The sequence below is a fragment of the Neorhizobium sp. LjRoot104 genome, from assembly GCF_964253725.1.
Taxonomy (GTDB): Bacteria; Pseudomonadota; Alphaproteobacteria; order Rhizobiales; family Rhizobiaceae; genus Neorhizobium.
The window spans coordinates 1587802-1641854 of record NZ_CAXURS020000002.1 but is presented as its reverse complement, the minus strand read 5'-3'; the positions used below and the strand labels follow the sequence as shown (position 1 = coordinate 1641854).

General features: G+C 62.2%; 59 protein-coding genes (2 of these 59 only partly in view). 39 read left to right on the top strand and 20 right to left on the bottom strand.

Features of this window, described 5'->3' with window-relative positions; genetic code table 11:
- Both ACSQ8R_RS29935 and ACSQ8R_RS29930 read left to right on the top strand, forming a co-directional pair.
- Positions 1-684 carry the 3' end of an ATP-binding protein gene (locus ACSQ8R_RS29935; RefSeq protein WP_436257313.1) on the top strand. It extends 1002 nt beyond the left edge of the window, so 684 of the gene's 1686 nt are visible here — the last part of the coding sequence; its start codon lies off the left edge, out of view; the stop codon is at positions 682-684.
- A gap of 184 nt (positions 685-868) precedes the next feature.
- Positions 869-2428, top strand: coding sequence for a putative bifunctional diguanylate cyclase/phosphodiesterase (locus ACSQ8R_RS29930; protein ID WP_436256959.1), 1560 nt, complete (start codon positions 869-871; stop codon positions 2426-2428).
- Here ACSQ8R_RS29930 and ACSQ8R_RS29925 read toward each other — a convergent pair.
- Entirely contained in the window at positions 2374-2634 is a 261-nt protein-coding gene (locus tag ACSQ8R_RS29925; protein ID WP_436256958.1) for an LLM class flavin-dependent oxidoreductase, read from the bottom strand. The two genes, ACSQ8R_RS29930 and ACSQ8R_RS29925, sit on opposite strands and share 55 nt — an antisense overlap.
- Positions 2631-3548 carry a helix-turn-helix domain-containing protein gene (locus ACSQ8R_RS29920; RefSeq protein WP_436256957.1) on the bottom strand — a complete coding sequence of 306 codons (918 nt, stop codon included), beginning with the start codon at positions 3546-3548 and terminating at the stop codon, positions 2631-2633. The genes ACSQ8R_RS29925 and ACSQ8R_RS29920 overlap by 4 nt, the downstream gene beginning before the upstream one ends.
- Positions 3549-3663: 115 nt before the next feature.
- On the opposite strand from ACSQ8R_RS29920, the gene pobA reads away from it, so the two are divergent.
- Entirely contained in the window at positions 3664-4836 is a 1173-nt protein-coding gene (pobA, locus tag ACSQ8R_RS29915) for a 4-hydroxybenzoate 3-monooxygenase (protein ID WP_436256956.1), read from the top strand.
- A gap of 65 nt (positions 4837-4901) precedes the next feature.
- On the opposite strand, the gene ACSQ8R_RS29910 is transcribed toward pobA, so the two are convergent.
- Positions 4902-5150: a WGR domain-containing protein gene (locus tag ACSQ8R_RS29910; protein ID WP_436256955.1), complete on the bottom strand. Its 249-nt coding sequence runs from the start codon at positions 5148-5150 to the stop codon at positions 4902-4904.
- Between the two features lie 85 nt (positions 5151-5235).
- Positions 5236-5991 (bottom strand): IclR family transcriptional regulator, encoded by a 756-nt coding sequence (locus ACSQ8R_RS29905; RefSeq protein ID WP_436256954.1) that lies wholly within the window; start codon positions 5989-5991, stop codon positions 5236-5238.
- A 206-nt stretch (positions 5992-6197) separates the two neighbouring features.
- Between ACSQ8R_RS29905 and ACSQ8R_RS29900 the strand changes: the two genes are divergently transcribed.
- The 4 genes from ACSQ8R_RS29900 (at position 6198) to ACSQ8R_RS29885 (ending at position 9428) form a co-directional block, all read left to right on the top strand.
- Positions 6198-6905, top strand: a complete 708-nt coding sequence (locus tag ACSQ8R_RS29900) for a 3-oxoacid CoA-transferase subunit A (RefSeq protein ID WP_436256953.1) — start codon at positions 6198-6200, stop codon at positions 6903-6905.
- Positions 6902-7591: a CoA transferase subunit B gene (locus tag ACSQ8R_RS29895; RefSeq protein WP_436256952.1), complete on the top strand. Its 690-nt coding sequence runs from the start codon at positions 6902-6904 to the stop codon at positions 7589-7591. Before ACSQ8R_RS29900 ends, ACSQ8R_RS29895 begins: the two co-directional genes overlap by 4 nt.
- Before the next feature lie 11 nt (positions 7592-7602).
- On the top strand, positions 7603-8808 hold the full coding sequence (pcaF, locus tag ACSQ8R_RS29890) for a 3-oxoadipyl-CoA thiolase (protein ID WP_436256951.1): 1206 nt from the start codon (positions 7603-7605) through the stop codon (positions 8806-8808).
- A 152-nt stretch (positions 8809-8960) separates the two neighbouring features.
- Positions 8961-9428 (top strand): group III truncated hemoglobin, encoded by a 468-nt coding sequence (locus ACSQ8R_RS29885; RefSeq protein WP_436256950.1) that lies wholly within the window; start codon positions 8961-8963, stop codon positions 9426-9428.
- 24 nt (positions 9429-9452) lie between these two features.
- Here the strand turns inward: ACSQ8R_RS29885 and recX are convergent, their stop codons facing one another.
- From recX to ACSQ8R_RS29870, 3 genes are all read right to left on the bottom strand, one after another.
- A complete protein-coding gene (gene recX, locus ACSQ8R_RS29880; RefSeq protein WP_436256949.1) occupies positions 9453-10007 on the bottom strand; it encodes a recombination regulator RecX in 555 nt (184 codons plus the stop codon).
- A 105-nt stretch (positions 10008-10112) separates the two neighbouring features.
- Positions 10113-10835: a L,D-transpeptidase gene (locus ACSQ8R_RS29875; protein ID WP_436256948.1), complete on the bottom strand. Its 723-nt coding sequence runs from the start codon at positions 10833-10835 to the stop codon at positions 10113-10115.
- A gap of 120 nt (positions 10836-10955) precedes the next feature.
- Positions 10956-12470, bottom strand: coding sequence for a S10 family peptidase (locus tag ACSQ8R_RS29870; protein WP_436257312.1), 1515 nt, complete (start codon positions 12468-12470; stop codon positions 10956-10958).
- Positions 12471-12748: 278 nt separating this feature from the next.
- On the opposite strand from ACSQ8R_RS29870, the gene ACSQ8R_RS29865 reads away from it, so the two are divergent.
- The 6 genes from ACSQ8R_RS29865 to ACSQ8R_RS29840 all read left to right on the top strand — a co-directional run bounded on the left by ACSQ8R_RS29865 (position 12749) and on the right by ACSQ8R_RS29840 (position 17540).
- Positions 12749-13657, top strand: coding sequence for a DUF1403 family protein (locus ACSQ8R_RS29865; RefSeq protein ID WP_436256947.1), 909 nt, complete (start codon positions 12749-12751; stop codon positions 13655-13657).
- Positions 13658-13659: 2 nt separating this feature from the next.
- Entirely contained in the window at positions 13660-14304 is a 645-nt protein-coding gene (gene scpB, locus ACSQ8R_RS29860) for an SMC-Scp complex subunit ScpB (protein ID WP_436256946.1), read from the top strand.
- 75 nt (positions 14305-14379) lie between these two features.
- Positions 14380-14748: an antitoxin Xre/MbcA/ParS toxin-binding domain-containing protein gene (locus tag ACSQ8R_RS29855; protein ID WP_345926599.1), complete on the top strand. Its 369-nt coding sequence runs from the start codon at positions 14380-14382 to the stop codon at positions 14746-14748.
- Positions 14741-15244, top strand: coding sequence for an RES family NAD+ phosphorylase (locus ACSQ8R_RS29850; RefSeq protein WP_436256945.1), 504 nt, complete (start codon positions 14741-14743; stop codon positions 15242-15244). The genes ACSQ8R_RS29855 and ACSQ8R_RS29850 overlap by 8 nt, the downstream gene beginning before the upstream one ends.
- 176 nt (positions 15245-15420) lie before the next feature.
- Positions 15421-17127, top strand: a complete 1707-nt coding sequence (locus ACSQ8R_RS29845) for an ATP-binding protein (RefSeq protein ID WP_436256944.1) — start codon at positions 15421-15423, stop codon at positions 17125-17127.
- 11 nt (positions 17128-17138) lie between these two features.
- Positions 17139-17540, top strand: a complete 402-nt coding sequence (locus tag ACSQ8R_RS29840) for a response regulator (RefSeq protein ID WP_436256943.1) — start codon at positions 17139-17141, stop codon at positions 17538-17540.
- Positions 17541-17728: 188 nt separating this feature from the next.
- Here ACSQ8R_RS29840 and ACSQ8R_RS29835 read toward each other — a convergent pair whose 3' ends face one another.
- Positions 17729-18220: a MarR family winged helix-turn-helix transcriptional regulator gene (locus tag ACSQ8R_RS29835; protein ID WP_436256942.1), complete on the bottom strand. Its 492-nt coding sequence runs from the start codon at positions 18218-18220 to the stop codon at positions 17729-17731.
- 85 nt (positions 18221-18305) lie between these two features.
- The gene (locus ACSQ8R_RS29830) at positions 18306-19112 is read right to left on the bottom strand and encodes an IclR family transcriptional regulator (protein WP_436256941.1); all 807 of its coding nucleotides are present in this window, start codon (positions 19110-19112) and stop codon (positions 18306-18308) included.
- A gap of 94 nt (positions 19113-19206) precedes the next feature.
- On the opposite strand from ACSQ8R_RS29830, the gene ACSQ8R_RS29825 reads away from it, so the two are divergent.
- The 6 genes from ACSQ8R_RS29825 to ACSQ8R_RS29800 all read left to right on the top strand — a co-directional run bounded on the left by ACSQ8R_RS29825 (position 19207) and on the right by ACSQ8R_RS29800 (position 24792).
- Complete coding sequence (locus ACSQ8R_RS29825; protein ID WP_037084914.1) at positions 19207-19572, top strand: Rieske (2Fe-2S) protein; 366 nt, start codon at positions 19207-19209, stop codon at positions 19570-19572.
- Positions 19559-19912: a hypothetical protein gene (locus tag ACSQ8R_RS29820; protein ID WP_436256940.1), complete on the top strand. Its 354-nt coding sequence runs from the start codon at positions 19559-19561 to the stop codon at positions 19910-19912. Before ACSQ8R_RS29825 ends, ACSQ8R_RS29820 begins: the two co-directional genes overlap by 14 nt.
- 41 nt (positions 19913-19953) lie before the next feature.
- Positions 19954-21183: an amidohydrolase family protein gene (locus tag ACSQ8R_RS29815; protein ID WP_436256939.1), complete on the top strand. Its 1230-nt coding sequence runs from the start codon at positions 19954-19956 to the stop codon at positions 21181-21183.
- A 102-nt stretch (positions 21184-21285) separates the two neighbouring features.
- Positions 21286-22884 (top strand): thiamine pyrophosphate-dependent enzyme, encoded by a 1599-nt coding sequence (locus ACSQ8R_RS29810; protein ID WP_436256938.1) that lies wholly within the window; start codon positions 21286-21288, stop codon positions 22882-22884.
- Between the two features lie 129 nt (positions 22885-23013).
- Positions 23014-23967: a 2-hydroxyacid dehydrogenase gene (locus tag ACSQ8R_RS29805; protein WP_436256937.1), complete on the top strand. Its 954-nt coding sequence runs from the start codon at positions 23014-23016 to the stop codon at positions 23965-23967.
- A 12-nt stretch (positions 23968-23979) separates the two neighbouring features.
- Positions 23980-24792, top strand: coding sequence for a class II aldolase/adducin family protein (locus tag ACSQ8R_RS29800; protein ID WP_436256936.1), 813 nt, complete (start codon positions 23980-23982; stop codon positions 24790-24792).
- Positions 24793-24897: 105 nt separating this feature from the next.
- Here ACSQ8R_RS29800 and ACSQ8R_RS29795 read toward each other — a convergent pair whose 3' ends face one another.
- The 5 genes from ACSQ8R_RS29795 to ACSQ8R_RS29775 all read right to left on the bottom strand — a co-directional run bounded on the left by ACSQ8R_RS29795 (position 24898) and on the right by ACSQ8R_RS29775 (position 29986).
- Positions 24898-25881, bottom strand: a complete 984-nt coding sequence (locus ACSQ8R_RS29795; RefSeq protein WP_436256935.1) for a Bug family tripartite tricarboxylate transporter substrate binding protein — start codon at positions 25879-25881, stop codon at positions 24898-24900.
- Positions 25882-25964: 83 nt separating this feature from the next.
- Positions 25965-26939: a Bug family tripartite tricarboxylate transporter substrate binding protein gene (locus ACSQ8R_RS29790; RefSeq protein ID WP_436256934.1), complete on the bottom strand. Its 975-nt coding sequence runs from the start codon at positions 26937-26939 to the stop codon at positions 25965-25967.
- Between the two features lie 72 nt (positions 26940-27011).
- Positions 27012-27995, bottom strand: a complete 984-nt coding sequence (locus tag ACSQ8R_RS29785; protein ID WP_436256933.1) for a Bug family tripartite tricarboxylate transporter substrate binding protein — start codon at positions 27993-27995, stop codon at positions 27012-27014.
- A 35-nt stretch (positions 27996-28030) separates the two neighbouring features.
- A complete protein-coding gene (locus tag ACSQ8R_RS29780) occupies positions 28031-29536 on the bottom strand; it encodes a tripartite tricarboxylate transporter permease (RefSeq protein WP_436256932.1) in 1506 nt (501 codons plus the stop codon).
- Between the two features lie 3 nt (positions 29537-29539).
- The gene (locus ACSQ8R_RS29775) at positions 29540-29986 is read right to left on the bottom strand and encodes a tripartite tricarboxylate transporter TctB family protein (protein WP_436256931.1); all 447 of its coding nucleotides are present in this window, start codon (positions 29984-29986) and stop codon (positions 29540-29542) included.
- A 469-nt stretch (positions 29987-30455) separates the two neighbouring features.
- Between ACSQ8R_RS29775 and ACSQ8R_RS29770 the strand changes: the two genes are divergently transcribed.
- Positions 30456-31676, top strand: a complete 1221-nt coding sequence (locus ACSQ8R_RS29770; RefSeq protein ID WP_436256930.1) for an FAD-dependent monooxygenase — start codon at positions 30456-30458, stop codon at positions 31674-31676.
- Positions 31677-31757: 81 nt separating this feature from the next.
- Positions 31758-32936, top strand: coding sequence for an alpha/beta hydrolase (locus ACSQ8R_RS29765; protein ID WP_436256929.1), 1179 nt, complete (start codon positions 31758-31760; stop codon positions 32934-32936).
- A gap of 304 nt (positions 32937-33240) precedes the next feature.
- Here ACSQ8R_RS29765 and ACSQ8R_RS29760 read toward each other — a convergent pair whose 3' ends face one another.
- A complete protein-coding gene (locus ACSQ8R_RS29760; RefSeq protein WP_436256928.1) occupies positions 33241-33774 on the bottom strand; it encodes a VOC family protein in 534 nt (177 codons plus the stop codon).
- Positions 33775-33898: 124 nt separating this feature from the next.
- On the opposite strand from ACSQ8R_RS29760, the gene ACSQ8R_RS29755 reads away from it, so the two are divergent.
- The 9 genes from ACSQ8R_RS29755 (at position 33899) to ACSQ8R_RS29715 (ending at position 43840) form a co-directional block, all read left to right on the top strand.
- A complete protein-coding gene (locus ACSQ8R_RS29755) occupies positions 33899-34690 on the top strand; it encodes a helix-turn-helix transcriptional regulator (protein ID WP_436256927.1) in 792 nt (263 codons plus the stop codon).
- A 27-nt stretch (positions 34691-34717) separates the two neighbouring features.
- Complete coding sequence (locus tag ACSQ8R_RS29750; RefSeq protein ID WP_436256926.1) at positions 34718-35446, top strand: SDR family NAD(P)-dependent oxidoreductase; 729 nt, start codon at positions 34718-34720, stop codon at positions 35444-35446.
- 114 nt (positions 35447-35560) lie between these two features.
- On the top strand, positions 35561-36424 hold the full coding sequence (locus tag ACSQ8R_RS29745; protein ID WP_436256925.1) for a p-hydroxycinnamoyl CoA hydratase/lyase: 864 nt from the start codon (positions 35561-35563) through the stop codon (positions 36422-36424).
- Positions 36425-36436: 12 nt separating this feature from the next.
- A complete protein-coding gene (locus tag ACSQ8R_RS29740; RefSeq protein WP_436256924.1) occupies positions 36437-38578 on the top strand; it encodes an acetate--CoA ligase family protein in 2142 nt (713 codons plus the stop codon).
- Between the two features lie 191 nt (positions 38579-38769).
- Positions 38770-40212, top strand: coding sequence for an NAD-dependent succinate-semialdehyde dehydrogenase (locus tag ACSQ8R_RS29735; protein ID WP_436256923.1), 1443 nt, complete (start codon positions 38770-38772; stop codon positions 40210-40212).
- 26 nt (positions 40213-40238) lie between these two features.
- Positions 40239-41081 carry a p-hydroxycinnamoyl CoA hydratase/lyase gene (locus ACSQ8R_RS29730; protein WP_436256922.1) on the top strand — a complete coding sequence of 281 codons (843 nt, stop codon included), beginning with the start codon at positions 40239-40241 and terminating at the stop codon, positions 41079-41081.
- A 150-nt stretch (positions 41082-41231) separates the two neighbouring features.
- Positions 41232-42401 carry an acyl-CoA dehydrogenase family protein gene (locus ACSQ8R_RS29725; protein ID WP_436256921.1) on the top strand — a complete coding sequence of 390 codons (1170 nt, stop codon included), beginning with the start codon at positions 41232-41234 and terminating at the stop codon, positions 42399-42401.
- Between the two features lie 10 nt (positions 42402-42411).
- Entirely contained in the window at positions 42412-43614 is a 1203-nt protein-coding gene (locus ACSQ8R_RS29720; protein WP_436256920.1) for an acyl-CoA dehydrogenase family protein, read from the top strand.
- Positions 43615-43681: 67 nt separating this feature from the next.
- The gene (locus ACSQ8R_RS29715; protein WP_046605997.1) at positions 43682-43840 is read left to right on the top strand and encodes a YqaE/Pmp3 family membrane protein; all 159 of its coding nucleotides are present in this window, start codon (positions 43682-43684) and stop codon (positions 43838-43840) included.
- A gap of 49 nt (positions 43841-43889) precedes the next feature.
- Here the strand turns inward: ACSQ8R_RS29715 and ACSQ8R_RS29710 are convergent, their stop codons facing one another.
- A complete protein-coding gene (locus ACSQ8R_RS29710; RefSeq protein WP_007771449.1) occupies positions 43890-44126 on the bottom strand; it encodes a hypothetical protein in 237 nt (78 codons plus the stop codon).
- A 138-nt stretch (positions 44127-44264) separates the two neighbouring features.
- Between ACSQ8R_RS29710 and ACSQ8R_RS29705 the strand changes: the two genes are divergently transcribed.
- From ACSQ8R_RS29705 to ACSQ8R_RS29690, 4 genes are all read left to right on the top strand, one after another.
- The gene (locus ACSQ8R_RS29705; RefSeq protein ID WP_436256919.1) at positions 44265-44747 is read left to right on the top strand and encodes an N-acetyltransferase family protein; all 483 of its coding nucleotides are present in this window, start codon (positions 44265-44267) and stop codon (positions 44745-44747) included.
- A gap of 108 nt (positions 44748-44855) precedes the next feature.
- Entirely contained in the window at positions 44856-45641 is a 786-nt protein-coding gene (locus tag ACSQ8R_RS29700; protein ID WP_436256918.1) for a DUF1194 domain-containing protein, read from the top strand.
- 87 nt (positions 45642-45728) lie between these two features.
- A complete protein-coding gene (locus tag ACSQ8R_RS29695) occupies positions 45729-46628 on the top strand; it encodes a TIGR02587 family membrane protein (RefSeq protein ID WP_436256917.1) in 900 nt (299 codons plus the stop codon).
- A gap of 13 nt (positions 46629-46641) precedes the next feature.
- Positions 46642-47052 carry a TIGR02588 family protein gene (locus tag ACSQ8R_RS29690; RefSeq protein WP_436256916.1) on the top strand — a complete coding sequence of 137 codons (411 nt, stop codon included), beginning with the start codon at positions 46642-46644 and terminating at the stop codon, positions 47050-47052.
- A gap of 35 nt (positions 47053-47087) precedes the next feature.
- Here the strand turns inward: ACSQ8R_RS29690 and ACSQ8R_RS29685 are convergent, their stop codons facing one another.
- Together ACSQ8R_RS29685 and ACSQ8R_RS29680 are read right to left on the bottom strand one after the other, a co-directional pair.
- The gene (locus ACSQ8R_RS29685) at positions 47088-47795 is read right to left on the bottom strand and encodes a phosphatase PAP2 family protein (protein WP_436256915.1); all 708 of its coding nucleotides are present in this window, start codon (positions 47793-47795) and stop codon (positions 47088-47090) included.
- 19 nt (positions 47796-47814) lie between these two features.
- A complete protein-coding gene (locus ACSQ8R_RS29680) occupies positions 47815-48642 on the bottom strand; it encodes a DUF1206 domain-containing protein (RefSeq protein ID WP_436256914.1) in 828 nt (275 codons plus the stop codon).
- Positions 48643-48934: 292 nt separating this feature from the next.
- Between ACSQ8R_RS29680 and ACSQ8R_RS29675 the strand changes: the two genes are divergently transcribed.
- Together ACSQ8R_RS29675 and ACSQ8R_RS29670 are read left to right on the top strand one after the other, a co-directional pair.
- The gene (locus ACSQ8R_RS29675) at positions 48935-49468 is read left to right on the top strand and encodes a DUF992 domain-containing protein (RefSeq protein WP_436256913.1); all 534 of its coding nucleotides are present in this window, start codon (positions 48935-48937) and stop codon (positions 49466-49468) included.
- Between the two features lie 192 nt (positions 49469-49660).
- Positions 49661-50566 carry a S1C family serine protease gene (locus tag ACSQ8R_RS29670; RefSeq protein ID WP_436257311.1) on the top strand — a complete coding sequence of 302 codons (906 nt, stop codon included), beginning with the start codon at positions 49661-49663 and terminating at the stop codon, positions 50564-50566.
- Positions 50567-50616: 50 nt separating this feature from the next.
- Here the strand turns inward: ACSQ8R_RS29670 and ACSQ8R_RS29665 are convergent, their stop codons facing one another.
- Positions 50617-51873 carry a glycerate kinase type-2 family protein gene (locus tag ACSQ8R_RS29665; protein WP_436256912.1) on the bottom strand — a complete coding sequence of 419 codons (1257 nt, stop codon included), beginning with the start codon at positions 51871-51873 and terminating at the stop codon, positions 50617-50619.
- A gap of 150 nt (positions 51874-52023) precedes the next feature.
- Here ACSQ8R_RS29665 and ACSQ8R_RS29660 point away from each other — a divergent pair, with 150 nt between their 5' ends.
- Positions 52024-52356 (top strand): hypothetical protein, encoded by a 333-nt coding sequence (locus ACSQ8R_RS29660; protein WP_436256911.1) that lies wholly within the window; start codon positions 52024-52026, stop codon positions 52354-52356.
- Between the two features lie 325 nt (positions 52357-52681).
- Positions 52682-52876, top strand: coding sequence for a hypothetical protein (locus ACSQ8R_RS29655; RefSeq protein ID WP_436256910.1), 195 nt, complete (start codon positions 52682-52684; stop codon positions 52874-52876).
- On the opposite strand, the gene pcaQ is transcribed toward ACSQ8R_RS29655, so the two are convergent.
- Positions 52860-53786, bottom strand: coding sequence for a pca operon transcription factor PcaQ (pcaQ, locus tag ACSQ8R_RS29650; protein WP_436256909.1), 927 nt, complete (start codon positions 53784-53786; stop codon positions 52860-52862). The two genes, ACSQ8R_RS29655 and pcaQ, sit on opposite strands and share 17 nt — an antisense overlap.
- 93 nt (positions 53787-53879) lie before the next feature.
- Here pcaQ and pcaD point away from each other — a divergent pair, with 93 nt between their 5' ends.
- Positions 53880-54053: the 5' end (the start) of a 3-oxoadipate enol-lactonase gene (pcaD, locus tag ACSQ8R_RS29645; RefSeq protein WP_436256908.1), read on the top strand. 621 nt of this gene lie beyond the right edge of the window; only the first 174 of its 795 coding nucleotides appear in the window; the start codon lies at positions 53880-53882; its stop codon lies beyond the right edge, outside the window.

Below are 54053 nucleotides of genomic sequence, written 5' to 3'. Positions count from 1 at the left end.
CTTTTCGATCAGGGCGTCGCAAAGGACTTCGTCCGTCTTTCCGTCAGCGACAACGGATCCGGAATGACCCGCGAAGTGCAGGCGCGCGTGTTCGAACCTTTCTTTACCACGAAGGATATCGGCAAGGGGTCCGGCCTTGGCCTTGCGCAGGTGCATGGTTTCGTCCAGCAATCCGGGGGCAAGATAGACATCGAAAGCGAAGTCGGCCGAGGGACGAAGATAACCCTCATGTTGCCCCGTTCCTCGAAGGAACCCGGACCGGATCAGCACCATCTGGTGGATATGCACGTCGCGCGGCGCCGCCCAGCGTCGGCGGGCAGCGTCCTGCTGGTTGAAGACGACGACGAAGTCGCCGCTCTTGTCAGCGAGATGCTGGAGGATCTCGGTTTTCAGGTGGTGCGCGCAGCAACGGCGGCCGCCGCTCTGGGCGCTCTTGCGAACGGGCGGCGGATCGATCTGGTATTCTCGGACATCATGATGCCCGGAGGAATGAACGGCGTGGAACTGGCAAAGGAAATCCGGGCCCGCCGCATGGACCTGCCGATCCTGTTGACCAGCGGATATTCCGAAGTCGCCAAGCAAGCGGCAGACGCGCAAGGCATCAGGATCCTGCGCAAACCCTACCAGCTGGCCGAGCTGTCGGAGGCGCTCAGAGGCGCAATATCAAAGCATGACGCCAATTGATGCCGCCAGATCCGGTAGTCCCCAAGGAGGCTGCGAGATCCTGGGCATCAATCAGTAGAGGTCGCAATCGCCGAATTCACGCGGCCGCTTGAGAGATTGGTTCGAAGTGCAGTGCGCTTTCGCACAACTCTGAATAACAAATCCTTTAATCATTTATCCTAGGATCGCGGGGGTGGAGGGGTAGATGAGGGATTTTCTTGAAAGCACGGCTGGCAGACAGCTGGCGCAGGTGGCAGCAGTCGCGATGGTGCTGCTCGTCGGTTGTATTGCCTATGACGATCTGCTGCTGGGGCTGGTTCAGTCGATCAGTGCGGGAAAAGCTCATCTCATCATCATCGTACTCATCGTTGCGGGGCTTGCGAGCTTTGCCTATTCGGTGCTGCGCATCCTTGAGATGCGCAATGAAATGATGAACCGCCGGCGGGCCTTCGATGAAGCCGACCGTATCGCCACGCACGATCATCTGACGAAACTCCCCAACCGCTATGCCTTCGACAGGTTTGTCCTTTCGCACCCGGATGAGAATCTGGGGGAGATGGGTGAGGATATCGCGCCGCAGACCGCAACGGTGTTTTCGATCGATCTCGACGGCTTCAAGAAGGTCAATGACCTTCTTGGCCATCAGGGAGGCGATATCCTGTTGAAGGAAGTGTCACGGCGCATCTGCGCATTGGCTGAATATGAATGCGTCTTCCGCTTCGGCGGCGACGAATTCGTCGCCGTGGCCCGCAACCTGGTGCCGGAAAAGGAGGAGCTTTTCGCGCAATTGCTCATTCATTCGGTTTCTCGACCGGTCCGGATCGGCACCCTGCTGACGGAAGTGGGTGCCAGCGTCGGTTATGCGCGCCTGCCGGACCACGGTGGCTCGCTTGAGGAAGTCTGCCACCGGTCGGATGTCGCGCTGTACGAGGCGAAGAGCCGGGGCCACAACCAGTATTCCCTGTTCCAGCCTGAAATGCAGGAGAAGGTCTCTGAGCGGGCCAAGCTCGAAGGCGACCTTCGCCGCGCCATCGACGAGGGCAGGATCGAACCGTTCTACCAGCCGCTGATTAATCTCAGGACCGGTGAACTTTGCGGTTTCGAAGCGCTTGCCCGTTGGAACAAGGACGGCGTTTTCGTGTCACCACAGCAATTCATTGCCGTGGCCGAAGAGACCGGCCTGATTACCACGCTCTTCGAGCAGCTTCTGTCGAAGGCCTGCCGCGATGCGCAGCTTTGGCCGGGAGCTTTGTCGCTTTCCTTCAACGTGTCGCCAGTGCAGATGGAGGACAGGCTACTCGCGAGCCGCGTTCTCCACATTCTGCAGCAGACCGGCCTGCAGTCGTCGAGGCTGGAAATCGAGATCACCGAAAACGCTCTGATCGACGACCCGGACCTTGCCGCCGCGACGATCGAGCAATTCCATGCCGCCGGCATCCAGGTGGCGCTCGACGACTTCGGAACCGGATATTCCAGTCTGGCGCAGTTGGCGCGCTTCAAGTTCGACAAGATCAAGATCGACAAGAGTTTTGTGTCGAGCTTCACTCATAATGACAAGAACGCCAAGATCATCGACGCAGTGCTTGGCCTAAGCCGCAGCCTCAACCTCAAGACTACTGTCGAAGGGATCGAGGAAAATGCCCAACTCGCCTATTTCCTTGGCCAGGGCTGCGATATCGGGCAGGGCTACATCTTCGGCAAGGCAATGCCTCAATCGGAAGTGGTCGGTTTCGTCAACGACCGCAAGCGGGCGCTGAGCGCCTGACGAAGTCTTGCCCGTGAAGGGACGGACAAAAGATCCTGGCCGGGCGCGCCCGTCGTCACCACATTCCACGCCGCGCGGCTCTTGGAGATATAGTCGAGCGAGGCAAGTTTGCGGGCCAGGAGATAGGGGTCTTCGTTGGTGGTAGATGCGGTTGCGACGAAGCCGATGCGGCTCGTCACCTGCGACAGCGCGGACAACGGGCTCACAGGTTCGAAATGTGCATCCTGCTAGATGTCTTGTCCAGCGATCGCATTTCTCGGAGGCGCCAGGCGCGCGGCGTTTCGCCCGTCTGCTTCACGAAAAAACGCGAGAAATAGGCAGGGTCGGCAAAGCCGAGGCGATGACCGACCTCCTGTACGGAGGCGAGCGAGAAGACGAGTTCACGCTTGGACTCCTCGATCAGCTTGGCGGTGATCAGGTCGTGCGCCGTGCAGCCCGCCATCGACCGGACGACGCGGTTGAGATGGGTCAGCGAGATGCCGAGCTCGGCCGCATAAAAGGATATCGGCTTGTGCGCGCGGAAATGCTGCTGGATCAGGCCGTTCAGCATCTCCATCCGCCGTTCGCCCTCGTTCGCCGGGAGCTGGTTGAGGTTGTCGGCGTGGGAGATGCGCGCTGTCAGCCTCAGGGCGAGCTTCACATAGGAAGTCAGAAGTTCGTTGCGCCCGTTGTTGCGGTGATCGAATTCCTCGCCAATTCGTTTCAGCGTTTGCATCACGTAGGCCGCATCGGCATTCAGCGGGTCGAGCGGGGTTAGGTGCGGTGTCGCGAGCCATTCGCTGAAGCGGCTGCGTTCCCCCGGCTGGGGGGCGAGATGGGCACTCAGGATGGTGATGACCAAGCCCTCGATATCGCGGGAGAACCGGAAGCCGTGACTGAGGCCGGGAGGGACGGTGATTGCCGACGGTGGTCGGATAGGATGCGTTTCACTGTCGAAAGACGCGTCGCCCGACCCCGCCTCGATGTACAGTATCTGAAAGAATGACTCATGCCGATGCAGGCGGATTTCCCACCGGTGGCGGCTGCTTCTCGAGCTGATGGTTTCGCAATGCAGCCAGAAATCATGCCGCTTGCCCGGATCCTCCCCGTATAGCTGATAGGTCGGTATGTGCCTGTTCATCTGATGTCTCCGGCAAGCATGTTCGGTTTGTCCAATTTTTTGGCTCGAATGTCCATTGCCGCCCATGCGGAAGCCGAGCACAATTTGCCACACGAAAACATCTGGGAGGAGATGAATGAGAACGCAGGTCGCCATTATCGGCTCCGGGCCGTCAGGGCTCTTGCTTGGCCAGCTTCTGACGGAAGCCGGCATCGACAACATCATCCTTGATCGTGTCGGCAAGGACTACATCCTCGGTCGCGTGCGCGCCGGCGTGTTGGAGGAGGGCACGGTCGGGCTGATCGACCAATCCGGAGCCGGCTCGCGGCTGCACGCTGAGGGCCTGCCGCACGAGGGTTTCTCGCTCGCCTTCGACGGCCGCGACCATCGGATCGATCTCCACGGGCTGACCGGTGGCAAGCGTGTCATGGTCTATGGTCAGACGGAAGTGACCCGCGACCTGATGGAACGTCGCGAGGCAAGCGGGGCCCGGACGATCTACGAAGCCGCCAATGCCGCGCCCCATGATTTCGACACCCGCCTGCCCTTCGTCACCTACGAAAAGGACGGCAGCACGCATCGCATCGATTGCGATTTCATCGCCGGCTGCGACGGCTTTCACGGCCCGAGCCGCAACGCCGTACCGAAAAGCGCAATCCATGTTTTCGAAAAGATCTATCCGTTCGGCTGGCTCGGCATCCTGGCAGATGTCGCGCCCGTCAGTCATGAGCTGATCTATGCCAATCATCCTCGCGGTTTCGCGCTTTGCTCGATGCGATCGGCGACCCGCAGCCGCTACTATATCCAGTGCGCCCTCGACGAGAAGATCGAGGACTGGAGCGATGACCGGTTCTGGGACGAACTTCGTCGCCGCCTGCCTGCGCATCATGCGGAAGCGCTGATCACCGCGCCGTCCTTCGAGAAATCGATCGCACCGCTACGCTCGTTTGTTGCCGAGCCGATGCGGTTCGGCAGCATGTTCCTCGTCGGCGATGCGGCTCATATCGTGCCGCCGACCGGGGCCAAGGGGCTGAACCTGGCTGCGAGCGACGTGCACTACCTCTTCCGCGGGCTGCGGGAGCACTACCAGGAGCGTTCCGACGCCAGCCTCGACGCTTATTCCGAAAAGGCGCTTGCGCGTGTATGGAAGGCGGTGCGTTTCTCCTGGTGGATGACGACGATGATGCATCGGTTTCCCGACGCCGGCGAATTCGACCAGAGGATACAGGAAGCCGAACTGGACTACCTGACGCATTCGCGGGCGGCATCGACGGCGCTTGCGGAAAACTATGTGGGCCTGCCCCTCTGACGCCCTTCGACCGAGCGCGGGGCGGGCAATGCAACCAAGCGGGTGCGGCCCGAAGTCGAGAACTGTCAGCCGGCCCAGGCCCCCTGCCGATAACCGCGCCTCACCTTGCCGCGGGCAAGCGCCACAAGCCGGCGTTCCGCCTCCTGCCGCGAGCCAAACAGATCTATGCGGAAACGGCCCTTGGTACCGATACGGCCCCAGTTGCGGGTCAGCGCCGCGCCGTCGAAAAGGTCCGGTTCGACGGTGAGCACATAGAAGCGGGCCATGTTGCTGGCGGGGTCGCGGCGGGTGAGGAGAAGCGGTTCGCTGGTCATGCCGGCAGAATCGCAAGTCTGGATTCTGCCGTCCAACGACATGATTGAATCGATCCGGCCTCATCGATTCACTGCGCTGATAGGTTCAGCGCAGCAGGGATTTCAGGAGCCTCGCGACGCCCTTCAGCGGTTCCAGATAGCGCTCGGCCATTTCCGCCGCGGGCACGCTTGCCGCCGGTGCACCGATATTGATCGCGGCCACCACCCGGCCGCGATCGTTTTCCAGCGGCACGGCAATCGAACAGAGGCCGAGTTCCAGCTCCTGGTCGATGACGGCAAAGCCCTCTTCGCGGACGCGGGCAAGCTCTTCCATCAGCCGGGCAGGGTCGGTGAGGGTGCGCGGCGTGAAGGGTCTGAGGTTGGTCTGCTTGAGAAGCGCACGGGCCTCGTCCTCGGGCATGGCCGCCAGCAGCACGCGACCCATCGAGGCGCAATAGGCCGGGAGGCGGCTGCCGGGCATCAGGTTGATCGACATGACCCGCTTTTGCGAGGCGCGGGCGATATAGACGACTTCCGTGCCGTCGAGCACGCTTGCGGATGCGCTCTGGTGAACCTCCTCGGCGAGCTTGTCGAGGAAAGGCTGGACGATATGGGGCAGGGGGGTGGCGGAGAGATAGGCATGGCCGAGCCGCAAAATCTTCGGCGTCAGCACGAAGAACTTTCCGTCATAGTCGGCATAGCCAAGTTCGGCCAAGGTCAGCAGGCAGCGGCGGGCCGTCGCGCGGTCGAGCCCGGTCGCCTTCGCCACGTCCGCGATCGCCAGCCGTGGCGTCGTCTCGCCGAAAGCCTCGATGACCTTCAGTCCTCGTGCGAAACCGCTGACAAAATCCGTTTCCTGCATGGTTTCTCCCGAACCGGCCCCTTCGAGGCAATGTGTGATGGCGAGGATGTGCCCATCTCCGCATCATTGGTTCACACAATATGTGCGGTATATGAACAAAGGTCAATTATCGCACAAATGGCTTGCTGTCTATCCCGCGCTGATCTATCTCTTCCCCCGAGGCACGGCGGTCACCTCCGCCGACGATAGCGAAGGAGATATCCCGTATGGACAAGACAATCGGGAGCACGGCGGAAGCCGTCTCCGGGATCGGTGATGGCGCGACCATCATGATCGGCGGTTTTGGCGGATCGGGGGCGCCGATCGAGCTGATTCATGCCCTGATCGACAAGGGAATCAAGGACTTGACGGTCATCAACAACAATGCCGGCAATGGTCGCATCGGCATTGCCGCGATGATCGACGCGGGCATGGTCAGGAAGATGATCTGCTCGTTTCCAAAATCGTCCGATCCGCGTGCCTTTACAGACCGATACCTGGCGGGTCAGATCGAGCTCGAACTCGTGCCGCAGGGCACGCTGGCCGAGCGCATCCGCGCCGGCGGGGCCGGCATCCCGGCCTTCTACACCCCGACCGCTTATGGTACCGAACTTGCCAACGGCAAGGTGATCGCCGAGTTCGACGGCCGCCATTATGTGCAGGAGCGCTGGCTGAAGGCGGATTTCGCCATCGTCAAGGCGCAGCTGGGCGATCCGCTCGGCAACCTCACCTACAACAAGGCCGGCCGCAACTTTAACCCGCTGATGTGCATGGCTGCCGCCAAGACGATCGTGCAGGTGTCGAAGATCGTTCCGCCCGGCGGCATCGATCCCGAACATGTCGTAACCCCCGGCATCTTCATCGACCGCGTCGTCGAAGTTCCGAACCCACAACAGGAAGAAGAGCTCATCCGAGCCGGAGTGGCATACGTATGACCGTCAACACGCGAGAAGACATCAAGCTCTCCAACGCCCAGATCGCCTGGCGCGCGGCCCAGGACATCCAGGACGGCGCCTATGTGAACCTCGGCATCGGCTTTCCTGAAATGGTCGCCCGTTACCAGCCTCCGGGCCGTGAAGCGATCTTCCACACCGAAAACGGCATCCTGAATTTCGGCGAAGCGCCGAAGCAGGGCGAAGAGGACTGGGATCTGATCAACGCCGGCAAGAAGGCCGTGACGCTGAAGCCGGGCGCCGCCTTCTTTCACCATGCGGACAGCTTCGCCATGGTGCGCGGCGGCCATTTGGACGTCGCCATCCTCGGCGCGCTGCAGGTGGCCCAGAACGGCGACCTCGCCAACTGGCGTGTCGGCTCGAAGGGCGTTCCGGCGGTCGGCGGCGCCATGGACCTCGTGCACGGCGCCAAGCAGGTCTGCGTCATCACCGAGCACGTCACCAAGAACGGCGAGCCGAAATTAGTTGAAGCTTGTACCTTTCCGTTGACCGGCGTTGCCTGTATCACTCGGGTCTATACGAGCCATGCCGTCATCGACATCGTCGAAAAGCATTTCGTCCTGCGCGAAAAGCTGGCCGATATGACAGTCGAAGAACTGCAGGCCATGACCGGCGCGCGCCTGCATATCGATGGCCCCGTCGCCGATCTTGTCGTGCCAAAACTGTAAGAGAGAAGATCATGACCGAAGCCTTTATCTGCGACTATATCCGCACCCCGATCGGCCGTTTCGGCGGCTCGCTTTCCTCCGTGCGCGCTGATGACCTCGGCGCAATCCCGTTGAAAGCGCTGATGGAGCGCAATGCTTCGATCGATTGGGAAGCGGTTGCCGACGTCATCTACGGCTGCGCCAACCAGGCCGGCGAAGACAACCGCAACGTCGCCCGCATGGCGTCGCTGCTTGCCGGACTGCCCGTTAGCGTTGGCGGCACGACGATGAACCGTCTCTGCGGTTCAGGCATGGACGCGGTCATCACCGCCGCCCGCGCGATCAAGGCCGGCGAGGCCGAGCTGATGATTGCCGGCGGCGTCGAAAGCATGTCCAGAGCGCCGTTCGTGATGCCGAAGGCCGAAACCGCGTTCTCGCGCAATGCCGAGATCTACGACACGACGATCGGCTGGCGTTTCATCAATCCGCTGATGAAGAAGCAGTATGGCGTCGATTCCATGCCGGAAACCGGCGACAACGTGGCGATCGACTACAAGGTCTCCCGCGAGGACCAGGACGCGTTTGCCGTCCGCAGCCAGGCGAAAGCCTCGGCGGCCCAGGAAAACGGCCGTCTCGCCAAGGAAATCACCTCGGTGACCATCCCGCAGCGCAAGGGCGATCCGGTGGTCGTTTCGAAGGACGAACATCCGCGCGCGACCAACATGGAAGCTCTCGCCAAGCTCAAGGTGCTGAACAAGATCGAAGGCGCCACGGTCACCGCCGGCAACGCTTCTGGCGTCAACGACGGCGCCGCAGCCCTGATCATTGCTTCGGAAGCGGCGGCCAGGAAATATGGCCTGACTCCGATCGCCCGCATCATGGGCGGCGCGACCGCCGGCGTTCCCCCGCGCATCATGGGCATCGGTCCGGCTCCGGCCACTCAGAAGCTCTGCGCCCGTCTCGGCATTTCGCCGAAGGATTTCGACGTGATCGAACTCAACGAAGCCTTTGCGAGCCAGGGCATCGCCGTTTTGCGCGAACTCGGCCTCCAGGAAGACGCCGAATATATCAACCCGAATGGCGGCGCGATCGCGCTCGGCCACCCGCTCGGCATGTCCGGTGCCCGCATTTCCGGCACGGCGGCGCTCGAGCTGTCGTTGCGCAAGGGCAGATACGCGCTCGCCACGATGTGCATCGGCGTCGGGCAGGGCATCGCGGTCGCTTTGGAGCGGGTTTAATCTGGAAATCCCCCTCCCCGACAGGAGAGGGGGAATCTCCCGGTTGAACAGGCACTTGTCAGATCGTCGCAACTGGCTGTTGGACCTTGGTCCCGGTATCCGCAAAGCCTATATAGGACGAGCCGCAAATTCAGCGGAACCAAGGTTTTGAGATGAGCGACGAATTGCAGGGGCGCGCGGCGCATATCGCAGCGATCCGGGAACGCGCGGAAGCGGAAATGAAGGCGATCGGCATCGACGATGCCTTCATCGGCAAGCTGGTCGATACGTTTTATGGCCGTGTTCTGGCGCATCCGGAACTGGGGCCTGTCTTCGACGCACGGCTTTCCGGGCGGTGGCCGGAGCATATGGCGAAGATGAAGAGCTTCTGGTCCTCCGTCGCCTTCCGCAACGGCGCCTATGGCGGAAAGCCGGTCCAGGCGCATGCGGGCGTCGCCAACATGACGCCGGAGCTTTTCCCGAAATGGTTGGAGCTGTTTGCCGCGACGCTGGACGACATTGCTCCGACCCAGGAGGCGAAGGCCTGGTTCATGGCGACGGCGGAGCGTATCGCACGAAGCCTGACGCTCTCGCTCTTCTACAATCCGGCGCTTGACGATCCTGCCCTCAAACAGGCCTGACGGCAGGCCGCAGGTCGATCGAACCTAAAGGTGGCGGCCTGCATCCAGCGCTTCCTCGGCTTCACCGAGCGACATTTCGAAGATCTTCTTGCCGATATCGAAGCTGAACCCGGCTCTGGCGAAGGCGGAGAGTTCCTTCGCCTTGCGCTTTTCGTCGAGCTCGCTCTTGCGAAACGGCCCGAAGGCGCGCTTGCGGGCGAGGATGAGAGCCGCATGGAAATCATCCGCCTCGGCAATGGCGGCCGCGACGGTGACGCTCGCCACGCCCTTCTGCGACAATTTCTGGGCAATGGCCCGCCTCGACCTGCCGCCGCGCATGCCCGAGCGGGTGCTGATTGCGGCAAAGGCTTCATCATCCAGGGCCTTGTTGTCATAGGCGAATTTCACGGCGAACTCAGCGAGCGCCCTGACCTGGACCTCGCCGATATCCTCGAATTTCTGGCGTGCCTTTCGCGTTATGGCGTCGAAGAGCTGCTTTTCCGTGTGCATCCGCCGCTCGATGCGATAGATCGTCGAATTGCGCGCCCAGGACAACATGCGCGGCGTCGGCGCATCGGATTGCGGCGTCTCCTCGTCCAAATCCAGTTCAGGCCTCCCGCCTCTTTTCCCGCGCTTCCCGCGATGCGGCGCCGAACTTCTTACATCATGCAGCGGCGGTGAAACAACATCGTCGCGGCAGCCGTGTCATACCGCAGGAACGGCCTTCAGCACATCCTGATGCACGACAATCCGGGCATGGTAGGGGACGCGCGTATAGAGATCCATGACGTCCTGATTGACGAGGCGCACGCAACCCGATGACGTCGCCTTGCCGATCGAGGCCCATTCCGGCGAGCCGTGCAGGCGGTAGAGCGTGTCCTGGCCGTTCTGGAAGATGTAGAGCGCGCGGGCTCCGAGCGGGTTCTTGATACCCGGATCCATGCCGCCGTTCTCGATGGAAAACTTCTTGAGGCTCGGCTGGCGCGCGACCATCTCGTTCGGCGGCTTCCAGCGCGGCCAGGGCTGGCGCCAGTGGATGACGCCTTCGCCCTGCCAGGCAAAACCGTCCTTGCCGATGCCGACGCCGTAGCGCATCGCCGTGCCGCCGGGCTCCACCACGTAGAGAAAACGGCCGGGCGTGTCGACGACCACCGTGCCGGGCAGTTCACCGGTCGGATCGACCACGCGCTGGCGATAATATTTCGGGTCGATCTGCTTATAGGGGATCGCCGGCAGGAGATGGCCGCCGTCCTCGACGGCGGCATATCTGGCCTGCAATTCCGCTTCGCTCGGGGGCTCGATCGGGCGGCGGGCCATTTCCGGGACCGGCGCTCGCTCAGCGGTGGTGGCGCAGCCGGCAAGTGTTGCGGTCATCGAGACGGAACCGATAACGAAGGCGCGCCGCGACATCTGGTATTCGCTGGTCATGGACCGAAAAATCTTTCTGAAAATCAACGTGTGTGAGCTATTAGCGGTTTCGAGCCCGGACCAGCAAGGCGCGGCGCATCACATCACGGTGACCTTGCTGTCATCGATCAACCGGCGAATTCAATCCGTCGCGCTGGCCTCGTAAAACGTCCTGGCGTCCTCCGCAAAACTCCTGCGCGAATCCGGCCTGGTGTAGAACATGTGGCCGCCGCGATAGACCTTGAGCTCGGCGCGGCCGGCTGCGAGGTCGGGCGGCAGGTGGTCGATGACGTAGCGGCTGGCGCCATAAGGCGTCAGCGCGTCGCTATATCCGTGGGCGATCATCAGCTTGAAGGACGGGATGACCGAGAGCAGGTCGCGGATATCGGTGGAAGCGCTGGCGAGCGAACGGGAGTCTCCGCCGCGGCTGCCGTTCCATTCCCAGCGACGGTTCACCTCCTCGTTCAGCAGCGAGTAGGTCATTTCTGTCGCAAACCCGAGTTCGTTGCGGGCATAGGCGGCAAAGGTGGCGCCATAGGCGCGCGTGTAACCTTCGAGGATCGGGTCGTCGTTGCGGGTGACGGCATCTTCCGGATAGGCATCCGGCACCGAATAGGAAGCATCGTAGGGGCTGACGACTTTCCCAGCGCCGCCCATCTGCTTGGCATAGACATCGCCGACGAAACCGCGGGTGCGGGCGACGACATCCCTCGCAATACCGGTGATCTCCGACACGCGGCCATAGAATGTCTCTGCCGCCTGGCCGGTGGGCGAAGGGCCGGCAAGCCCGACGAGATAATCGCCGATCGCGAACCGCTCGGCCTCCACGAGCTTTTCCGGCGTGAACTGGTTGCGGCGCTCCAGCTCAGCCGCTGCGAGCGAGGGAAGTTGCAGCGCCGCACTCAAGGGATCGTCGGAATTGGCGAGGAACCGGCCTTCGACCAGCGGCGACAGCATGATGATACCGGAAGCCAGCATCCCCTGACTGTTCTTCAGCGACACGGCGACCTTGGCGGCGCGAAAACCGCCATAACTTTCGCCGAGCAGGTATTTCCGCGCATCGAGTCGGTTGTTCTTCTGGACGTAGAGCGCGATCGCCTTGGACAGGCTGTCGGCATCCTGCCGCACGCCGTAATAGGCGCCGGCTGCGTCATTGCTGGCGGCGCGGCTCCAGCCGGTGCCGACCGGATCGACCAGGACGAGATCGGTGAAAGCGAGCCAGCTTTCGGGATTGTCCTTCAGCTGAGGTGTCGTGCCATTGTCGCCGGTCGCGCCGAATTCCAGGATTTTCGGGCCGACCAGGCCGAGATGCAGATAGGCGGAGGCGGCGCCCGGGCCGCCGTTGAAGGCGAAGGTGAGGGGCCTGCCGGGTGCCCGGTTCCTGGCGATATAGGCGGTATAGAAGATCTTTGCCGAGCGGTTGCCGTCCTGGCCGAACAGATCGAGCGTGCCGGCCGTCGCGGTGTAGGGCAGGTCGCCGGAAGGGCCCTTGAAGACGTGTTCGGTGGTGGAATCCGCCGGTATCAGGCTGAATATGCCGCCACCGCTACCTTGCTCCGCCTGGCGCCCGCGCTCGCGGTTATCGTCCCCACCGCGCTGCTGCTGCGCCTGGACCGGCGCCGAAAGTGCAAGGACTACGGCGAGAGATGCAATCATCCGGTTAAACGACAACTGAAATCCTCCTTGGCCAGCCTCACCCTATGTAGGGCGGCGCGGCGATCCGCAAAACTCAACTCCTATTGATCGATGGCGGCGGGGGCACATTTGCCGATCTTCGGCGCTTTCGAGGCGGCGCCCGTAAGCGCAAATAACCGTGTAAATCCGCCGACTGACGGTGCGGATTGCTGAGCGATCGATAGCCACAAGCGCACATAGCATTTACGCTCACCGCCATGATTCCCAAGGCCACAATACCAAAAACGCCGTTTCAGCCCATGCCGGCAGCTCGCTGGGCGGGGCCTCAGAGCTTTGGCGCCGACACCGCGGACGCAGCATTCATGGCCGGTGGGGCGCTTTATCCGCTCGATCAGATCGTGCGTGCCGAGCCTGACTGGGCCGGCGCCTGGCGGCAGCGGCTGGCGCTGAAATGCGCGTCGGCAGCGGTGCGGCTTGCGGGGCGTTCGGAGGATGAAGCGGGGCTGCGAGACGCGTGGCTATTGCGAAAGCCGGGGGACGATCCCGGCCCTGCCGGGCAGATCCTTTCCGCCTGGAAGCGGCTTGGCTCTCGTTCAACCGTGCTCGATGCGGATGTGCTGCAGATGACGGCCGGCATGCTCGGCATCAAATGGGACGAGCCGCTTGCAACGCTCACGCAGATTGTCGATGACCTCGCCTTGACCGGATCAGCCGCGCCGTTCGCGTCCGCGGCGATCGTCCGCGAGGCGTACACGATCCGCCCGGATGCCGAAGCGCTTGGCTGGTGGCTCGCCGATCTCCTTCTGGCGCAGAAGCTGCGCTGGCCCGTGCCGGTGCCGCTGTTGATGAGCCAGCGCTTTTCTTCGGTGTTCCGCGCCGAGGGTGGGCGCGGTCGCATCCGGCCCGGCGAAGAGGGGTTCGAGCGGGCGATCTGCCTTGCCCTGGTGCATGCCGCGACCGAAGCCGGCCGGCTGGCGGCCGAGATTGCCCGGCGCGCCGACCGGCTTGCCTTCGTCACGCCGAAGCTGCGTGCGAAAGGAGCGGAGGATGGGCTGCGCCTGCTGCTCTCCGAAGACGCCGTTTCAGGCTCCCTGCAAACGCCGAACCTCTCCCGTTTCGCGTCGCGCCGGCTGTTCGAACGGCTGCAGCAGCTGGAAGCGGTCCGTGAGCTTTCCGGCCGCTCCACCTTCCGCATCTACGGGCTCTGAGCATGGCGAAGCGGGCGCGGCAAATCGTCATCGACAAGGAACTTCTCCACCTGACGCAGGCAGGGCGGCATCGCCAATGGGCGGCACGGATAGAGGCGGTGATCTTTGCCTCTTCCGAACCCGTCACCCGAAAGGCGCTGGAGCGCGTCGTCGGAGAGGACTGCGATATCGAAGCGATCATCGAGGAAATCCGCGAGGCAATCGCCGGCCGGCCCTATGAACTCGTCGCGGTCGCCGGCGGCTGGCAGCATCGCACCCGGCCGGAGTTTGCGGATGTCATCCATGCCTCAGGCACCGCCAACGCCCCTCCGGCAGACCTGACCGATCACCAGGCGCTGGTGCTGATGACGGTCGGTTATTTCCAGCCGGTGACGCGCGCCGAAATTTCGAAGATTTTCGGGCGCGAGGTGAGCCGCGATACGATCGCCACGCTCCGGCAGCTCGGCTTCCTCGCCTCCGGCCCGCGCAGTCCGACTCCCGGTGCGCCTTATACCTATATCACCACGCCTGCCTTCCTCACCGCCTTCGGTTTCGACACGCTGCGCGACCTGCCGGATACCGAAATGCTGGAGGATGCCGGACTGCTGACCCGCACGCTGCCGGTCGATGATTTCGTCGAGCCGGAACTGGAGGACGACGACGATTAGCAGCGGTGCTTGCAATGAGCGGAAGTTGGGCTCATATTGAGCAATCGGTGATCAAAAATTGGATCAAGACTTCTCATGGCTCATGCTTTTGAAATCGGCGCCGCTGCTTTCCGTGAACCCCAGTCCGCGCTTCTGTCGGCACGGCGGGTCTCCGATCTTCTCGGCCTGACGCAGGCGGAACTGGCAAAACTGATCGGCGTCGCCCGCAACACGCTGACGGCAAAAAGCGGTGCCCGCAAGGTCGATCTGGCGTTGAGCCCCGTCGTGCGCATCCTGGCGATGGCAAGCGAGATGGCCGGCGACGAAAACCGCGCGGCGATCTGGTTCAAGCACCAGCCGATCCCGGGCTGGGCCGGCAAGACGGCTTACGATCTTGTCGGCGAAGGCAAGGCCGACAAGGTGCTCGCCTATCTGGAGGCGGTACGCTCCGGCGTTTATGCCTGAACCCATAATCCTCTGGCGTGCCTATGTGCCCCGCTGGGCGCATGCGCCGCTTTCCGGCGACGGCGCCGCCCGTTTCGGCGGGCGCTGGAACCCGCTCGGCGCGGCGACCATCTATGCCGCGCGCGAGCTTTCCACCGCCTGGGCAGAGTACAACCAGGGTTTCGTCCAGCACCCGGCCCTGATCGCACAGCTTCGGCTCGACGGCGCGCGGCTGGCGGATCTGACCAATCCGGAGATTCTGGCCTGCCTTGGTGTTGACGTGTCGATCCATCGCTGTGAATGGCGCGCTGATCTCGACACCGGGCGGTTGCCGTCAACGCATCTCCTCAGGGAGAGGCTGCTCCAGGAGGGCCGCGACGGCGTTGTCTATCCATCCTTCATGTCTCCGGGCGGAACCTGTGTCGCCCTCTGGCGCTGGAACGGCAAAGACCAGCCGAAGCTGACGATCACGGATCCCGACGGCCGATTGCCAAAAAACCCGGCTTCCTGGCTATAGCTGGGAGAGCGGCGTAGTTTCTTTCCCACAATGGAATCGGTCCGACGCCGCAGGAAAACCACCCGCTCGGTGCCACACCCTTGGCTGTATGGAAAATACTCGGTTCAACCTTGGCATTCAAAATTTAGCGGAATGTAATGTTTTGGATGCATGGTGCGCCGAGAGAAGGCGGTGCTATGCAGCAGAACATCCGTATCACATCGCACGTCACGATCGTGCTGACATTGCTGACGGCCCTGACGGCTCTGCTTCTCGCCGGCTTCATGTGGCTTGCCTCGGCGAAGGTAGACGATCTCGCCTTGATCCGCCAGAAGGGCTATGTCGAACAGGGCCTCGATGAGCAGATGAAAGCCGTGCAGCATGAACTGGAAAGCGTCACGGTGTGGAACGACGCGGTCCTGCTTGTTGCCAAGGATGATCACCAATGGATTGCCGATAATATCGGCACATGGGTGCACAAGTATTTCAGCCACGACCGCACCTATCTGTTCAACGAGCGGGACGAGCTGGTCTTCGCCATGCGGGACGGCGAGGATATTGCGCCCCTGACCTTTCTCGACGATGAAAGGGCTGCGGCCGCCTTGCGGGAAGACATCCGTGCGATGCTTCACAAACGGATCGCAGTCGGCGGTTCCGGCTCCTCGGCGCTTACCGGGATTTTCGCGGAGAAGATCCTCTCGATTGCCGGCCGGCCGGCCGTCGTCAGCGCAAGGCCGATCATCCCGAGCAGCGACGAGGTCTCGGTCGAGGCCGGCCAGGAATTCATCGCGGTCGCCGTAAGATTTCTGGATACCAGCGCGGTCGAAAAAATCGCTCGTTACGCGCGGATCGAAACGCTGCATTTTACAGCCGACGCGGCCGAATCGACCGCGGCCATTCCGGTCATAGCCACGGCCGGCCCGACGATTGGATACATGGCATGGCAGCCCGTCCGGCCGGGCCTGATGCTCATCGAGCAGATCGCGCCGGTCGGCATTGCAGGCATCATCGTGGCGATGGGCGTGGTGATCTTCCTGGGCAGGGGCTTGCGCAAGACGTCCCTTGATCTGTCCGAGAGCCGCCTGGCACTGATGCGCCACCGCGATCAGCTCGAAGAAAGCGTCAGGCTCCGGACAACGGAGATCGAGCGGCAGCGAGAGGAACTGGACAGGCTTTTGGCGCAGGAACGGCATGTGAACGCCCTGCAGCGTCAGTTCGTTAGCATGGCTTCTCATGAATTCCGCACGCCGCTTGCCATCATCGATGCTGCGGCGCAGCGCCTGTCGCGCACGAAAACCAACCAGAAGCCCGAATATGTGGAAGAAAAGTCGGCCCAGATCCGGTCCGCCGTGCTGCGCATGGTGGACCTGATGGAGAGCATCCTGTCGGCGGGCCGGCTGGAGACCGGCAAGACCACACTGAAGCCGGAACGCCTCTCGCTGGCGGAGATCATCGAATCCTGCTGCGCCCGACAAATGGATGTTCGCAGGTCCCACACGATTCACCGGGACCTCTCGCATCTGCCCCAGACGATCTTTGCCGATCGGACCACGATCGAGCAGGTCTTCACCAACCTGCTTTCGAACGCCGTGAAATATGCGCCCCAGGCGCCGGACATCCATATTCGGACCTCGACGAAAAACGGCATGTCCTATGTGTCTATCCAGGATGCCGGCATCGGCATGGATGCAGAGGACCTGCCGAAGCTTTTCCAGCCCTATTACCGAGCCCGCAGCGCGACCGGCATTGCCGGCACCGGCATCGGCCTCAACCTCGTCAAGCAGATTATCGACCTGCATGGCGGTTCGATCTCGGTCGAAAGCGCACTCGGCCGGGGAACAACATTCACGGTGGCGCTCCCCAACAAGGGACCGCTCGCAAATCTCATCAAACGAGCAGCTTAGGGAACAGCAGGATGATCACCGTATTATGCATCGACGACGAAGCGGATATTCGTCAGCTCATCGTCGAGGAACTGACGGACGCCGGGTTTGCAACTCTGGAGGCCGCCAACGGGCAGGAGGGGCTGGAAGCCATCCTGTCGTACTGGCCGGACATCGTTATCTGCGACATTTCGATGCCCGTCATGGACGGTCATCAGCTCCTGGCAGAAATCCAGATGAACCACGCCGAGCTCTTCAATATCCCCTTCATCCTGCTGTCGGCTTTAACCGACAAGGAGAATGTATTGACGGGTCTGCGGGCAGGGGCGGCGGACTATCTGACCAAGCCGATCGATTTCGATCTTCTGCTGGCAAAGCTCGCCGGCTGCATCGCCCGCCTCGAAAACGACCGGGCCGTCGGACGGGCACTTTGATCCCAGGGCAGGGCGTCGGCCCCTCCCTTTCGGTCATGTCGGGCCAATCGTCGGCAATGTATTGTCAGCTATGGATGTTGGGTTCCACGTCGCACCCGCCAACATTCGGCCGGCTCGGTGCGCCGGTCTCGAACGCCGGCATCGGCACCCCGCCGGCGGCCTGCTTCCAGGGGCAGCGGTAATCCTTGTCAGTCGCCCTTGGAGGGTTCGTCGCGCTCGCGAAGATTGCGGGCGACGAGGCGACAGAGGTCGCGCAGCTGCTGGTAGCTTTCCTGGGGGAGGAACGAGAACACTTCCCGTTCGACAGCGTCGGCGGCCGCATCGCAGGCCTTGATCATCCGCTTGCCCTCGGTCGTCAGGCTCATGCGCAGGATGCGGCGGTTGGCCGGGTCTTCCTTCCGGGTAATGAGATTGCGGCGCTGCAGCCCGCCGATCAGCTCGTTCATTGTCTGCGGCGTCACGAAGAAACGACGGGAGAGTTCGGCCGAGGAAAGGCCTTCGCGGCTGCCGATAACGCTCAGCACCGTATATTGAATACCGGTCATCTGCAGTGCAGACAGGGCTACGTCCAGCCGGCTGCGCACGGCGTGATTCGCCTGGTTCAGGAAGTAGATTGCCCGGGGCTGCTGCATCACCCAGTCGCTGGTGCTTGCTTCTTCGGGCTTCGTGTCTTCAGCCATCACGATGCGGCGACCTTCTTCAAACGGTTATATGAGCGGGGTAGCGGAGAAAATGCAGCCGCACAAGTCGCGATGCACGAAACCCTCAACTTCCTGAAGCGCCGAGCCGCATCGACAGGGATCTGGCAGCGCGTAGCGTGGCGGTCAGCGGCATGCCGGAAGGCGCAATATCGAAGCCGTCCTGGCGGCCGAGCACGGTGATGACCGCTTTCAGGTGCGCGCGGTGATCGAAGACGGGAGCGGCAACGGCAGAGAAGTCAGGCACTGTGGCAGGAAGCGTTGCGGCGTACCCTTCGCGGCGCACATCGGCGAGTTCGGTTATGAAACGCGCAGCCGAGGCTTCCCCTTCGCCATCCTGGTGCATCATGGCGCGCAGGTGATGTTCCCACTCGGCATTCGGCAGGTTGGCCATGAAGACCCGGCCGGTCGCAGTCGGCCATAGGCGCACCAGCGACCCGACCTTGATCTCATAGACGCTGTCAGAACGGCCTTCGATCTTGTCGACCACCACAGGCGCATCGCCGTTCCACACCGCCAGCGTCACCGTCTCGCCGAGCTCGGCGGCAAGCTGCGAAATCGTCGCGCGAGCAAGGCTGAGAAAATCGGTGCGCGAGAGCGAGGCGAGGCCGAGCTGCAATGCCGAATCGCCAAGATCGTAAAGGCCGGAAAGCCGGTCTTGAGCGACGAAACCCGTGCGCACCAGGCTGACGAGGTAACCATGCGCCATGCTCGGCGTCATGCCGGCGGCAGCCGCGATATCGTTCAGCCGCATGGCGCGGCCGGCATGCTGGATTGCCGTCAGCACCTTCAGTCCCTTTTCAAGCGACTGGATGCCGGCGCCCTTTGTTTCCGGGCCCTTGCTTGCCGTTTTTTGTTTTACCGACGCGTCCATGACCTCTCCGCTTGACGTCCTCAATCATCTTTATACAATATAACTGAATGATTTCAAGAATATTGAAATCGGCGCGAAGGAAGGGAGGAGAACCTTGGCGGAATATCTGGTTTGTTCGGAGGATGAGATTGCCGACGGCGGTCGCAAGGTCGTCGCCTGCGGGGAGCGGGAGATCGGCATTTTTCGGGTGAAGGGTGCACTGCATGCCTGGCACAACATGTGTCCGCATCGGCAGGGGCCGATCTGTCAGGGCCGCATCTATCCGCAAGTCATCGAGCCTGTCGACGAAAGGCAAGAGGTGCGGACGCTTCAATATAATGAGGAGAACATGCACGTGGCCTGTCCGTGGCACGGTTGGGAATTCAACCTGGAGACCGGCCGGAATGCCGGGCCGGCCAAATACCGCCTGCACCGCGCCGAGCTGGCGATCCGGGAGGGGCAGATTTATGTCGTCCTCTGAACCCACGTTTCGCAACGGTCCCCTTGGGCGCAACGACCCCTATGGCTGGATCGAGGACGCTACCGCGGAGATCGAGAAGGCGACGGCCGAATTGTTGGAGAACGGCGAAGCGTCGCGTGTTTCCGACGAGGCGGTGGCGCGAATGATGACGGCGGCGATCCGCCTCTATGTCGCCAAGAGTGACGGTGAGGAGCGCACCTTCCGGCCGCTGACCGGCACCCGCGACGAGACCGTGACTGCTACCGAAGCGCTGTCGGCCGTTTCGGAAATCCTGCGCGCCCTGCATCTCGGGCCGATGGAGCTGGCGCTCTGGTACCGCCGCCGTCCGGACGAACTGTAGGCACGCTTAGAAATCCACTCTTTCGCCTGAGGAGAGCGAACATGGATATTTCCAACAAGGATCGCGCCCGCGAATTGCCGGTGCAGCAGATCGATGTCTTTACCGATACGCGCGACATCCTCGCGCATGCCAACAAAGCAGCCAGGAAGCGCGGTTTCGAGGACTGGCTGATCTGCGACGTGGACGCCCACCACACCGAGACGATTTCCTGGCACGAGCTGGTGCAATATATCGAGGACCCGGTCATCCGACACCAGGCGATGCTCTTCCACGACGAGAAGATGGGCACCGCTTCCTATGGCCTCAACGGTGATATGGGCCTTAAATATCAGGATGTCGGCGGCCGCATTCCGCACCAGGCCGGCATTCGCGAGCAGGTCGACGACGGTGTGCATCGCGACGTGACGCTGTCGCGACGGGCGATGAAGGCGCTCGGTGTCGACTATATGGTCCTCTTCCCGACGCCGATGCTGACGCTCGGCCTGCATCCGCAGCCGGAAATGGAAGTCTATCTCGGCCGCGCCTATAATCGCTGGCTGATCGACAAGGTGCTCTCCAAGGACGACCGGCTGAAGACGCTCGCCTATCTGCCGTTCAACGTGCCCAAGGAAGCGGAACGCACCATCGAGGAATTCGCCGACCAGCCGGGCGTCATCGGCTTCTGCGTGCCTTCCACCCGCCATAAGCCGGTGCACCATAACGACTACATGCGCGTCTACGCGATGCTCGAAGAGCGCAACCTGCCGATTGCCTTCCACGCCGCCTATCACTGGCAGGACCAGTCGCTGTCGACCATCAACCGGTTCCTCGGCATGCACGCGCTCGGCTTCGTCTGGTGCAACATGGTGCACATGACCAACTGGATCCTCAACGGCATTCCGGAACGGTTTCCGAAGCTGAAGAGCATCTGGGTGGAAAGCGGCCTGGCCTGGATCCCCTTCCTGATGCAGCGTCTCGACGACCAGTATCTGATGCGGCCTTCCGAGGCGCCACAGCTGAAAAAGCTGCCGAGCGAATATATGCGCGAAAACTGCTGGTACACGACCCAGCCGATGGAAACGGTCAACATGAAGGCGCTTCAGCTGACGCTGGAGATGATCAATGCTGAGAGCCAGCTGCTTTTCGCATCCGACTGGCCGCATTTCGATTTCGACCTGCCTCAGGAAATCTACGACCTGCCGTTCCTGAGCGAGCAGGCAAAGCGGAATATTCTCGGGCTGAATGCGGCGAAGTTGTTCAATCTGGACCCGACGCCGCGTAAGACTTTGTGATCCGAGATTCTGCGTCAGGCGGCCGCCCCCTCCATCCGCCTGCCGACATCTTCTCTCCCCTCGGGGAGAGGGTGAGGGCAAACAAGAGAGAGGCAATCTCACATGATCATCACCGGGGGCGATTCCATCGCCGCATCGCTCCGTGCGCATGGAGTGGATACCGTCTTCGGCATACCGGGTGCCCAGCTCTACGGCCTGTTCGACGCGTTGCAGCGGGACGGCATGCGGGTGATCACGCCGCGGCACGAGCAGGCGTGCGCCTATATGGCGTTCGGTTACGCCCGCGCCTCGGGCAATCCCGGTGTCTATTCGGTGGTGCCGGGGCCGGGCGTGCTCAATACCGGCGCCGCGCTGCTGACCGCCTGGGGCTGCAACGAGCCGGTTCTGTGCCTGACCGGTCAGGTGCCGACCGCCTTTCTCGGCAAGGGTCGCGGCCATCTGCACGAGATGCGCGACCAGCGCGCCGTTCTCGCCGGCATCGCCAAGTCCGCTGAACGCGCCGACAGGGCGGGGGAGGTTTCCGCAGCAATAGCTCATGCGTTTCGAGAAATGCGCTCGCTGAAGCCCGGCCCGGCGACGGTTGAAATGCCCTGGGAGCAGTTCGTGGCGGAGGGCGAATTCGAGATCGCCCGGGCGCTCGAAACACATCCCGATCCGGTTGCCGATGTAGCGATCGGCGAGGCGGCACCGGTAATCGGCAGGGCGGAGCGGCCGATGATCTTCGTCGGCCCCGGCGCGTTCGAGGCCCGTGAGGAAGTGCTGCGGCTTGCCGAATTGCTGCACGCTCCGGTCGTCGCCTTCCGCTCCGGACGCGGCGTCGTCTCCAATCGCCACGAACTCGGCCTCACCATCGCTGAAGCACGAAAGCTCTGGCCGACGGTCGATTGCGTCATCGGCATCGGCAGCCGGCTCGAAGTTCCGAGCTGGCGCTGGCAACCGAGGCCGGACGTGCCGGTGATCCGGCTGGAGATCGACGCGGAGGAACTGACCCGCACGCCAGAGGCACTCGGCGTGCTCGGCCGGGCAAAGACCTCGCTTGATGCCCTGCTCAAAGAGATCAGGCCGCGTTCGCCTTCGAACGACTGGCGGGAAACGATCCGAAAGGCGCGGGCGGAAACGGCGCAGGCCATCCAGGAAATCTCGCCGCATTACGGATATCTGCAGGCAATCCGTGCAGCTCTTCCGGATGACGGCATCCTCGTCGAGGAGGTCTGCCAGTCCGGCTTTGCTTCCTGGTACTGCTATCCGGTCTATGAGCCGCGCACTTTCATTTCGACCGGTTTTCAGGGTACGCTCGGGTTCGGATTTCCGACCGCGCTCGGCGTCAAGATTGCCCGGCCGGACGTGCCGGTCGTTTCGATATCCGGCGATGGCGGCTTCATGTTCGCCGCCCAGGAACTGGCGACCGCCGCCCAATACGGCATCGGCGTGATCGCCGTCGTCTTCAACAATTCCGCCTTCGGCAACGTGAAGCGCGACCAGCAGCAGGGCTTTGGCGGAAGGCTGGTCGGTTCGGAGCTGAAAAACCCGGACTTCGACAAGCTGGCTGCCGCCTTCCATGTGGATTTTGTCCGGGTGAATACGCCGGACGGATTGCGTGGGGCAATCGAGACTGCGATCGACCGCGGCGGTCCGTGGCTGATCGAAGTCCCGCTGTCGCTCGAAAGCGAAGTGAGCCCCTGGAAGTTCATTCACGGATAATCCGTTGATGACGAATTCCGTTCATCATCGACGAAAATAGCTATCGCCATGGCAGGGAGCCGTATAAAGTCGGGCCCAAGATTTCGATCCTGGGAGGGCATCGTTTCCGTGACATCAGATAAGAAAAATATGCCTATCGTCGTGCTGACGGCGGTCCTGCCGGTTTCGGTGGTATCGACGCTCGAAGGCATGGGCGGACGGCGAATGTCGGTCGCTGACGTGGTTGCCCGCGGTGAGATGCCGGGCGTGCAGGTACTGGTCACCGATCCCGGCGTCGGCGCCAATGCGGATGTTCTTGCAAAATTCCCCGACCTGAAGCTGGTCGCCTGTTATGGCATCGGCATCGACTCCATCCACATGCCGACCATCAAGGCGCGCGGCATCGGCGTGACCAATACGCCGGGCCTGCTGACGGATGACGTCGCCGACCTCGCCATGGCCCTGATGCTGGCTTCCGCCCGCGATATCGTACCCCAGACCCAATATATCCGCGACGGCCGATGGACGACGATCGCTGCCAAAGTGCCGCTCGGCCGGTCGCTCAAGAACAAGGCGATCGGCATTGTCGGGCTCGGCAATATCGGCGCGGCGATTGCTGAAAGGGCCGCCGCTTTTCGGATGCGCATCGCCTATCATGGCCCGCGGCAGAAGCCTGTTCCCTATACCTACATGCCGGACCTCGTCGCGTTGGCGAAAGAGAGCGATTTCCTCGTCATCGCCAGCCGCGGCGGCGAGGACACCAGGAACGTCGTCAACCGCGCGGTGCTGGAGGCGCTGGGACCTCAGGGCACGCTGGTCAACGTCTCACGCGGTTCGATCGTCGACGAGGCGGCACTGGTGGAGGCGCTCAAAACCGGGAAACTGGGCTTTGCGGCGCTGGACGTGTTCGCCAACGAGCCGAGGGTTTCGGAAAAGCTGCTGTGGATGCCGAATGTCATCATGACACCGCACCAGGGCAGCGCCACCACGGAAACCCGCCTCGCCATGGCCCTTTTGCTGGTCGAAAATGTCGAGGCGTTTTTCAAGGGAGCGCCGCTGCCGACACCGGTGATCCCGATCGCGATCTGGGCCTTTGAACTATAGGGAGGATGTCACATGGCATTTCAACGTCACGTCATCGGACTGGCAGGACAGGACAACGGGCAGGAAATCATCACCGAATTCGACCGGGCCTCGGTCACCGACGAGGAATGGGCTGTCCGTGTCGATCTCGCCGCCGCCTATCGGCTCGCGGCGTTCTACGGCTGGGACGACCTCATCTACACGCATATCTCGGCTCGCGTACCGGGCACGGAAAACCACTTCCTGATCAACCCGTTCGGAATGGCCTTCGACGAGATCAAGGCGAGTAACCTCGTCAAGATCGACCACGAGGCGAAGATAATCGGCAAGTCGGACTATCCGGTGAACGGCGCCGGTTTCGTCATTCACCACGCCGTGCACAAGGCGCGCCACGAGCTGAACTGCGTCATGCATTTGCACACTGAGGCAGGCATGGCGCTTTCCATGCTCGACTGCGGCCTGCTGCCGCTCTCCCAGCATTCGATGTTCTTCTACAACCGCATCGGCTATCACGGCTATGAGGGGCTGGCGCTCAACATGGAAGAGCAGGAACGGCTGATCCACGACCTCGGCCCGCACAAGAACATGATCCTCAAGAACCATGGCACACTGACGTCAGGCGAAAGTGTGGGCGAGGCGTTCGTATGGACTTTCTGGCTGGAAAAAGCCGCCCGCGCCCAGCTCGCGGCCATGGCCGCCCAGCCGCAAGGCCTCAGCATTCCCGAAGAAAAGATCGCCGAACTAACCGCCCATATGTACGAGATGTCGCCGGCCAAGCCGGGGCTGAAGGAATGGCCTGCGATGCTGAGGAAGCTGGACCGGATCGATCCGAGCTATCGCGATTGACATCTGAATGCCTCCCCGAGGGGATATGGCAGGTCTTGCTCTCCTTCTCCGCAACGAAAAAAAGCCGGCGTTTCCACCGGCTTTTTTTATCTGCTTCAGCAGGTCTTACTGCTGCGGGATCTGGGCGATCGCGACGTAGTCCTTCCACTCCGCGATCGTCTTGATCATCAGAGCCTGGGCTTCGGCCGGGGTAGAGATAAAGGGGTCGCCGCCCTGGTCGGCGAGGAACTTCTGTGTTTCCGGCTGCTGCAGAACGGTGTTGAACCAGCCGTTGATCTTGGTGGTGATGTCTTCCGGCGTGCCCTTGGCAACCATGGCACCCCACCAGCCGAGCTGGTCGATATCAAAGCCCTGTTCCTTCAGGGTCGGAATGTTCGGAGCGCCCTTCATGCGTTCCGGCGAGCCGACGCCGAGAAGACGGAAGCGGCCTTCGCGTTGCTGGGCGAGGGCAAAGACCGGATCGTAGGAGCCGAAGTCCATTGCGCCGCTGGTGATGTCGTTGAGCGAGTCGGCAGCGGTCTTGTACTGGACCGAAACGGTCTCGAGGCCGGCTTTCTGCTTGTAGACTTCGGCCATGACCTTGCCCGAAGTGGCGTTGACGGCATAGGAGCCACCGTCGCCCTTTTCCTTCATGGCGGCGGTCAATTCCTTCAGGTCCTTGTAGGGCGCGTCCTTGGCGACGGCGATCATGAAGGCCTGCTTGTTAATGGTGGCGATCGTCATCAGGTCCTTGCCGACGTCGATCGGCGGCTTCTTCATGATCCACATGTTGCCGGCGATCGAGTTGCCGGAATGGACGAAGATCGTGTAGCCGTCCGGCTTGGAACGCGACGTGTATTCAGCGGCGATGTTGCTGAGTGCGCCGGGCTTGTTTTCGACGATGATCGTGGCGCCGGCGACCTTGGCTACCTTGTCCGCGAAATAGCGCACGAGAACGTCGGCACCGGAACCTGCCGGGAAGGCGCAGACGAAGGTGATCGTCTGGTCCGGATAGGCAGCCTGGGCGGGCGTAACGGTTGCAATCTGCGCGACTGCCAGCATCGCCACGGCGGCGGTGGCCTGCGCGATCTTCTTAAGCCATTTTGTCACTTTTCATCTCCTATGGCGGTTCGTAAGGGTCCCTGCGAAAGAACCTGCCGCACTATGGCGAGAGGGCCTTTCGAATCGGTTGATTAATTTTGCGGAATCTTGGCCATGGCCACGTAGGTCTTCCATTCCTCGACAGTCTTGGCGAGCAGTGCCTGTCCCTCGTCCGGGGTGCCGACAAAGACGTCGCCACCGAACTTCGCGAGGAAGGCGACGGTGTCGGGCTGCCCCAGGACTTCGTTGAACAGCGTGTTGATCTTGTCGACCACCGCTTTCGGGGTTGCCTTCGGAACGAAGGACCCCCACCAGCCGAGCTGGTCGATGTCGTAGCCCTGTTCCTTGGCGGTTGGGATGTTGGGCAGCGACTTCAGCCGGATCGGCGAGCCGGTCGCGAGGATCCGGACACGCTTCTCGTTGGCCTGAGACAAGGAAAAGACCGGGTCGTGGACGCCGTAGTCGAGAGAACCGCTCAGCATGTCGTTGAGCGAATCCTTGGCGTCCTTGAACGAGACTTCGACCGGATCGACACCGGCGACCTGCTTGTAGATTTCACCAAGAACCTTGCCGGACGTGGCAGCAGTTGCGTAGCTGGCGTTGTTGCCCTTTTCCTTCAGCACCTTGGTCAGTTCCTTCATGTCCTTGATCGGGCTGTCGTAAGCCACGACGAACATGAAGGCCTGCTTGTTGATGAAGGAGGTCGTCTGCAGCTCCTTGACGACGTCGATCGGCGGTGCCTTGAACAGCGACATGTTGGCCGCCGTCGAGGTGCCGGAATGGACGTAGATCGTGTATCCGTCCGGCTTGGCGCGGGCGGTGTACATGGCGGCGATGTTGCCGGCAGCGCCCGGCTTGTTTTCGACGATCACGGTCTGGCCGGAGACCTTGGCGAACTTGTCGGCAAAGAAGCGGACCAGAACGTCGGCGCCGGAGCCTGCCGGGAAGGCGCAGACGAAAGTGATCTGGCCGTTCGGATAAGCACCCTGCGCGAATGCACCATAGGGTGCGAGCGCGGCGGCGGCGGTCGCCATCATCAGTTTTCTACGTGAGATTTCAGTCGTCATAGGCACAAGTCCTCCCTTGAATGCCCCAGTCATTCCCGTAGCAAAGGTTCCGTGAAGCCCGTTGAAGAAGCCTCAGTTTTGCGGAATCTTCGCCAGCGCCACATAGGCACGCCACTCCTCGACGGTCTTCACAAGAAGCTCGTCGACCTCCTTGGGTGTGCCCTTGTAGACATCTCCACCGAACTTGTTCAGGAAGGCTTCCGTTTCCGGCTTGTCGAGCACCTCCTGGAACAGCGAGTTCAGCTTCAGAACGACATCGTCCGGCGTCTTGGCCGGCACGAACACACCCCACCATCCGAGCTGGTCGACATTGAGGCCATATTCCTTGATGGCCGGAATCTCGGGCGTCGATTTCATCCGCTGCGGCGAGCCGACCGCAAGCAGCCGCAGGCGGCCCTCGCGCTGCTGGCTGAGCGCAAAGACCGGATCGAGCGCCGCGAAATCGAGCTGGCCGCTGGTGATGTCGTTCAGGGAATCCGGGCCGGTCTTGTAAGCGACTTCGGTCGCCGAGACGCCCGCCAGCTGCAGGTAGACTTCGGCGAGAACCTTGCCCGAGGTCGCGGTCGAGCCGTAGGTGGCATCGCCCCCCTTGGCCTTCAGGTGCTCGGTGAGCTGCTTCATGTCCTTGATCGGGCTGTCTGCCGCGACGGCGATCATGAAGGGCTGCTTGTTGATGAACTGAACGCCGCGCAACGCCTTGGTAACGTCGATCGGGGGTTTCTTGAACAGCGACATGTTGGCGGCTGTCGACGTGCCGGAATGGACATAGACCGTGTAGCCGTCGGGCTTGGCGCGGCTGACATATTCGGCGGCGATATTGCCGTTGGCCCCCGGCTTATTTTCGACGATCACCGTCTGCTTGGAGACAGTCGCAACCTTTTCGGAGAAGAAGCGGACCAGAACGTCGGCCCCGCTGCCGGCCGGAAAGGCACATACGAAGGTGATCGTACTGTTGGGATAGCTGGATTGTGCGAACGAGACACCCGGGACAACGGCGGCCATGGCCGCCGCCGCAATCAGGGTGCGTCTTGTCAGTTTCAGATGTTGTTCAGTCATTGGCTCCTCCTCCAAAAAACTGTTGGGAATGTCTGCTATTCCTCCTGGAACGCCTCCTCGCGGGTCTTGCGGAACTGCGGGAAGATGATCAGGCAAAGCATCAGGACCGTCGCCACCAGAAGCGTGGCCGAGATCGGACGATCAATGAAGATCGTCGGATCGCCGCGCGAGATGACCAGCGAACGGCGCAGGTTTTCCTCCATCAGCGGACCGAGAATGAAGCCGAGCACCATGGGCGCAGGCTCGCAGCCGAGCTTGAAGAGGATGTAGCCGAAGACCGTGAAGACGATCATCAGGACCATCATGAACGGTTCGGTGCTGGTCGAATACACGCCGATCGCGCAGAACAGCAGGATCGCCGGGTAGAGCAGGCGGTAGGGAACCGACAGCAGTTTCACCCAGATGCCGATCATCGGCAGGTTGATGACGACAAGCATCAGGTTGCCGATCCACATCGAGGCGACCATGCCCCAGAAAAGGTCCGGGCGGGTGGTCATGACGGCCGCACCCGGCTGGATGCCCTGGATGATCATCGCGCCCATCATGATCGCCATGATCGGGTTGGAAGGAATACCGAGCGTCAGGAGCGGGATGAACGACGTCTGGGCGGCGGCGTTGTTGGCCGCTTCCGGACCCGCGACCCCTTCGACAGCGCCGGTGCCGAACTTGCGCGGGTTCTTCGAGATCTTCTTTTCGAGCGTATAGCTGGCAAAGGAGGCAAGAACCGCGCCGCCGCCCGGCAGGATGCCAAGCAGGGAGCCGAGGCCCGTGCCGCGAAGGGCGGCAGGATAGGCTTCTTTGAATTCCTTCCTGGTCGGCCACATGTCGCGCATGCGGGTACTGATCGCTTCGCGCGGCGGCGGCGGGTTCTCGAGGTTGCGGATGATTTCCACGATGCCGAAGAGGCCGAGAACCAGCGGCAGGAAGTCGATACCTTCCCACAGACCCGAAAGGCCGAATGTATAGCGGGTAAGACCCGTGTTGATATCGGTGCCAACGAGGCCGAGCAGCAGGCCGATCAGCACCATGGCGACGGCCTTCAGAACGGAACCGTGCGCCAGGACGATCGCCATGACCAGACCGAGCAGCATCAGTGCAAAATAATCCGGCGAATTGAACTGCTGGGCGATCGAGGCGAGGGGCGGACCGAAGGCGGCGATGAAGACGGTGCCGATCGTGCCGGCAAAGAACGAGCCGAGGGCGGCGATCGCGAGCGCTGCACCCGCACGGCCCTTGCGGGCCATCTGATGCCCCTCGATACAGGTGACGACCGAAGAAGCCTCGCCCGGCATGTTGACCAGGATCGAGGTGGTGGAGCCGCCATATTGTGCCCCGTAATAGATGCCCGCCAGCATGATCAGCGACGAAAGCGGGTCAAGCCCGAAGGTGATCGGCAGCAGGATGGCAAGCGCAGGAATGGGCCCGATGCCGGGAAGAACGCCGATCAGCGTACCGAGGACGACGCCGATCAGACAGAACATCAGGTTCTGTAGCGAGCCTGCAGCCATAAATCCGGTTGCGAGGTGTTCAAAGATTTCCATGGATTACCTGCCCCACCAGACGGGCATCGGCTGCCCAAGCGCGTACACGAAGATGATGACGACGAACGCCGCCGTGGTGACCGCGAAGATGACGGTCTCAACCGGGTTGACGTCGCGCCGTGCATAGGCTGCGAACATGATCAACAGGATTGAGGAGATCACCGCGCCGATTTCAGCGATCAGCATGCCGAAGGCGGCAATCGCCAGCAGGATGAAGATGATCGGGCGCAACCGGATGCGTTCGATGGCCGGACCTTCGATCGCCAGCGACTTTACCGTGACGATCAGCCCGATCAGTGCAATCAGGCCGCAAATGATCATCGGGAAATAGCCGGGGCCCATGTTGCGGGCGGAACCGAAGCTGAGGTCCGAACCGACATAGAGGCCGATCGCACCGAAAAGGATGAACAGGATGCCCGCGCCGAAATCCTGCGGACTTTTGATGACCATGGTTTCCTCCCTGAAAACCCGACTTTGTGAACCGGTCTGGCTCCCCTTCGGGCGCCGGCCAAACCGTCATTATGCATGCTCCTCAGGCGGCGCCTCGAATTCGCAGCCTGAATTCGTCTATAGGCAACTAGATTTGACTATATACAAGAGTATTCGTCTTGTCAGTCAATCGAATTCCGCTGTCTCCCGTATCGATCAGGTACCACGGTGGCCCGCCGTTTTCGATCCTATCGCATTTATATCAGGAAGCCAGATATCGAGGGTGTAATTTGGTGACTCCTTTCCTGTTTTTGATGTGTGGATTGAAACTCTCAATTGCAGCCGCCGTCTCCCAGGCGTCCGTCCGGAAGCTTGTTTAAGCAGATATGAAATTGGTTTTGAGCAAAGTCAATTATACTTTATCAAAAATAGTTGACATGTGCATGCGCGTCGAGAGAGATTGTCCGTCAGGATTTCAAGGGATGACATAATGAAGATTTCTGTTGTGGGAGGAGGGATCGGTGGACTGACGGCGGCATTGTCGCTGCTCCGTCAGGGGTTCGACGTCGATGTGTACGAACAGGCGGTTGAGCTGAAAGAAGTCGGCGCCGGCGTTCAGGTCAGCGCCAACGGAACGCGAATCCTGTTTTCGCTTGGGCTCGAAGAAGACATCATGTCGATCGCCTCCCAGGCGCAGGGCAAGGAGATTCGTCTCTGGAACACCGGGCAGACCTGGAAACTGTTCGACCTCGGTCCGCTTTCCATCGAGCGCTACGGCTTCCCCTACATCACCATCCACCGCAACGACCTGCACCAGACGTTGGCAGCCGGCGTGCGCCGCATCAAGCCCGATGCGATCAAGCTGTCCAAGAAATGCGTCGGGATAACCCAGGACGACAAGGGCGCGACGATCACCTTCGCTGACGGCACCACTGCCACCTCGGACATCGTGGTTGGCGCCGACGGCGTCCATTCGAAGATCCGCGAGACGCTGTTCGGCCGCGACGATCCCAAATTTACCGGCATCGTCGCCTGGCGCGGGGTCATCCCGGTCGAGCGACTGCCGGAACACATGCTGCGGCCCGTCGGCACCAACTGGATCGGTCCCGGCGGCCATGTCATCCAGTATCTGCTGCGCGGCGGCAAGCTGATGAATTACGTCTCGGTGGTCGAGCGTTCCAACTGGCAGGTGGAATCCTGGTCGGTTGCCGGCACGACGGAAGAGTGCCTGGCCGATTACCAGGGCTGGCACGAGGACATTCATACGCTGATCAAGGCGATCGACGTTCCTTACAAATGGGCGCTGATGCTGCGGCCGCCGATGGACGACTGGACCCGTGGCCGCGTGACGCTGCTCGGAGACGCCTGCCATCCGACATTGCCCTTCCTCGCCCAGGGCGCGGTCATGGCGATCGAGGACGGGTTCGTGCTCGCCCGCGCGCTTGCCGAGAACAACGGCAATTACGAGGCGGCCTTTGCCGGTTACGAGGCGGCCCGCGTCGAGCGCACCGGCAAGATCGTTCGTGGTGCGGAAGGTAATCTCAGCCGCTTCCACAATGCCGCGTTGAAGGATCCGAAGCTCGCCGAGGACTACGTCAATGCCGAATGGCAGGAAGACAAGGTCAAGCAGCGCTACGAATGGCTGTTCACCTACGATGCCACGTCGGTGCCGGTCGTGGCAGGAACCAGGTCGCGGGAAGCGGTCGCTTAAAAGCACATTCGCGGCTCAATCTCAAAAGCCCGTTCCGCGGTTTCACCGGCCCGGCGGGCGAAGCATAACGGGTAGCACAGCATGACCACCAAGGCGGAATGGCAGCGGATCCCGCTGATCGTCTCCTTTCCGGAGACCGCGAAATATACCGAGACCTACGGCTTTGCGGGCAATTCCGGCAGGGTTAACCTCGAGGGCCAGCTTCTGCGTGGCGCCGACGCGCCGTCGAAAACGGTCTACGTCTTCATGCACCCGACCTCGACGCTGCAGCTCCTGCCGATGCCGACGGCGCTCGCAGATGCCGGCCTGCACGTGCTGTGCGCCGCCAGTCGCTATCCGAAGAACGACACTGCCCTCATCATGGAAAAGGTGGCGATCGACCTCGGCAAATGGCTCGACTACGCCCGTGGCGAACTGGGTTACGAGAAGGTCGTGCTGGTCGGCTGGTCCGGCGGCGGCTCGCTGTCGCTGTTCTACCAGGCGCAGGCCGAGAACCCGACGATCACCCATACGCCGGCCGGCGACGAGGTCAATCTCGTTGAAGCGGGACTGAAGCCCGCCGACGGCGTGATCTTCATCGCCGCCCACCTGTCGCGCGCCGAAACGCTGACCGAATGGCTCGACCCGTCGGTTCTCGACGAGCTGAACCCGGATCTGCGCGACCCGGAATTCGACATCTATTCGCCGGACTGCCTGCACCAGCCCCCCTATTCGGCGGAATTCATCCAACGGTTCCGCGCCGCCCAGGTCGCCCGCAACCGCAAGATCACCCATTGGGCGCTCGACATGCTGGCGGAACTGAAGCGCCGCGGATCGTTCGAACAGGAACGTGCCTTCGTCGTCCACCGCACCATGTGCGACGTGCGCTGGTTCGACGGCACGATCGACCCGAACGACCGGCCGATCGGCAAGAGCTATATGGGCGACCCGCGCACGGTGAACGTTGGTCCAGTCGGACTTGCCCGCTTCACGACCCTGCGCTCCTGGCTCTCGCAGTGGAGCTACGACCTGTCGAATGCCAAGGGCCCGATGAACGCGGCGCTGATCAAGCGCTCGCCGGTGCTGCAGATCGAGAACAATGCCGACGAGGCGGTTCCGGCGACGCACAATCCAACGATCCGGGCGGCGCTCGCGACTGAAAACAAGGAATACATGACGATCCCCCATGCGACCCACTATTACCTTGGCCAGCCGGAGCTTCTCAAAGCCTGCATCGACCGGGTGATCGACTGGAGCCGCCGCCAGGGGTTGCTGGCTTGAGGACAGTCCGGAGTGCGCGGGGAGCGGGCTCCGGACCATCGGGAGTTTGGCGGGAGGTTTGAACGTGAACTGCAATAAAAAGCACCACCGTCCAGGCTGGAACGGTGGTGCGTGTGTTTCGTCTCTGTGGGAGGCGGCTATTTATGAGGATCGGAAGCGGGGCCGCAGGTTAAGCCCCTCCCCCTTGTGGGGAAGGGTTGGGGAGGGGATCTTCCTTCAACGGGAAAAGACCCCTCCCGCCTGCCGGCCACCCTCCCCACAAGGGGGAGGGTTAAGACTGCCGCGCCGCCGCAATATTGTAACCTTACGCGGCAGCCGTCTTCGAAGCGATCATGCCGGCCTTCTTCTTGACCCATGCCTTCATGGCATCATGGGCTTCCGAAGCCGCCTGCTCCAGATAGCCCGGCTCTTCGGTGCGGGCGGTGATCTCGAGGCGCAGGCCGTTCGGGTCGAAGAAGTAGATCGAGTTGATGAACTCGTGGTCGATGACGTCGGTCGTCTTCACGCCGGCGTCCTGCAGCCGCTTCTTGAACTTGAGGACTTCCTCGACGCTGTCGACTTCCATGGCGAAGTGCTGGACCCAGTCCGGCGTGTTCGGCGAGGGGAGCGGCATGACGTTTTCGCCAAGGTCGAAGAAGGCCATGTAGGAGCCGTCGCCCATTTCGAAGAAGAAATGCGCGTAGGGCTTTTCTTCGCCCGTGGACGGGACCTTGTCGGCGGTCATGCAGTTGACCAGCGGCAGGCCGAGCAGGTCCTCGTAGAACTTGCGGGTCTCTTCGCCATCGCGGCATGGGTAGGAAAAGTGATAGAGTTTGCGAAGCTTCGGTGCGTCGGCCATGGTGGTTCCTCCATATCCAGGCATGTTGCGTTGGCCGTGATGGTAGGCCTTTGCCGACCCTCCCATGTCCACCTCCAGGGTGGACATGCCCACCACAGATTCGTTCTCGGCCGTGGAGGCGTCAATGCCTGCTCTTGATCCAGACAACATGACCCTCATGGCCGGGCTCATCAACGAGGTCGGCGAGCCCGGCTTCCCGGAAAAATTCCTGGATACCTTGCGCGGGGTCGCCGGCACCGATTTCTGTTCCGCCTTCCAGGCCGAGGAAGACGGATCGCTCACCTATCTCTTCGCCTGCGGTTATCACTCGACCATTCCGGGTTTTGCCGAGCGCGCCTCGCTCGATTATGCCCGCCGTTACTGGCTACGCGATCGGGTGACCCGCCAGATGCTGAACGGCGGACCTGGACTTGCCAAGGTGCAGGTCATTCGCCAGGCCTGGAACGGAATCCGCGACCCCGAATACCGCCGCGACTGCTACGAGCGTGCCCATGTGCTCGAACGCCTGACCATCTATCACTCGGAGGAGCCTCGAATCTTCGCCAGCCTCTATCGCACTCGCGAAAGCGGCCCGTTCCCGCTGGCTGCGGTCGAACGGTTGGAAGCGTTTGCCGCGCTATTGATGGCCATGGTCGTCAAACATGTGCGCCTGCAGGGCCGGCCACAGACGGCGCCGTTGCATCCGCCGCAGCAGGAGATCGCGGGGCGGCTGCTGCAGGCAGGATTTGCACTTTCGGGCCGCGAGGCAGAGGTTTCCGCCGGCCTGCTGCTTGGCCGCACGCATCGGGAAATTTCCGAAAAGGTCGGCCTCGCGCTTTCGAGCATCGTCACCTATCGTCAGCGCGCCTACCGCAAGCTGGGGGTCAGCGACCGCCGCGGGCTCGAAGCGCTTTATGAAGGAATTTCGCGCGTCTAGCGCATCAATTCGAGGAGGGATTTTCAGATGATTTCCATCAAGGACCGTATTGCCATTGTCACAGGCGCAAGCTCCGGCATCGGCTGGGGCATCGCCAAGGCGATTGCCGCCGAAGGCGCCATCACCGTGCTTGCCGCCCGCAGCGCCGACAAGCTGGAGAAGCTTGCGGCGGAGATCGAAGCGGAAGGCGGCCGGGCGTTCGTCGTGCCGACCGATGTCACCGACGACGTGCAGGTCGAAAAGCTGTTCGCCGCCGTCAAGCAGAAATACGGCCGGCTCGACATCCTCATCAACAATGCCGGCATCGCCGACCACACGCCGGTCGAAAAGCTTACCAATGAGCGCTGGCATGAGGTGATCGGAGCGAACCTCCACTCGGTCTTCTATTGCTCGCGCGCCGCCTTCATCCTGATGCAGGACCAGAAGCGCGGGCGAATCATCAACATGGGCAGCCTGTCGTCGAAAGTTCCGCGCGGCCATACCGCCGCCTATACGGCGAGCAAGTTCGCGCTCGAGGGCCTCACCCGCTCGCTCGCCGTCGATGGCCGCGAGCACGGCATCGCGGTCTCCATGGTGCATCCGGGCTCGACGGTCAGCTCGCTGGTGCCCGGCGTCACCGACAAGCTCCGCCCGGCCACGATGATGCCTCTGGACGTGGCGCGGATCGTCGTGCTGATGGCGACGCTGCCGGATGACGTGAACCTCTACGAGAGCATCATCCTGCCGGTCGAAATGCCGTTCCTCGGCCGCGGTTAAGCATCGGTTCAGCACGACCTCAAACGGCCTTCTTTTCGCCAGGCCCCAGACCGAAAGCCGCTTGACGCATATTCGGGTCCCTGATATCCATTTCCCCAGTAGGGAGAATTTGCTATGGAAAACCAGACCGAATCGGCCGCCGCCGGCCAGAACAATGGCAAGTGGGGCGAATACGTTACCGTCGATTTCGACGAGGGCATCGCCTGGGTGACGCTCAACCGTCCGAAGCAGCGCAACGCCATCAACCCCGGCATCGTCTGGGAAATGAACGCGATCATGGACGCGCTGGAAGAAGACGACCGCTGCAAGGTGATGGTCGTCACCGGCGCCGGCGAATCCTTTTCGGCCGGCATGGACCTCAAGGAATATTTCCGTGCCACCGACAAGGTGCCTCCGATCCAGCGCGAACGCCTGTTCCGGGCGAACGCCGCATGGCAGTGGCGCCGGATGATGTATTTCCCGAAGCCGACCATCTCCATGGTCAACGGCTGGTGTTTCGGCGGCGCCTTCCAATTCCTGGTCGGCTGCGATCTGGCGATCGCCTCGGAAGATGCCATCTTCGGCCTTTCGGAAATCAACTGGGGCATCATCCCGGCCGGCATCGTCACCAAGTCGGTACTGGAGACGATGAGCTTCCGCGACGCGATGTACTACATCATGACCGGCGAGACGTTTACCGGCCAGCAGGCCGCCGAAATGAAGCTGGTCAACAAGGCCGTTTCACCGGACGAGCTGAAGGCCGAGACACGCAAGCTTGCCATGACCCTGATCGGCAAGAACCCCTTCGTGCTGCGCCAGGCCAAGACCGCCTGCCGTTTCACCCGCGATCTCACCTGGGAACAGGCCGGCGAATACCTGATGGCGAAGTCGGACCAGACGGAACTGCGCGATCCGGACAACGGCCGCAACACCGGCATGAGTCAGTTCCTGGACGAGAAATCCTTCCGCCCGGGCCTTGGTGCTTACCGTCGCGATTGAGAAGTGGCTCCCATGGCTGATACGATGACCACAGCTCCCAAGGCGCTCGATCCGGCCAAGCCGTTCGATCTTGACCGTCTGCTGCGCCCACGATCCATCGCGATCGTGGGCGCGTCGCCGGATCCCGCTTCGATCGGCGGCGGCGTGCTGGCCAACCTCGAACTCTTCAAATATGCCGGCGACCTGCATCTTGTCAGCCGTTCGCGCGACGAGATCAACGGCCGCCCCTGCGTGAAGACCATCGGCGACCTGCCAAGGGGCGTCGATGTGGTGATCCTCATCGTGCCGCAGGCGGCGATCAAGGAATCGGTCCTTGCCTGCGTCGAGCGGGAAGTCGCGGGCGTCGTCGTCTATTCGTCCGGTTTTGCCGAAGCCGGCGAAGACGGTCGCAGACAGCAGGACGAACTTGCCGAGATCTGCCGCAAGGCGGGCATGGCCATGCTCGGGCCCAACTGCATGGGCTATACCAATTATGTCGATGGCATTCCGCTGACCTTCGAGCCGGTCGACCTGCGCGGCGTCGGCGAGCGCGCCCGTGTCGCGATCGTCGCCCAGAGTGGTGCGACGGCCGCCAATATCCGCTTCGCCATGCATTCCCGCGAAATTGCGGTCTCCTATGTCATCGCCACCGGCAACGAGGCGGTGCTCGCGGCCGAGGACCTGATCGCCTGGCTGATCGAGGACAAGCACAACGCGGTCGTCGCCGTCTATGTCGAGCAGGTCAAGAACCCCCAAAAGTTTCTCGCCGTCGCACGGCGCGCCCGCGAACTCGGCAAGCCGATCGTCATGCTGCATCCGGGCTCCAGCGAGCGCGGCAAGCAGGCGGCGCAGTCGCATACCGGGGCGCTCGCCGGCGACCATGCGCTGATGCAGGCGGCCGTACGCAACGAGGCGGTCGCGCTGGTCGAGACGACCGACGAACTGTTCGACGTCACCACGATCCTGGCGCGCTATCCGTCGCCGCCGCCGGGCGAGGCGGGCATCGTCACCAATTCCGGCGCCATCCGCGGCCTCTGCTTCGATTTCTGCGAACGCGTCGGCCTGCCGATTGCGACGCTGTCGGACGAGGTACATGCTGAGCTCGCCACGCAGGTGCCGCCCTACGTCCATGTCGATAACCCGTTCGACATTGGCACCACCGGTTTTTCCAATCCCGGCATCTTCGGCACCTCTACGGCTTCCATGCTGAAGGACCCGAGCGTCGGCATCGTCTTCCTGTCGCATGCCGGCGGTTCGCCGCCGATGCAGATCAAGAAGTCGGACGCGATCATCCCGGTCGCCGCGACTGCGACAAAGCCCGTCATCCTCAACATCATCGGCGACGATTACCCGCTCGATCCGACCTTCATGAAGGCGGTGCGCGACAGCGGTATCCCGTTCTTCCGCTCCCCGGAACGCGCATTGCGCGCCATGGCGGTGGTCATGAACTATGCCGCCGCACTTGCTGCCACTTGGGACCGAGCGCCGGAAGGCGAACGGATGAAGCAGGTCCCGGCCTCCGGCCTTGTCGTCGAATACGAAGGCAAGCGGGTTCTTTCCGAACTCGGTATCCAGATTCCCAAGGGAGCCTTGGCGAAATCCGCCGACGAAGCGGTAAAAATCGCTGCCGAGATCGGCTATCCGGTGGTGATGAAGGCGCAGGCGGCCGAACTGGCTCACAAGAGCGATGTCGGCGGCGTCATCGTCAACATCGCCGACCAGGCGGCGCTGCGCGCGGCTCATGAGAAGATGTATGCCAGCATCGCCATGCACAAGCCGGGCCTCAAGCTCGATGGCGTGCTGGTCGAGGGTATGGCTCGACCAGGCCTCGAAATGGTGGTGGGCGCCAAGCGCGATCCGCAATGGGGTCCGGTGGTGCTCGTCGGCCTCGGCGGCGTCTGGATCGAGGCTCTCGCCGATGCCCGCCTGCTGCCGGCCGATATCAGCCGCAAGCGGGCCATCGCCGAAATCCACAAGCTGAAGGCATCGAAGCTGCTCGGACCCTTCCGCGGCCAGCCGGCACGCGATGTCGAAGCGATTGCCGACGTGGTCGTGAAGCTCGGCGGGCTCATGCGTTCGACACCCGAGATCGTCGAAGTCGATATCAACCCGCTGGTTGTCTATGGCGAGGGGGACGGGGTTCTGGCTCTCGACGCGCTATTCGTGGTGCAGTGAGGTGAGGGCGTAACGCCCCTCATCCGGCTGCCGCCACCTTCTCCCCGCAAGCGGGGAGAAGGACAAATGCCGCGCCTTCGCCGTTCCTCCTCGCCCCGCTTGCGGGGAGAGGGCGGCCGAGCGAAGCGGAGGCCGGGTGAGGGGCTGCGACGACAGCCATCTATTGGAATGTCACGAGGGAGGATACCGTGATGCAGACCCAATCCTATGGTGAATTGAAGCTGTTTGTGGATGGCGAGTGGCTCGGCACGGAAGGCCGCGTCACCGAGGACGTCATCAACCCGGCAACAGGCGAGCCTATCGCGGCCTTACCGCATGCGACCCCGGAGGACCTCGAGCGAGCCGTGGCGGCTTCCAGCCGTGAATTCAAGGCATGGAAGGCAACGACCGCCTACGACCGGGCCAAGATCATTCGTAAGGCCGCCGACATCCTGCGCGAACGGGCCGGCGAGATCGGCCGGCGCATGGTGCTCGATCAGGGCAAGCCGCTCGGCGAGGCAATCCCCGAAGTCCATATCTCCGCCGACATTCTCGACTGGACCGCAGACGAGGGCCGACGCTCCTATGGCCGGATCGTGCCTGCCCGCGTGCCCGGCGTTAAGTGGATGGTGACGAGGGAGCCGGTCGGCCCCGTCGCCGGTTTCACGCCGTGGAATTTCCCGGGCGTCATTCCGGCGCGAAAAATTTCGGCAGCGCTTGCGACCGGCTGCACCATGGTTATCAAGCCTTCCGAGGAAACGCCGTCGACCGTGCTCGAAATCGCCCGCGCCCTGCAGGATGCCGGCCTGCCGAATGGCGTATTGAACGTGGTCCACGGCAAGCCGGCAGACGTTTCCGAACACCTGATCGCCTCGGACGGCATCCGCAAGATCACCTTCACCGGCTCGACCGCCGTCGGCCAGCATCTGGCGGTTCTCGCCGCGAAGGCCGGCGTCAAGCGTGCAACGATGGAACTCGGCGGTCATGCCCCGGTATTGATTTTCGAGGATGCCGATATCGACCATGCGATCCGCGTCATGGTCCATGCGAAATACCGCAATGCCGGCCAGGTCTGCATATCGCCGACCCGGTTCTACGTGCATGACAGCGTCCACGACAAGTTCGTCGACGGTTTTGCAAAAGCTGCTTCGGCCCTGAAAGTCGGCGATGGTCTCGATCCGTCGAGCCAGATGGGACCGCTCGCCAACAGCCGCCGCGTACCCTCCATGGAGCGCATGGTGGCGGATGCCGTGCAGCGCGGTGCCAAGGTCAAGGCCGGCGGCGAGCGCGGCAGCAATCGCGGCTATTTCTTCCAGCCGACGGTTCTCGCCGACGTGCCGCAGGACGCGATCATCATGAATGACGAACCCTTCGGCCCGGTCGCCGTCACCGCCCGCTTCACCTCCTTCGACGAGGTGATCGAACAGGCAAACAGGCTGCCTTACGGCCTTGCATCCTATGCCTTCACCCGGTCGAGCCAGACCGCTTCGATGGTGAGCGAGGCGATCGAGGCCGGCATGGTCGGCATCAACAACAATTTCATCTCGATGGCCGAAACGCCGTTCGGCGGCGTCAAGCAGAGCGGTTACGGCTCGGAAGGCGGCACCGAGGGCATGGACGCCTATCTCGTCACCAAAATGACCAGCCTGTCATGAGACCCTGGGACCTTTAGGAGAATACGATGACCATTGAATCAAGCGATCTGGGCGGAGAGAACGTCAAGGTCGAATTCGAGGACGGCATTGCCTGGGTAAAGCTGAACCGCCCGGACAAGCGCAACGCCATGAGCGTCGGCCTTGCCGAAGACATGATCCGGGTGCTCGACGCGCTTGAGATCGACGACCGCGCCGGCGTCGTCATCCTCACCGGCGAAGGCGAAGCGTTTTCCGCCGGCATGGACCTGAAGGACTTCTTCCGCGCCACCGACGGCGTTTCCGACGTCAAGCGCATGCGCGCCTACCGCTCCACCCGCGCCTGGCAGTGGCGCTTGCTGATGCACTATGCCAAGCCGACCATCGCCATGGTCAACGGCTGGTGCTTCGGTGGCGCCTTCACGCCGCTGATCTGCTGCGATCTTGCTATCGCCTCCGAAGACGCGGTGTTCGGCCTCTCGGAAATCAACTGGGGCGTCATCCCCGGCGGCGTCGTTTCCAAGGCGATCTCGACGCTGATGAACGACCGCAAGGCGATGTATTACGTGATGACCGGCGAAAAGTTCGGCGGCAAGATGGCCGAACAGCTCGGGCTGGTGAACGAGGCTGTGCCGGCGGACAAGCTGCGCGAACGCACTATCGAAATCGCCCGCGTTCTCCTCGAAAAGAACCCGACCGTGCTGCGCCAGGCCCGCATGGCATACAAGTACGTGCGTGAGATGACCTGGGAAGAATCGGCCGAATATCTGACCGCCAAGGCTGACCAGACGACATTCGTCGATCCGGAAAAGGGCCGCGAAAAGGGGCTGTCGCAGTTCCTGGATACGAAGACCTATCGTCCGGGGCATGGGGCTTATACACGCGAGGAATAGTCTACACTCTCCTTCGGGGGAGACCGTTGCCAGACCGCTCCGTCGCTTGCCGGCGCCTTCTCCAGTCGAGGAGAGGGTGGCCGAGCGACGCGGTGGCCGGGTAAGGGGGCGGCGCCCGATGCTTTTGCTACGTAACCATGAGACGTAACCATGGACCTGAACTATTCGGATGAGCAGCTCCTTTTGAAGGAGAGTGCGGAGCGGTTTCTGAGAGAGCGCTACGACTTCGAGAAGCGGGGCAAGATCGTCGGCTCGGAGACCGGTTTCGATGCCGGCATCTGGGCCGAAATGGCAGACCTCGGATGGCTTGCATTGCCGTTTGCCGAAGAGAATGGCGGCCTTGGCGGCGGCGCGGTGGAGATCTCGCTGATCATGGAGGCGATCGGCCGCGCCTTGGTGGTCGAACCCTATCTCGCGTCGGTCATCCTTGCCGGCGGACTGGTCGAGAAGCTTGGCTCCGAAGAACAGAGGGCGGAAATCCTCGGCGGCCTGATGGCCGGAACGTCGCGCCCTGCGCTCGCCCATGCCGAACGCCAGATGGGTTTCGACCTTGGCAATATCGCCGCAACCACGGTGAAGAAAGGCGAGGGCTTCCTCATCTCGGGTGAGAAGACGTTTGTGCCTGGCGGGTCGTTTGCGGATGTCTTCCTCGTCTCGGCCAGGCTGGAGGGAGCGATCAAGCTGTTCGCCGTACCCGCTGACGCTTCCGGCCTGACCCGCACCGAAGTGAGACTCGTCGATGGCAGCCGCGCCAGCAATCTCGTCCTCGACAATGTCTCCATACCCGCTTCGGCGCTGCTCGACGGCGCTGCCGATACGCTGGCTGAAATCGAAGCGGCCCATGACCGCGCCAATGCGGCGTTCGCCTCGGAAGCGGTCGGCATCATGGATGCGCTGATGGATGCCACAGTCGCCTATACCAGGGAGCGCGTGCAGTTCGGCAAGCCGCTCGCCGCCTTCCAGGCGTTGCAGCACCGGATGGCCGAGATGGCGGTGAAATGCCAGGAAGCGCGGGCCTCGGCGCTTCTCGCCACGCTGTCTGTCGATGCGCCGCGCCTGATGCGCATCCGCGGCGTGTCCGGCGCCCGCGCCAAGATCGGCAAAGTGTCGCGTTGCGTGGCGCAGGAGGCGATCCAGCTCCACGGCGCCATGGGCTTTTCCGAGGAAATGCCGATCGGCGCATGGTTCCGCCGGCTTTATGCGATCGAAAACTCACTTGGCACTACCGCAGACCACTTGAAGCGCTACGGCGAGATCATCCGTGATCCCGCAATGCTCTCCGGCAGCCTGCTGCGCGCACCTGCCCATTGGCCCGCCTGAGGAGACGTTCATGGATCTGTCGATGACGGAAGAAGAAGTCCGTTTCCGTGACGAGGTGCGGGCGTTTCTCGATACTCACCTGGACAAGGATCTGAAACGTGCCGAGCGGTTGAACCCGAGCTTTCTCGCTGATCCTGGCATCGGGCTGAAGTGGCAGGCGAAACTCAACGACAAAGGTTGGGTCGCCCCATCCTGGCCGAAGCAATATGGCGGAACCGGCTGGACGCTTGCTGAACGTTACATCTTCGACCAGGAATGCGAACGTGCGGGCGAGCCGCATTTCCGCGGCGCCTCGATCAAGATGATCGCCCCGGTTCTCATGCGCTACGGCAATGATGCGCAGAAGGACTTCTACCTGCCGCGCATCCTGAACGGCGAGGATGTCTGGGCTCAAGGGTATTCCGAACCGGGTTCCGGTTCCGACCTTGCCTCGCTGAAGACCAAAGCCATGCTCGACGGCGACCACTATGTCGTCAACGGCTCCAAGATCTGGTCGACGCTGGCGCATCACGCGACCCGCATGTTCGCGCTGGTGCGCACCGCCGAAACGGCCAAGAAGCAGGAAGGCATCACCTTCATCCTGATCGACCTCAAGTCGCCGGGCGTCACCATCCGGCCGATCCGCTCGATCTGTGGCACGCATGAGTTCAACCAGGTCTTCTTCGACGACGTGCGCGTTCCGGTTTCCGACCGCATCGGCGAAGAGGGGGAGGGCTGGGACATCGCCAAATACCTGCTCGAATTCGAGCGCGGCGGCGCATTCGCCGGCGGCGTGTTGCGCGCCATGCTGACACGGTTGCACCGGCTCGCCTCCGAGCCGCTACCGGATGGCCGAAAGATGATCGACGATCCGCTGTTCATGGCCTGCTTTGCGGAAATTGCCACGGATGTAGACGCCAACGACATGCTGGAACTTGCGGCCATGTCCAAGGTCCAGGCCGGGGGCAATCCGGGCTCGGTGCCGTCCTCGACGATGAAGATCGAGCGCAGCCGCATCCGCCAGTCGATCGCGGAACTCGCCGCCTCGATCCTCGGCCCCGATGCACTGCGCTGGGAAGCGCACCGGCCGCTGCACGACCTTGCCGAAGAGAGCGAGATAGACGAGGAGCGCAAGGTCGCCTCCGCAGTCTACTTCAATTCACGCTCCCAGAGCATCTTCGGGGGCAGTAACGAAATTCAGCTGGAGATTATCGCGAAGACGCTGCTGCGATAAGCATCTTCTGAAACCATATTCGATCCAGCGCGTTACCGGGCGAACCCATCAACCCGGAGAACGCCCGTTGGATATCATCCGCATTCTGCTCGCCTTCATCCTGCCGCCGCTCGGCGTGTTCCTGCAGGTCGGGCTCGGCCTGCATTTCTGGCTGAACATTCTGCTCACCCTCTGCGGCTGGCTGCCGGGCATCGTGCACGCGCTTTGGGTGATCCTCAAGAAATAACCGGAAGGAAACCCGCATCACCTGAGAATGGGATGGCGGTTCGGAGCCCTCAGGCCGCGATGTCGGCGATTTCGCCCGACTGCCAGAGGATGCGCGGATCCGACATGTCGCCGCTTTCCATATCCACCTGAACCGAATAGGCGGCCACGCCGACGAAACGGTCGGCCATGGCGCGGGCGATCTTTTCCGCCGAAGCGGCGTTCGAAGCCACCCGCATCTCGCCAGGCGTGACGTTGCCCCGGACTTTCTTGAACGGCAGCACGATGAATTTTTCGGACCTGGACATGGCGTTTCCTTCTTCGGCGCCACTCTGTTGATACGCGCGCCGCGAAGTCAACAGCGGCCATCAGAAATAGCCCCTTACCCCACGTTGACTCAAGTTTGCGCCAGCGGAATAGTGGCTCGTTTTCAATGGGTCTGGTTTATGATTATTCGCTTTTTCCAACTCGCTGACGCAGGCGAACTGGCCTCCCTCTTTGAGGAGATGCAGGCCTATTACGGCGTCTTCTGCCCGCCGCGCGAGGCGGTTCTGGCAGGCATGATCCACCGCCCTCCGCACACCGAGATCCTGGTCGCGACGACTGACCGCATCATCGGGTTTGCGGCGTTTGCCGCAATCTATCCCGGACCAGGCCTGCAGCCCGGGTTTTTCCTCAAGGAGCTTTATGTTGCCGGCTCCGAGCGCGGCCGGAATATAGGCACCGCCCTGCTGCAGCGGCTGGCGGAGCTGGCAATCGAGCGAGGTTTCGGCCGGATCGACTGGACGGCAGCGCGCTCCAACGAACGGCTCTTGCAGTTCTATGACGGGCTCGGCGGGGACCGGAAGGAGGATCGGATCTTCTACCGGCTCGAAGGCGAGAAGCTGAAGGCGCTGGCCGACCGCAGAGCAGTCCGACCGGCTGAGTAAAAACGTCCCATCACCGAAAGTTGAAGGCCTGCTCGCTGAGGAGAGTCGCCCTCGGTTCCCTCTGTGTTACAGTTTTAAGAAATCGATAACGCAGTGATTGGATTGCCAATGCTTACAACACTCGCGATGCTCATGAGCCTTTCCGCCACTGCCACCGCCCCGATGGTCGCGCAACAAAGGGGGGGCGAAGTCGATGTGGAACTGGTCCTCGCGGTCGATACATCCCGCTCCATGGATTACGAGGAAGTCCGCGTCCAGCGCGAGGGTTATGTCGAGGCGCTCAAGCACAAGGAATTCATCGACGCAGTGAAGACCGGGCTGACGGGCCGCATTGCCATCAGCTATTTCGAATGGGCGGGTGACGTGGTGCCGGAATCGATCATCGATTGGACCGTCATCGAAAACGAGCAGGACGCGATTAATTTTGCCGCCAAGCTCGAAGCCCGGCCGATCAATACGCAGCGCCGCACTTCGATTTCGGCCGCAATCGCGCAAGGGGCGACAATGATCGTCGCCAATTCCTATCGCGGCATGCGGCAGGTGATCGATGTTTCCGGCGACGGCCCGAACAATTCCGGCAATCCTGTCGTGCCGGCCCGCAACAAGGCCATGGAGGCAGGCATCATCATCAACGGTCTGGCGATCATGCTGCGACCGTCGGGGGCGGCCGGTGGACTCGACAAATATTACGGCGACTGCGTCATCGGCGGACCTGGCTCCTTCGTTTTGCCGGTTCACGAAATCGAGGATTTTGCCGTCGCCGTGCGCCGTAAGCTGGTGCTCGAGATCAGCGGGCTCACGCCGGGCACGACCGTCCAGAAGGCGGCCGCCAACCAGCCTTCCAGCGACTGTCTGGTCGGTGAAAAGCAATGGCAGGACCTGTTCGATAGGTGACGCCCTCCCCGTCCTCGATGGGCCGGAACATTTCACCTGTTTTGCGAGTTTCTTTCCGCTTTTTCGTAAAGCGGGAGGGAGCCGGCGTTGAATGGTGTCAGGGCGAAACGGGGCGATGATGCAGCCGAAAGCCGAAGTTTCCTGATCGGTCTCGGACGCGGCGCTGCCGGCGCCATGCTGTTTGGAATCCCGATGCTGATGACGATGGAGCTCTGGCAGCTCGGCTTCTACATCGAACGCTGGCGCCTGTTCCTGCTGCTGATCGTCAACATTCCGCTTCTCATATTGCTCGCCCACCGGATCGGTTTCGAGCGGACCTCGACCGTAGCGGAAGCCTGTCGCGACGCGACCATCGCCTATGGCCTGGGCATCGTCATGAGCGCGGCGGTCCTCATCATGCTCGGGGATATCAAGCCCCATATGCCGCTCTCCGAAATACTCGGAAAGATCGCGATACAGTCCGTGCCGGCAAGCATCGGTGCGTTGCTCGGCCGCTCCCAGCTCGGCGGACAGGCCGGGGAGGATGAACGCCGGGACGACGGGGAGGAGGATGAGGATGAGGGGGAAGGGGGCGCGGTGCCCGACGAAATTTCCACCAGCTACAGCCGCGAACTTTTCCTGATGGCGGTGGGGGCACTCTTCCTTAACCTTAACGTCGCACCGACAGAGGAGATCATCCTCATCGCCTACAAGATGACGCCCTGGCATGCGCTCGTCACCATCTGCGTGTCGATCGCCATCATGCACGGGTTCGTCTATGCCGTCGCCTTCAAGGGCACCCATGAGATTTCGGAGGAGACGCCGTGGTGGCACGCCTTCTTCCGCTTCACCCTGCCAGGCTACATGGTCGCTATGCTGATCAGCCTCTACGTGTTGTGGACCTTCGGCCGGCTCGACGACACGGCACCGACGCAGATGCTGATGTCGGCCATCGTCCTGAGCTTCCCTGGTGCAATTGGGGCCGCCGCCGCCCGCCTTATCCTGTAGCGAGTGAATTCCCATGACGACCACAGCCAACAAACGCCACAGAGATGCCAAGGACCCGCACTGGATCGAATGGGCGACCGGCATGATTTCGGCGCTGGTTGTCGCCTCCACGATCGGCTGGGTCGCCTATGAGGCCTGGACGTACGCGGATATGCAGCCGGAACTCTCAATCGCCATCACTGAGAGGCGCCAGACCGAAGGCGGCTACCGTGTCGCCTTCGATATCGCCAACAAGGCGACGGCCACGGCTGCTGCCGTTACCGTGCGTGGCGAGATCCTGGATGGCGGCAACATAGTCGAAGACGCCGACGTCACCTTCGACTATGTCCCGGCGGAATCCAAGTCCTCCGGCCCCATCCTGTTTTCTCAGGATCCGGGCGCTCGGGAAGTGCGGGTCCGGGCGGTCGGATTTATCGAGCCGTGAGGGATCTTAGAGGTCATTCCCGGCAAATCGCCGGGTCACTCCGGCGCCACGGAGATGTAGCGTCTCGCGATCATCCAGCACGCCAGTGCCCAGGTTGCGCCGGCACACCAGCCGCCGAGGACGTCGGTCGGGTAGTGGACGCCTAGATAGACCCGGCTGAAACCGATGATGAATGTCAGGAAGATCGCGGCACCGATGAGGAAAATCCGCGTCGAACGGTAGGGCTGGGCGCGCGACAGCAGTGCTCCGAGCGTCAGGTAGGTGACGGCCGACAGCATTGCATGACCGCTCGGAAAACTGAGATCGCTGACCTCGACAAGATGCGGCACGATATCAGGTCTCGGACGTGCCACGCCGAGCTTCAGCAGCGAACTCAAAAGCCACCCGCCGGCGATCGACAGGAACATGAAGAGAGCGATCGCCTTTTGCCGCGACAGCAGGAGGTAGACGGTTCCCATTACGGTCATCAGGGTCAGCACGGTAACCCCTCCGAGCGCCGTGATGTCTCCCATCGCATGATTGAGCCAATAGGGCCCGAGCGGCGTCGCAAGATCTGTGGCATTGCGCAGGGCCAGAAGGATCTGTTCGTCGAAGGCGTGGGTCTCGCCTTCCAGCACCTCGTCCGTCAACCTGAAGAAGACGAAAAGCCCGCCTGCCAGAAAGGCGACCATCATCAAGCCGATCGGTTCGAAGGTCATGACCCTTTCGAACACTCTGCGTGTCACGCGCTGATGGAATGCCATCCAAACTCCTTGTTCAACTTCAGTTCACGACCGACCGCATCGCGCGAAGCGGCCGATCCATCGAAGGCGGCTGCACGATCCTGTACCAGGCCTCGATCAATCCGTAGAGGCCGAAGGCGAAAAGTCCGATCGCCGCCAATCCGTAGAGGATCGCCCCGAAGGGAAGCCGGCGCACCCACGCCAGCGCATCCGCCAATCCGCCGGCCTGGTTCGAATCCACGGTGAAGGCGGCATAGACGAAGAAGCCGCCGATAATGAGGAATATAATGCCGCGCGCCAGCAAGCCATAGGTGCATATGCCGTTGAGGACGGTCCGCTGTTCGAAACCGCTTTCGAAATAGCGAAGATACCCCCGTTTTATGCCCTTGGCCGCCTGGGCGCAGCCGGCACCGATGATTGCAAGGCCGACGCCTGCGACCAGATAGCGCCCGAACGGCTGCTGCATCAGCCAGGCGGTCCAGCTTTCGCGGCCTCCGGACGAGCCTGCGCCGAAGCCGAGATGCAGGGCCCGCCCGACCGCATAAAAGGCGAGACCGGTATAGGTCGCGGCGCTGACGAGAAGACCGGCCCTGACCAGATATCCCTTCGCATTGTTCGAATGCCGGTCGGTGTTGAGGATCGATTGCGCCACTCGCCAGAGGATGAAGCCGATCAGGCCCATGCCGATCACGCCGAGCCAGATTTGCCCGAACGGCTGTCCCAATACGATCTGCAGCGCGGATTTTGAATCCGGCTTTCCGCCGCCGAGGGTCGAGAGCGATGCCATGCCGGCGATCAGGACGTACACGATCCCCCTGGCTGCGTACCCGGATCTCGCCAGCCATTCCAGTTTTCTGTCCTTATCCATGCCGATCTCCTCGAAAGATCGACAGAAACGTGTCCGGATGGTCGCGGTTCCGGAGAGCTCGCCGCGGCTCCGGTTTCTCGGTCCGCCGCAGGTCGCGACCACCCTATCCCATATCGTGAAACGCCGGCGCGGGCGGGGCGAGACAGAGCCAACTCACGCTTGGAACAATTCAGTGATAATTCGTGTGCAACGGACGTTGGATCATTCTTCCGCCACATGCGTTTCCCAACGCTGCTAAACCCGCTCGCATGATCCTCAACAAGAGCGGATGAAGAATTAAAGGAGTACAGGGATGAAGAATATTGTTGCCGTGGCGCTTGCCGCTCTGCCGGTCGTGACGAGCGCCGGAGCCGCCTTTTCCGCCGATGTGATCGCCCGCCGGGATCGTGTCCCGGTCTATGAAGAACAGGACCAGCGCGGTGGCGTTCGCATCGGTTACCTCGATTGCTCGATCGGCGGCGGTGTCGGTTACGTGCTCGGTTCCGCCAAGGAAGCCGACTGCGTCTTCACCACTGCGATCGGCAGCGAGCCGCTCGATCGTTACACCGGCGTCGTGCGCAAGATGGGCGTCGATCTCGGCTTCACCACCCGTTCGCGGCTGATCTGGGCTGTCTTCGCGCCGACCGCCGGTTATCATCACGGTTCGCTGGGCGGCCTCTATCAGGGTGCGACCGCGGAGGCTACCGTCGGTGCGGGCATCGGCGCCAACATCCTCGTCGGCGGTACCGCCGGCTCGATCCACCTGCAGACGGTGAGCGTCACTGGTCAGCTCGGCCTCAACGTCGCCGCAACCGGCACGTCCGTCACCCTGACGCCCGCGGGCTGAGCGTTATTCCATGCTTCCCCTTCCCGGGAACGGGGAGGGGGTCTAAAATGAGGTAGACACTTTGCGAGCACGAGCTCTCTCGGACCTCTTGCTCCACGCCGTTCACATTCATACCTTAGAGAGGTTATGATACGCCTCTTGCAGACCCTTGCGGGGTCCCGGACCGCGTATTGCCTCATCAGGATTTGCATGATGGATATCGAAAAAACTCTACGGTCGGTCGTGGCCGTGCGTGCTTCAATTCCGGACAACGCCTTTACGGCCAATACCCTCGGCACCCGCCGGGAGGGGAGTGGCGTGGTGATCCGCGAAAACGGGTTGGTCCTGACGATCGGTTACCTGATCACCGAAGCCGAAGACGTCTGGCTGACACGCCAGGACGGCCGCGTCGTGCCGGCCCATGCGCTTGCCTACGATCAGGAAAGCGGCTTCGGACTTGTGCAGGCCATGGCGCCGCTCGATCTGCCGGCGCTTCAGATCGGCGATTCCGCCACCGCGACGCTCGGCGATCCAATCATCTTCGCCGATGGCGAGGGAGAATATGTGCGCGGCAATATCGTCGCCAAGCAGGAATTCGCCGGATATTGGGAATATCTGCTGGACGAAGCAATCTTCATTGCGCCCGCCCATCCCTCTTGGGGCGGTGCGGCGCTGATAGACACGGAAGGCAAGCTGCTCGGCGTCGGGTCTCTGCGTCTTCAGATGAGCAAGGGGGGCGAGATCGCCGACATCAACATGGTCGTGCCGGTCAACCTTCTGAAGCCGATCCTCGACGATCTTCTCAATCGCGGCGAGTTCAATCGCCCGCCGCGCCCATGGCTCGGCGCCATGTCGGCCGAAAGCAATGGCGAAGTGGTGGTCATGAGCGTCACCGAAAACGGCCCGGCAGCAAAGGCCGGCCTGAAGCGCGGCGACGTTATTTCGGAGATACGCGACGGCGAAGTCGATGGGCTCGCGGACTTCTACCGCAAGATCTGGGACAGTGGCCCTCCGGGTGCGGAAATCCCGATGCGCATCCTGCGCGACGGGCGGGAGGCCTGGCTTCGGGTGAAGTCCGCCGATCGGAACGATTTTCTGAGGAAGCCGCAGCTGCAGTAAGCGCTGAGCGTGTTTAAGGGCGAACAGCAAAGGCCGTTTCGGGGCCTTGGCTACCGCACCAGGATCGCCCGGAAATCATTGACATTGGTGCCGGTTGGGCCTGTCTCGAACACGTCGCCAATCGCGAAAAACCCGGAAAAGCTGTCGTTGGCGTCGAGCAGTTTGCGGCCGTCCGACCCGCTGGCCCGCAGACGCCTTGCCGTCGTGCCATCCGCGAATGCGCCGGCGTTGGTCTCGGAGCCGTCGATGCCGTCCGTATCGGCGGCGAGTGCAGTGATCTCGTGGCCATCGATCGCAAGCGCCAGAGCGAGCGCGAATTCGCCGTTGCGTCCGCCCTTGCCGCCCTTCGCCCGCAGCGTCACCGTGGTCTCGCCACCGGAAAGCAGAACCGCAGGCTTTGCAAATGGCCGGTCGCGAAGCGACACCTCGCGCGCAAGGGCCGCATGCACCAGAGCCACGTCGCGGGCTTCACCTTCGATGGAGTCGGAGAGGATATAGGGCGTAACGCCATGGGCGCGGGCGACTTCGGCCGCCGCTTCCAGCGACACGCCGGCAGACGCGATGACGAAATGTTCGTGCCGGGCAAAGACCGGATCCTCCGGCTTCGGAGCGTCGGCAGCCGGTGATTTCAGACGCGCGATCATCGCCGCCGGCAGTTTCAGCTTGTATTGCTCGACAATGGCGAGCGCATCGTGGCGCGTCGAGGCATCCGGAATGGTTGGGCCGGAGGCGACGAAGGCCGGGTTGTCGCCAGGGATGTCCGAGACGATCAGGCTGACGACACGCGCCCGGGTCGCGACCGCAAGCCGGCCGCCCTTGATGGTGGAGAGATGTTTGCGAACCACGTTCATGGCGGAGATCGGCGCGCCGGAGGCGAGCAGCATCTCGTTCAACGCGATCTCGTCCTCCAGCGTCAGGCCTTCGGGCGGCGCAGGCAGCAGGGCCGAGCCGCCGCCGCAGACCAGCGCGATGACGAGGTCGTTTTCGGACAGGTCCGAAATCGTCTCGACCAGCCGTTTTGCGCCGGCAAGGCCTGCGGCATCCGGTACCGGATGTGAGGCTTCCAGGATTTCGATCGACGTCGTTTCGCAGCCATAACCGTAACGGGTCACGACCACGCCGGTAAGCGGTCCGGCCCACACGCTTTCGAGGGCGGCTGCCATCTGCGCGGCACCCTTCCCCGCGCCGATGACCACGGTCCGGCCGTTCGCCGGCGGGGCGGGCAGGTGCTTCACGATGCCGGTGAGCGGATCGGCGGCCTTCACGGCTGCGGCAAACAACGCCTCGAGCAGTTCCCGGTCGGTCATCGCCTCTTCCTTTTCTCCTCACGCGAGCCCTTTCGATCACGGCAGGCAACAGCCGTCAACCGGGCTTGATCGCGCCTGGACCTCTGGTGCGGAACAAAGCGAGCGAGTGTCGGTTGTCCCACGGGCTCACCGAAATGAAGGAGCGAAGATATGGGTGAACATCTGAAAGAAGCCGGTTACCCGGGCCAGATCGACATTGGCGGCGACAGGTCGCCCGTGACTTACAGATTGAAGGCCAGCAAGGAGGATGACGGCGCGTTCCATGTGGCGGTGAGCCTCAGCGCCCCGCGAGACTGGCTGCTGAAGCACGGGTTTCGCAAGGAGGCGACGTTGGTACGCCAGGGCGGCGCCGAGATGCCGGTGCATTTCGAGGAAACGCTGAACGTCGCCGACAATATCTCGGTCACGCTGCGTGCCGACGATGCGGTGATTGCCTCGATGGACGAGTTGCGCCGCACGTTCCCGGAGCTGCGGCCGACATAGAATCGTCCATCCCCGTTTGCGTGGAAGAACCGCAGCGTATAATCGCTGATCCGGCCGGTCGTTCGGTCGGAAGTTTTGGCGGTCAAGGCGCGAGATTTTGGAGACAGTTGAACAGACGGCGCGATCCTGCGGCACCTGCACGCTCTGTTGCCGGCTACCTGAAATAGCGGCGCTGGAAAAGCCGGCCGACGTCTGGTGCGGGCACTGTTCGGAGGGGCGGGGTTGCGCAATCTATCCCGACCGCCCCCAGCTTTGCCGGGATTTCCTCTGTCGGTGGATAACGGATCCCGAGGTCTCCGAGGCGTGGAAGCCGCTGACGTCTAAAATGCTGGTTTATGATCAGGGGCCGCAACTGACGGTGCTGGTCAATCCCCACCATCCGGCGACCTGGCGGCAAGAGCCGTATTCTTCCGATCTCAAGGATTGGGCTCGGGCCGCCGAGGCGCGCGGCCACTATGTCATCCTGTTCTGCGGTGACGAGGTGGTGAAGATCGAGCCGGGCGTCACCGCGCCGGCATGATTTCCGCGGCCGCCTGGCGGATCGTCTGCATCAAGATCGACAGCGGCGTCGAGGGATTGGCGTCGGCGCGGATGGTGAGGCCGACCGGCCCGCGGGTCTCGCTGGTATCGATCGGCAGCGTCGCCAGAACCCCGTCCTCGATGTCGGCCGCGACCACGCCCGCCGAAATGATCCAGATCGCATCGCTCGACCGTACGAATGCACGGCCGAAGGCATCCGAGACGGTTTCCACCTGGGTCGGCAGACTGGCGACGCCGTTGGCGATCAGGAACTGTTCGACGGAAGGCCGGATGATCGAACCGCGCGTCGGCATCAGCACCGGGTAGTCGGCAAAACCCTCGAATATCGATCGCTTGCCGTCGAGCAGCGGGTGCCCGGTGCGGACGGTGAACACGACCTGTTCCGAATAGAGATGTTCGAAAGAGAGGCCGGTCATCTTTTCGGGCAACGCCAGACGTCCGACTACGAGGTCGAGCTCGCCGACACGGAGTTGCTCCATCAAAACGGCATTATCTCCGGTCACGATCTTGACGCGGCTGCCGGTCTTTTCGGCGAGGAAGAGCGTCATGGCCCGGGGCATAATGCGGGTGGAAACGGTCGGGAGTGCACCGATTCGGACCGGCGGCGCGGAATCGAACAGGTCCTGCGAGACGGAATCCACGCCCTGCCGGAGCGCCGTCAGCGCCGCGCCCGCATGGCGCAGGAATACCTCGCCGTAGCGGGTGATGCGGATGCCGCGGCCATCGCGCTCGAACATGGCGACACCGAGCGCCTCTTCGAGCTCGCGGATGGTCTTGGTGACCGCCGGCTGGCTGACATGCAGGATTTCGGCTGCCTTGACCACGCTTTTTTGGCGCGCGACCTCGACGAATGTATGCAAGTGTCGAAACTTGACTCGGGAATTGATCAAGATCAAATAACCCTGTGGTTAGGGGATTATGCTGAAATATCATTTTACCTAACCGGAAACTAGTGCAATCTATCAAGGCGAGAGGAGGCGCTGATGCAGTTTGTACACATCAATGACATTGTGATCCACTACGACATCCAGCGCGCAGGTGACGGCAAGCCGGTCATCGTGTTCGTCAATTCGCTCGGAACCGACAGTCGCATCTGGCATCACGAACTGCCGAAGTTGTCCGGGGACTACACGATCCTCACCTACGACAAGCGCGGT

Excerpts from the sequence above, each read along its gene's own strand:
- scpB (WP_436256946.1), top strand. The coding sequence starts at position 13,660 with ATGGCGAAGCGGGCGCGGCAAATCGTCATCGACAAGGAACTTCTCCAC.
- ACSQ8R_RS29760 (WP_436256928.1), bottom strand. The coding sequence starts at position 33,774 with ATGGCCGACGCACCGAAGCTTCGCAAACTCTATCACTTTTCCTACCCA.
- ACSQ8R_RS29730 (WP_436256922.1), top strand. The coding sequence starts at position 40,239 with ATGACCATTGAATCAAGCGATCTGGGCGGAGAGAACGTCAAGGTCGAA.
- ACSQ8R_RS29720 (WP_436256920.1), top strand. The coding sequence starts at position 42,412 with ATGGATCTGTCGATGACGGAAGAAGAAGTCCGTTTCCGTGACGAGGTG.
- ACSQ8R_RS29785 (WP_436256933.1), bottom strand. The coding sequence starts at position 27,995 with ATGACTGAACAACATCTGAAACTGACAAGACGCACCCTGATTGCGGCG.
- ACSQ8R_RS29895 (WP_436256952.1), top strand. The coding sequence starts at position 6,902 with ATGACCGTCAACACGCGAGAAGACATCAAGCTCTCCAACGCCCAGATC.
- ACSQ8R_RS29910 (WP_436256955.1), bottom strand. The coding sequence starts at position 5,150 with ATGACCAGCGAACCGCTTCTCCTCACCCGCCGCGACCCCGCCAGCAAC.
- ACSQ8R_RS29830 (WP_436256941.1), bottom strand. The coding sequence starts at position 19,112 with ATGGACGCGTCGGTAAAACAAAAAACGGCAAGCAAGGGCCCGGAAACA.
- ACSQ8R_RS29685 (WP_436256915.1), bottom strand. The coding sequence starts at position 47,795 with ATGGCATTCCATCAGCGCGTGACACGCAGAGTGTTCGAAAGGGTCATG.
- ACSQ8R_RS29805 (WP_436256937.1), top strand. The coding sequence starts at position 23,014 with ATGCCTATCGTCGTGCTGACGGCGGTCCTGCCGGTTTCGGTGGTATCG.
- ACSQ8R_RS29670 (WP_436257311.1), top strand. The coding sequence starts at position 49,661 with ATGGATATCGAAAAAACTCTACGGTCGGTCGTGGCCGTGCGTGCTTCA.
- ACSQ8R_RS29930 (WP_436256959.1), top strand. The coding sequence starts at position 869 with ATGAGGGATTTTCTTGAAAGCACGGCTGGCAGACAGCTGGCGCAGGTG.
- ACSQ8R_RS29905 (WP_436256954.1), bottom strand. The coding sequence starts at position 5,991 with ATGCAGGAAACGGATTTTGTCAGCGGTTTCGCACGAGGACTGAAGGTC.
- ACSQ8R_RS29675 (WP_436256913.1), top strand. The coding sequence starts at position 48,935 with ATGAAGAATATTGTTGCCGTGGCGCTTGCCGCTCTGCCGGTCGTGACG.
- ACSQ8R_RS29700 (WP_436256918.1), top strand. The coding sequence starts at position 44,856 with ATGCTTACAACACTCGCGATGCTCATGAGCCTTTCCGCCACTGCCACC.
- ACSQ8R_RS29855 (WP_345926599.1), top strand. The coding sequence starts at position 14,380 with ATGGCTCATGCTTTTGAAATCGGCGCCGCTGCTTTCCGTGAACCCCAG.
- ACSQ8R_RS29665 (WP_436256912.1), bottom strand. The coding sequence starts at position 51,873 with ATGACCGACCGGGAACTGCTCGAGGCGTTGTTTGCCGCAGCCGTGAAG.
- ACSQ8R_RS29735 (WP_436256923.1), top strand. The coding sequence starts at position 38,770 with ATGCAGACCCAATCCTATGGTGAATTGAAGCTGTTTGTGGATGGCGAG.
- ACSQ8R_RS29680 (WP_436256914.1), bottom strand. The coding sequence starts at position 48,642 with ATGGATAAGGACAGAAAACTGGAATGGCTGGCGAGATCCGGGTACGCA.
- ACSQ8R_RS29815 (WP_436256939.1), top strand. The coding sequence starts at position 19,954 with ATGGATATTTCCAACAAGGATCGCGCCCGCGAATTGCCGGTGCAGCAG.
- ACSQ8R_RS29770 (WP_436256930.1), top strand. The coding sequence starts at position 30,456 with ATGAAGATTTCTGTTGTGGGAGGAGGGATCGGTGGACTGACGGCGGCA.
- ACSQ8R_RS29705 (WP_436256919.1), top strand. The coding sequence starts at position 44,265 with ATGATTATTCGCTTTTTCCAACTCGCTGACGCAGGCGAACTGGCCTCC.
- ACSQ8R_RS29850 (WP_436256945.1), top strand. The coding sequence starts at position 14,741 with ATGCCTGAACCCATAATCCTCTGGCGTGCCTATGTGCCCCGCTGGGCG.
- ACSQ8R_RS29745 (WP_436256925.1), top strand. The coding sequence starts at position 35,561 with ATGGAAAACCAGACCGAATCGGCCGCCGCCGGCCAGAACAATGGCAAG.
- ACSQ8R_RS29845 (WP_436256944.1), top strand. The coding sequence starts at position 15,421 with ATGCAGCAGAACATCCGTATCACATCGCACGTCACGATCGTGCTGACA.
- pcaF (WP_436256951.1), top strand. The coding sequence starts at position 7,603 with ATGACCGAAGCCTTTATCTGCGACTATATCCGCACCCCGATCGGCCGT.
- ACSQ8R_RS29870 (WP_436257312.1), bottom strand. The coding sequence starts at position 12,470 with ATGATTGCATCTCTCGCCGTAGTCCTTGCACTTTCGGCGCCGGTCCAG.
- ACSQ8R_RS29885 (WP_436256950.1), top strand. The coding sequence starts at position 8,961 with ATGAGCGACGAATTGCAGGGGCGCGCGGCGCATATCGCAGCGATCCGG.
- ACSQ8R_RS29775 (WP_436256931.1), bottom strand. The coding sequence starts at position 29,986 with ATGGTCATCAAAAGTCCGCAGGATTTCGGCGCGGGCATCCTGTTCATC.
- ACSQ8R_RS29840 (WP_436256943.1), top strand. The coding sequence starts at position 17,139 with ATGATCACCGTATTATGCATCGACGACGAAGCGGATATTCGTCAGCTC.
- ACSQ8R_RS29790 (WP_436256934.1), bottom strand. The coding sequence starts at position 26,939 with ATGACGACTGAAATCTCACGTAGAAAACTGATGATGGCGACCGCCGCC.
- ACSQ8R_RS29750 (WP_436256926.1), top strand. The coding sequence starts at position 34,718 with ATGATTTCCATCAAGGACCGTATTGCCATTGTCACAGGCGCAAGCTCC.
- ACSQ8R_RS29835 (WP_436256942.1), bottom strand. The coding sequence starts at position 18,220 with ATGGCTGAAGACACGAAGCCCGAAGAAGCAAGCACCAGCGACTGGGTG.
- ACSQ8R_RS29710 (WP_007771449.1), bottom strand. The coding sequence starts at position 44,126 with ATGTCCAGGTCCGAAAAATTCATCGTGCTGCCGTTCAAGAAAGTCCGG.
- ACSQ8R_RS29810 (WP_436256938.1), top strand. The coding sequence starts at position 21,286 with ATGATCATCACCGGGGGCGATTCCATCGCCGCATCGCTCCGTGCGCAT.
- ACSQ8R_RS29820 (WP_436256940.1), top strand. The coding sequence starts at position 19,559 with ATGTCGTCCTCTGAACCCACGTTTCGCAACGGTCCCCTTGGGCGCAAC.
- ACSQ8R_RS29920 (WP_436256957.1), bottom strand. The coding sequence starts at position 3,548 with ATGAACAGGCACATACCGACCTATCAGCTATACGGGGAGGATCCGGGC.
- ACSQ8R_RS29900 (WP_436256953.1), top strand. The coding sequence starts at position 6,198 with ATGGACAAGACAATCGGGAGCACGGCGGAAGCCGTCTCCGGGATCGGT.
- ACSQ8R_RS29865 (WP_436256947.1), top strand. The coding sequence starts at position 12,749 with ATGCCGGCAGCTCGCTGGGCGGGGCCTCAGAGCTTTGGCGCCGACACC.
- ACSQ8R_RS29690 (WP_436256916.1), top strand. The coding sequence starts at position 46,642 with ATGACGACCACAGCCAACAAACGCCACAGAGATGCCAAGGACCCGCAC.
- ACSQ8R_RS29800 (WP_436256936.1), top strand. The coding sequence starts at position 23,980 with ATGGCATTTCAACGTCACGTCATCGGACTGGCAGGACAGGACAACGGG.
- ACSQ8R_RS29755 (WP_436256927.1), top strand. The coding sequence starts at position 33,899 with ATGCCTGCTCTTGATCCAGACAACATGACCCTCATGGCCGGGCTCATC.
- ACSQ8R_RS29725 (WP_436256921.1), top strand. The coding sequence starts at position 41,232 with ATGGACCTGAACTATTCGGATGAGCAGCTCCTTTTGAAGGAGAGTGCG.
- ACSQ8R_RS29655 (WP_436256910.1), top strand. The coding sequence starts at position 52,682 with ATGCTGGTTTATGATCAGGGGCCGCAACTGACGGTGCTGGTCAATCCC.
- ACSQ8R_RS29660 (WP_436256911.1), top strand. The coding sequence starts at position 52,024 with ATGGGTGAACATCTGAAAGAAGCCGGTTACCCGGGCCAGATCGACATT.
- ACSQ8R_RS29875 (WP_436256948.1), bottom strand. The coding sequence starts at position 10,835 with ATGACCAGCGAATACCAGATGTCGCGGCGCGCCTTCGTTATCGGTTCC.
- ACSQ8R_RS29740 (WP_436256924.1), top strand. The coding sequence starts at position 36,437 with ATGGCTGATACGATGACCACAGCTCCCAAGGCGCTCGATCCGGCCAAG.
- pobA (WP_436256956.1), top strand. The coding sequence starts at position 3,664 with ATGAGAACGCAGGTCGCCATTATCGGCTCCGGGCCGTCAGGGCTCTTG.
- ACSQ8R_RS29780 (WP_436256932.1), bottom strand. The coding sequence starts at position 29,536 with ATGGAAATCTTTGAACACCTCGCAACCGGATTTATGGCTGCAGGCTCG.
- ACSQ8R_RS29765 (WP_436256929.1), top strand. The coding sequence starts at position 31,758 with ATGACCACCAAGGCGGAATGGCAGCGGATCCCGCTGATCGTCTCCTTT.